The 57,671-nt window shown below is 36.5% G+C and carries 30 protein-coding genes (1 of these 30 running past the window's edge); 27 read left to right on the forward strand and 3 right to left on the reverse strand.

Translation table 11 applies throughout. The features are described 5' to 3' along the window. The first annotated feature begins 432 nt into the window (after window positions 1–432). From Q9Q97_RS08935 to Q9Q97_RS08955, 5 genes are all read left to right on the forward strand, one after another. Window positions 433–2,946 (forward strand): L-rhamnose mutarotase, encoded by a 2,514-nt coding sequence (locus tag Q9Q97_RS08935; protein WP_306156246.1) that lies wholly within the window; start codon window positions 433–435, stop codon window positions 2,944–2,946. A gap of 196 nt (window positions 2,947–3,142) precedes the next feature. Then, window positions 3,143–4,207 carry a Gfo/Idh/MocA family protein gene (locus tag Q9Q97_RS08940; protein ID WP_306156247.1) on the forward strand — a complete coding sequence of 355 codons (1,065 nt, stop codon included), beginning with the start codon at window positions 3,143–3,145 and terminating at the stop codon, window positions 4,205–4,207. Then, the gene (locus tag Q9Q97_RS08945) at window positions 4,204–5,784 is read left to right on the forward strand and encodes a sodium:solute symporter (protein WP_306156248.1); all 1,581 of its coding nucleotides are present in this window, start codon (window positions 4,204–4,206) and stop codon (window positions 5,782–5,784) included. Before Q9Q97_RS08940 ends, Q9Q97_RS08945 begins: the two co-directional genes overlap by 4 nt. Before the next feature lie 243 nt (window positions 5,785–6,027). Beyond that, the gene (locus Q9Q97_RS08950; protein ID WP_306156249.1) at window positions 6,028–6,369 is read left to right on the forward strand and encodes a type II toxin-antitoxin system HigB family toxin; all 342 of its coding nucleotides are present in this window, start codon (window positions 6,028–6,030) and stop codon (window positions 6,367–6,369) included. After that, window positions 6,369–6,929 (forward strand): helix-turn-helix transcriptional regulator, encoded by a 561-nt coding sequence (locus Q9Q97_RS08955; protein ID WP_306156250.1) that lies wholly within the window; start codon window positions 6,369–6,371, stop codon window positions 6,927–6,929. Before Q9Q97_RS08950 ends, Q9Q97_RS08955 begins: the two co-directional genes overlap by 1 nt. Here Q9Q97_RS08955 and Q9Q97_RS23265 read toward each other — a convergent pair. From Q9Q97_RS23265 to Q9Q97_RS08965, 3 genes are all read right to left on the reverse strand, one after another. Beyond that, entirely contained in the window at window positions 6,921–7,109 is a 189-nt protein-coding gene (locus tag Q9Q97_RS23265; protein ID WP_371878211.1) for a helix-turn-helix domain-containing protein, read from the reverse strand. The genes Q9Q97_RS08955 and Q9Q97_RS23265 overlap by 9 nt on opposite strands. Before the next feature lie 157 nt (window positions 7,110–7,266). Then, the gene (locus Q9Q97_RS08960) at window positions 7,267–8,637 is read right to left on the reverse strand and encodes a phosphatidylserine decarboxylase family protein (RefSeq protein ID WP_306156251.1); all 1,371 of its coding nucleotides are present in this window, start codon (window positions 8,635–8,637) and stop codon (window positions 7,267–7,269) included. 433 nt (window positions 8,638–9,070) lie between these two features. Beyond that, window positions 9,071–10,279, reverse strand: coding sequence for an MFS transporter (locus tag Q9Q97_RS08965; protein ID WP_306156252.1), 1,209 nt, complete (start codon window positions 10,277–10,279; stop codon window positions 9,071–9,073). A gap of 100 nt (window positions 10,280–10,379) precedes the next feature. Between Q9Q97_RS08965 and Q9Q97_RS08970 the strand changes: the two genes are divergently transcribed. The 22 genes from Q9Q97_RS08970 to Q9Q97_RS09075 form a co-directional block, all read left to right on the forward strand. Next, entirely contained in the window at window positions 10,380–11,195 is an 816-nt protein-coding gene (locus Q9Q97_RS08970) for a helix-turn-helix domain-containing protein (RefSeq protein WP_306156253.1), read from the forward strand. 399 nt (window positions 11,196–11,594) lie between these two features. Then, on the forward strand, window positions 11,595–13,781 hold the full coding sequence (locus tag Q9Q97_RS08975) for an alpha-rhamnosidase (protein ID WP_306156254.1): 2,187 nt from the start codon (window positions 11,595–11,597) through the stop codon (window positions 13,779–13,781). Between the two features lie 148 nt (window positions 13,782–13,929). After that, entirely contained in the window at window positions 13,930–15,603 is a 1,674-nt protein-coding gene (locus tag Q9Q97_RS08980; RefSeq protein ID WP_306156255.1) for a hypothetical protein, read from the forward strand. A gap of 131 nt (window positions 15,604–15,734) precedes the next feature. After that, window positions 15,735–16,859, forward strand: coding sequence for a glycosylase (locus Q9Q97_RS08985; RefSeq protein WP_306156256.1), 1,125 nt, complete (start codon window positions 15,735–15,737; stop codon window positions 16,857–16,859). 150 nt (window positions 16,860–17,009) lie between these two features. Next, complete coding sequence (locus tag Q9Q97_RS08990; RefSeq protein WP_306156257.1) at window positions 17,010–20,339, forward strand: glycoside hydrolase family 2 TIM barrel-domain containing protein; 3,330 nt, start codon at window positions 17,010–17,012, stop codon at window positions 20,337–20,339. Between the two features lie 284 nt (window positions 20,340–20,623). Then, window positions 20,624–24,013, forward strand: coding sequence for a glycosyl hydrolase (locus Q9Q97_RS08995; RefSeq protein ID WP_306156258.1), 3,390 nt, complete (start codon window positions 20,624–20,626; stop codon window positions 24,011–24,013). 452 nt (window positions 24,014–24,465) lie between these two features. After that, window positions 24,466–25,890, forward strand: coding sequence for a sialate O-acetylesterase (locus Q9Q97_RS09000; RefSeq protein ID WP_306156259.1), 1,425 nt, complete (start codon window positions 24,466–24,468; stop codon window positions 25,888–25,890). A 210-nt stretch (window positions 25,891–26,100) separates the two neighbouring features. After that, window positions 26,101–28,434, forward strand: coding sequence for a DUF5703 domain-containing protein (locus tag Q9Q97_RS09005; protein ID WP_306156260.1), 2,334 nt, complete (start codon window positions 26,101–26,103; stop codon window positions 28,432–28,434). Further along, a complete protein-coding gene (locus Q9Q97_RS09010; protein WP_306156261.1) occupies window positions 28,431–30,881 on the forward strand; it encodes a polysaccharide lyase family 1 protein in 2,451 nt (816 codons plus the stop codon). The genes Q9Q97_RS09005 and Q9Q97_RS09010 overlap by 4 nt, the downstream gene beginning before the upstream one ends. Window positions 30,882–31,041: 160 nt before the next feature. Then, window positions 31,042–33,063, forward strand: a complete 2,022-nt coding sequence (locus Q9Q97_RS09015; protein WP_306156262.1) for a glycoside hydrolase family 127 protein — start codon at window positions 31,042–31,044, stop codon at window positions 33,061–33,063. Window positions 33,064–33,378: 315 nt separating this feature from the next. Next, window positions 33,379–34,362, forward strand: coding sequence for a pectinesterase family protein (locus Q9Q97_RS09020; RefSeq protein WP_306156263.1), 984 nt, complete (start codon window positions 33,379–33,381; stop codon window positions 34,360–34,362). Window positions 34,363–35,101: 739 nt separating this feature from the next. After that, complete coding sequence (locus Q9Q97_RS09025) at window positions 35,102–38,491, forward strand: SusC/RagA family TonB-linked outer membrane protein (RefSeq protein WP_306156264.1); 3,390 nt, start codon at window positions 35,102–35,104, stop codon at window positions 38,489–38,491. Between the two features lie 18 nt (window positions 38,492–38,509). Then, window positions 38,510–40,489 carry a RagB/SusD family nutrient uptake outer membrane protein gene (locus tag Q9Q97_RS09030; protein WP_306156265.1) on the forward strand — a complete coding sequence of 660 codons (1,980 nt, stop codon included), beginning with the start codon at window positions 38,510–38,512 and terminating at the stop codon, window positions 40,487–40,489. A 101-nt stretch (window positions 40,490–40,590) separates the two neighbouring features. Further along, window positions 40,591–42,306: a polysaccharide lyase gene (locus Q9Q97_RS09035; RefSeq protein WP_306156266.1), complete on the forward strand. Its 1,716-nt coding sequence runs from the start codon at window positions 40,591–40,593 to the stop codon at window positions 42,304–42,306. Between the two features lie 106 nt (window positions 42,307–42,412). Beyond that, entirely contained in the window at window positions 42,413–43,096 is a 684-nt protein-coding gene (locus Q9Q97_RS09040; protein WP_306156267.1) for a DUF3826 domain-containing protein, read from the forward strand. A gap of 117 nt (window positions 43,097–43,213) precedes the next feature. Continuing rightward, on the forward strand, window positions 43,214–44,920 hold the full coding sequence (locus tag Q9Q97_RS09045; protein WP_306156268.1) for a polysaccharide lyase: 1,707 nt from the start codon (window positions 43,214–43,216) through the stop codon (window positions 44,918–44,920). A 334-nt stretch (window positions 44,921–45,254) separates the two neighbouring features. Beyond that, window positions 45,255–48,338, forward strand: a complete 3,084-nt coding sequence (locus tag Q9Q97_RS09050) for a DUF6298 domain-containing protein (RefSeq protein WP_306156269.1) — start codon at window positions 45,255–45,257, stop codon at window positions 48,336–48,338. A gap of 261 nt (window positions 48,339–48,599) precedes the next feature. Beyond that, window positions 48,600–50,000, forward strand: coding sequence for a glycoside hydrolase family 140 protein (locus Q9Q97_RS09055; protein ID WP_306156270.1), 1,401 nt, complete (start codon window positions 48,600–48,602; stop codon window positions 49,998–50,000). 224 nt (window positions 50,001–50,224) lie between these two features. Next, window positions 50,225–51,790, forward strand: a complete 1,566-nt coding sequence (locus Q9Q97_RS09060) for a glycoside hydrolase family 28 protein (protein WP_306156271.1) — start codon at window positions 50,225–50,227, stop codon at window positions 51,788–51,790. Window positions 51,791–51,868: 78 nt separating this feature from the next. After that, window positions 51,869–52,786, forward strand: coding sequence for a glycoside hydrolase family 43 protein (locus Q9Q97_RS09065; protein ID WP_306156272.1), 918 nt, complete (start codon window positions 51,869–51,871; stop codon window positions 52,784–52,786). 227 nt (window positions 52,787–53,013) lie between these two features. Further along, a complete protein-coding gene (locus Q9Q97_RS09070; protein ID WP_306156273.1) occupies window positions 53,014–54,882 on the forward strand; it encodes a six-hairpin glycosidase in 1,869 nt (622 codons plus the stop codon). A gap of 286 nt (window positions 54,883–55,168) precedes the next feature. Then, window positions 55,169–57,671, forward strand: partial view of a glycoside hydrolase family 78 protein gene (locus Q9Q97_RS09075; protein ID WP_306156274.1) — the 5' portion only. Its footprint extends 278 nt past the window's final position; only the first 2,503 of its 2,781 coding nucleotides appear in the window; the start codon lies at window positions 55,169–55,171; the stop codon falls past the right edge of the window.

The following is a 57,671-nucleotide window of genomic DNA, read 5'->3' on the forward strand; positions in this document are numbered from 1 at the left end:
GAATCTCTGCTATTATGTCTCATCGTAACAAAATTTATTAAAGTTAAATTTTGTTACCGAATTATCTAACCTTTACAATTCGACGAAGGAGAAATCTTCGCAAGTAGCTCGACAAGCTGAATCTCCAATCTTTGTAGAGTTTCAAGCGGAGATTTCTCGTTCCTCGAAATGACAAAAAATGAGAATAACCTTTGCGCCTTAGCGACTTTGCGAGATTAATCAACTACAGAGCTTTAAAATAAACTTACATGACTTATATGGTTCAAAAACAACCAAAACAGGAGGGTACAGGATACATATAACTTTATGTTCAAGTAAATTGGACGAATTATTTGGTAAAAGTGTTAAAAATACATTTATTTGTAAAATTTATATACTTAATTTTAATTGCCCAATAATTTTTTACCAAGAAAAAAATCAAAATATTAAATAATGCGTTTGAATTCATTTACTAAAATCCTGAGCTTCTTTTTAATACTCTGCGTTTCGTTTTCTATAAATGCGGCCGAAATATGGGTTTCCCCGAAAGGGAATGACAAAAACTCAGGAACAAAAGAAAGTCCACTGGCTACGGTTCACATGGCGATGCGAAAAGCCAGAGAACTCCGCCGTTTAAAAGATCCATCTGTAAAAGACGGAATCAGAATTGTAGTAATGGACGGAACGTATTATTTAAACGAACCTTTATTTGTAAGACCAGAAGATTCTGGAACTGCCGATAGTCCAACGACAATTGTAGCCGATGCAAACGCAAAACCAATTATTAGCGGAGGAGTTGAAATCAAAAACTGGACAAAATCAACAGCCGTTATCAACGGACTTAAAAAAGGCGCTGTCTGGGTGGCCGACGCTCCTAAAAAGGCAGGAACTCTAATTGATTACAGACAATTATGGGTAAATGGCAAAAAAGCCGTAAGAGCCAAAAATACTGCTGGAACTACAATGGAACGCATTCTATCGTGGAATCACGAAGAACAAACTTGTTGGATTCCGTTTAAAGATAAATCGGTGAAGTTTGAGCCAGGAATGGAAATGTTTATTGTACAATGGTGGTCGAATGCCAACTTGCGTATCAAAAATATCGAAGTGAAAAAAGACAGTGCAAAATTGTCGTTTGAAGAACCAGAAAGCCGTATTCAGAGCGAGCATCCGTGGCCAGCACCGTGGATCTCTAAAAACAACGGAAATTCGGCTTATTTCTTAAACAATGCTTTTTCGCTTTTAAACGAACCGGGAGAATGGTTTTTAGACAAGAAAAATGCTAAAATTTATTATATTCCGAGAGCGGGTGAAGATATTAATTCGGTTAAAGTTACGGCTCCTGTTTTAGAAAATCTGGTTGAAGTAAAAGGAACGATTGATTCTCCTGTAAGCCATTTTAGATTTAAGGGAATTTCGTTTCAATACAGCAACTGGCTTCGTCCTTCACAACAAGGACACGTGCCTTTGCAATGCGGATTGTATCTTTTAGATGCTTATAAATTGAAACAGCCGGGAACGCCAAATCAAGCGAATTTAGAAAATCAGGCTTGGGTTGGAAGACCTCGTGCTGCGGTTGAAGTCAATTATTCGAATAATATTCAGTTTGAGTCGTGTCGTTTCGAGCATTTGGCTTCGACTGGTTTGGATTTAAATAAAGGAACGAATCACAATACGGTTAAAGGAAATTTATTCAAAGACATTGGCGGAAGCGCTATTAATGTCGGTATTTTCTCTGAAGAACCCTTTGAAGCGCATTTGCCTTTAATCATAAAAGATGAAAGAGAAATGTGTTCGGATGAAGTAATTGCAGATAATTTAATTACCAACGTAACCAATGAAGATTGGGGAACTTTAGGAATTGCAGCAGGTTTTGTGCGAAACCTTACCATTGAACATAATGAGATTTCAGACGTTTCGTATTCGGGAATTTCGATGGGTTGGGGCTGGACGCATACTCCAAACGTGATGCAGAACAATAAAATTTTGGCGAATAAAATTCATCATTATGCCAAACATTTGCATGATGTAGCGGGAATCTACACGCTTTCGGCGCAGCCAAACAGCCGAATCGAAGAAAATTATATTGACAAGGTTTACAACAGCCCGTATGCACACGACCCGTTTTTATGGCTGTATTTGTATACCGATGAAGGTTCGGAAGGTTTTACGATAAAAAACAACTGGATTGCCGAAAAGAAAATCCTTAAAAACCATAACGGTCCAAAAGGAAATATTTGGGAGCATAACGATCCTTACGTAAGTTCTAAAATTAAAGACGCAGCGGGAATTCGCGAGCCTTACGCGGCAGCTTTAGAAAAAGAAATCGTAATCGACGAAAAATGGGGATTGCAAGAAATGCCAAAACCGTATGCAATTGAATTAATCGGAAATGATTTCGACATCGAAAAAATCAAATCGACTTTGGTTGGATTTAGAATTGTAGGTCAGGAATTTTACCAATGGAAAAATCATTTGGTGATTTACGGAAAAATGAATCAGCCCGAAAGAACGAAACGAAAACTGGCGGGAGCTTTTCCTTCTTTAGAAATAAAAATATATGAAGATCTGGTTTACGATTTCCAAAACTTCGAAAGATGTAAAGATTCTAAACCAGCATCTGATTGGGAAAATGTGGTTTTAACGGCGAATTTACCTGCTGATGAAAAACTGCAGAAAGAATATGTAGAGTATCACAAAACGCAATTCGAAAAATGGCCAGAAGTTGCCAAAGGTTTCTGTAACGCCGATTTTCAGCAGTTGCAGGTTTTCAAAAAAGATCGTCAACTAATCTTGGTAATCAGTATTCCGAAAGGAGAAAATCTGGATAAGCTAAATCCGAAAACAACACAAAATAATCCGCGTGTAGATGATTGGAATGCCTTAATGAAAAAATACCAAACTGGAATTGAAGGCGCAAAACCAGACGAAACTTGGATTTTCTTAAACAAAGTAGAGACGAAATAAAATATTATTAGCCACGAATTCACGAATTTTCTTTTGAAATACTTTACCTAAATATTATTCGAATTAATTCGAAAAAATGACCGCAAAGATTTTAAAAAATAATTCGTGAATTGCTTCGCCTGTTCGCTATCGCTCGGGTCATGGCGAAAAAAAAATCTAAAATCTAACATCAACAATCTAAAATAAATAACCACCCATGTTAAAAATAGCCATTCTGGGACTTGGAGAAGGACGAAGCACAATGTCAGCCGCTATCGAAAGTTCGAAACTAGAACTTGTAAAAGTATGCGACCGAAACGAAGAATTGTGCAAACAAAGAGCAAAAGAATTCGATTTCCATTCGTACACTACCAATTACGATGATTTACTAAATGATGAATCAATTGATATTATTGCGATTTATACACCAGACCATCTTCATGCAACACATGTAAAACAAGCTTTGTTGAGCGGAAAACATGTTGTTTGTACCAAACCCTTTATCGATGATCTTTCGGATGCTAAAGAGTTGTTAGAACTAAGTAAATCAACAGGAAAGAAAGTTTTCATCGGACAGAGTTCCCGTTTTTTCGAACCAGCTAAAAGACAAAGAGCGGATTACGAAGCGGGCTTAATTGGTGATTTAATTACGATTGAAGCCCAATATCATGCCGATCACAGATGGTTTTTAAAGAAAGAATGGTCTTTATTGCAGTCGTTTAAATGGTTGTACGGAGGTTTGAGCCATCCTGTAGATTTCATCAGATGGTACCTGCCGAACATTCAGGAAGTAATGGGTTACGGAATGATCAGCAGTAACGGACAGTCAGCTGGATTGAAAAATGAAGATACGATGCACTTTATTTTCAAAGCAACCGACGGCAGAATTGCACGTGTAAGCGGTGTTTATACTTCACCAACGCAGCCTGCACAACGCGACAGCGGAATGAGTACGATTTTGAGAGCTACAGAAGGCGCAAGCCAGGCCGATTATCACGAATTGCGTTATGCGGTTACCGATAAAACAGGTGAAGAAAAAGTAATTACGTGGGGCGACAGCACCTTAAAATATTATTTCCGTTTTGAAGGGCAGAGCCACCACGGAGGAGAATATCAGAATTATTTAGAATATTTCGTAGACAGTATCGAGCAAGGTTTTACGGCGTATCCAGATATGGAAGAAGGAATTGGAACTGTGGCTTTACTGCAGGCAATGGATAAATCGTTGCAAACTGGAATGCCGGTTAAAATTGCCGATATTCTTAATGAATACGGACTATGAACAGTATCTACGATAAATTAACCACGCTCGATTTTATTATAGTAGCGGTTTATCTGGTGACTTTATTGGTCATTGGATACATAGTAAGCGTGAAGCAAAGCAAGAAAAACGAAACTCTTTTTCTGGCAGGAAATTCTTTAAACTGGTACAATATCGGGTTTAATATGTGGGGAACCAACGTTGGACCTTCGTCATTGCTGGCTTTTGCGAGTATCGGTTACGCAACGGGAATCGTGGCAGGAAATTTCGAATGGTATGCTTTTGTGTTTTTACTGCTTTTGGCGATGGTTTTTGCACCGCGTTATATTGCGAGTAAAGTCAGCACGATGCCGGAATATATGGGAAAACGCTACGGCGACAGCACGCAGAACATTCTGGCTTGGTACGCTTTGGTGAAAATTTTGGTGAGCTGGCTTTCTTTGGGATTGTTCAGCGGAGGCGTATTAGTGCGTCAGATTTTGGGAATTCCGATGTGGCAGAGCGTTACCGTTTTAGTGATTTTCTCTGGAATTTTCACTTTCGCAGGCGGCTTAAAAGCGATTGCGAAAGTCAACGTTTTTCAAATGATATTACTGATTGTCGTTTCGCTTACGCTTTCGTATTTAGGATTGCAGAAAGTAGGCGGAATCGACGTTTTACTTTCCAAAACACCTTCTAATTTTTGGAATTTAGTCCGTCCGGCGGATGATGCGAGTTATCCATGGCCAGCCATTTTGCTTGGATATCCTGTAGCTGCTGTTGCATTTTTCTGTACGGATCAGTCGATGGTTCAGAGTGTTTTGGGAGCTAAAAACTTAGAGCAGGGACAATTGGGTGTAAATTTCATCGGATGGCTGAAAGTAATGGCGCTTCCGTTGTTTATTCTGCCTGGAATTTTGTGTTATGTTTTATATCCCGAATTAGGAAAAAACTCCGATTTGGCTTATATGACCATGGTTACGAATCTTTTCCCAAGTGGAATGAACGGTTTGGTAATCTGCGTTATGATTGCCGTTTTGGTGGGAACAATTGGTTCTTCGCTAAATGCTTTGAGCGCCGTTTTTACGAATGATATTTATGTAAAGAAAATCAATCCAACGGCGACCATACAAGACCAGATTAAAATTGGACGAATTACTATTGCAGCTGGATGTTTGTTTGCGATTTTAATGGCGGTTGCGATTGATAATATAAAAGGGCAGAATTTATTCAATATTTTTCAGGCGGTTTTGGGCTTTTTGGCGCCATCGTTGTCTGTGGTGTTTTTATTGAGTGTTTTCTGGAAACGCACCACCAAAAAAGCTGTAAACTTTACCTTATCTTGGGGTTCGGCGTTTAGTTTGTTTGTGGGCGTTTTATACCTGTGGATTTTCCCTGCCGATAAATATCCGGTTTGGCCTCACTTTTTATTGATTTCGTTTTACATTTTTGCTGTTTTAACCGTAACGGCAATCGCTATTTCGTTATTAGATAAAAATCCCGAAACCAATTTTTCTGATGAAACAGATATTCCAAAAACAAGTAAAAAAGTGAAGTTGTTATTCGGGTTATTAGGACTGACGATTTTGGTTTTGTATTTGGTTTTTAATGGGAATTAAAGAGATTCATTTTTTATATTTTACAAACGCTTTCTATAGACGAAAGCGTTTTTTTTATGTTTGTTTGAAAAAATTAAGAAAGTAAATACGTGTTAATTTTTAAAAATAATTTGTAAGTTTGTTTTTACAGAAGATTGTCTTTTTATTTAAAAAATAGAATCTTCGAATGAATTTGAAAATGAACTACAAATTTAAAGTTCGGTTTATATAAGAACTTTTAATTATCTTTGCTAAGCTGGAATTATGAGGATTATTGGGAAAAAGACAATTTTAAAAATTAAAAAGAAAAACATAGGCAATAAAAAGTTATGCGACGAAATCGACAAGTTAATTGCTGATTTAGAAAAGTTTAATCCTGAAAAAGATAATCTTAGCGAAATTAGAAATGATGCAGACTGTGTGCACAATGAAGGTTTTTATTTCTTTAATATTAATATTCACAGAACACTTATATTGATTGAGTTTGATGATGATGGAGAAGCTACAATTGTTTGGGCAGGAACGCATCAGGAATACGAATCGACATTTAAAAATAACAAAACGACTATTGAAAAATGGTTACGAAAAAATAGCTATATAGAATAATGAAAACGCATTTTGATATAGAAAAATTAATAGAAAAAGGTATAATTACAAACGAATTGGATTATGAAAGAGCTCTTATTTCTGATCGGAAACTAAGGCTTTTAGCAAAAGACAACGTCTACTTTAAAAACGTGAGATCGAAGCTTCGTGAGATAATTGAGAAGTATGAAAATGCTGAATGGAGTGATGTCGATAAAATTGATGATCAAAAGATTTTAGAAAGCGATAAATCTGAACGTATAGCAGAATTAGAAAGATTATTTCTTGAAAACAGGAAACAAATAATAAGAAAGAAACTTAAAGAACTTGAATTAACACAGGAAAATCTGGCTTTAATTTTAGGTCATAAAAGTAAGACTTATATGTCTGAACTTATGAATGGAATTAAACCATTTACTTTGAGAGATTTAATTATTATAAATAGATTGTTGAAAATTGAAATAGCAGTTTTAATACCTGTATTTCTTTCAAAAGAAGACCAGACTAAAGTACAAGAGGCTGTAATAAAATTGGGAAAACCAAAAGTAAAATTAACAAGCCATGATTTAGTTTTATCTTAAACTTATAAAATTTTGAATTATAGAAAACGTTTTCCAATATGAAAGCGTTTTTTTTATTTCGTAGAAACCAACAACCCCAACATAAACCTTTAAATATTTAGAAATTTCATAAAGTGTTTCAACAGAAGGCTGAACTTCATTAGTACACCAACGCGAAACAGTTGCTACCGTTTTTAGTATACATAGCGCACGGTTTCAATCGTGGGTACATATCGTTGAGGATTTGCATTGCGTACCCACGATTGAAATAGGCTATATTCTAAAATAGAAAACACATAACATTCGACAGAACGTTATGTGTTTTTATTTATGTAGAGAATTATTCCCTGAGAATAATTTAGACCACTTTAAAAATTTGTGTGTTTACACGAATATTATTAGGAGCCTCCAAACCTGGGTTTTCATAATTGCTGAATTCTAAATTAACACCTGGTCTAAAAAATAAACAATGTGTTGAACCTCCAAAATGAAACATTCCCAGTTGGTCACCTTTTTTTACAATATCGCCAGCTTTTACAGTTATTTCGCAACTAGAAACCTCCGCCATTCCCACAGGCATTACACACATAAGTCCAATAGCAGGATTATCGGCCTCAATAAAAATAAGGGCTCTGGTGGCAACTGCTGTTAAAAACGCTTGAGAATTGTTGGGTGCGCTAGAATCTGGTCCTTGTGGATTGTAAAAACCCTGATATAGATTTTCTAAATAATAAGTACCATTTACAATAGCCGTTTTTACGATTCTACCGTTTACAGGACTGTGCCAGCGGTGATAGCTCAAGGCGCTCAAAAAAGCCTGATAAACTGTTCCACCAGCAAATTGTGGTGTTAATTCATCAAAATTCAGCATGTTTTCTAACGAATACGGTTGTCCTTTTAACCAAAACTGATCTGATAAAGCTACATTTTTAGCCACTTGCAAAGGTGCCGACTCACAGGCATTTACAATAATCGAATCATCATTAGGAGCAGTAACAGGGCGTACATTTGCACAAAACAATCTGGTGAAAAAATCATCCCAGCTTTTGAATCCATAATACGGATCGGAAGGATTGGACTGAAAAACATCAGAAAATGTAGCGCTGGCAGGAATAGGATTCGGTTCTAAGCCCAAAGCTCCTTTAGCAACTTCCATCATTTCAGATTGTGCCAATTCGCTTAACCATGCAATTACGTTTTCTGAAGGATCATTTTCGATTAAAACATATCTGGAATCTTCCGAAACCAAAAATTTAGACCAGTAGTTTAATATTTTCTTCAACTGCTGATTAACCAATGCATTTGAAAAAACATCATATCCAAAATTGGTTGCCATTGGCCAGGCTAGAAGCGCATTAATAGGAAAACCAATCATACCCGCAGGCGATTGATTTCCAGGAGCACCGGTTTGGTAGGCTTCGGGAGCGGTTTGCATGATTCCGTTTAGTAAAACAAGAAAATCTTCAAAAGTCACAGGCTCCGGTTCCCAAGGTAAGGGAGTACTTTGTTTTAAAAAATGTGCTTCGGCAAACATTCCCTGCACATTCGCATACAAAACGGGGTCCGAATATACCATATTTTGAAATTCGACAATTTCAGGAATAAGTGGCGTTGGATTTTTTTTGGTAAATTCCTTTAATTTTAATGTCCAATTTTCGATAATTTGCGGATCCTGTGGCAGCCAGTTTCCTAATAATTGTTTTGCTTTAGTGAATGTAGTTTTTTCCATAAATTTTTTGGTTAAATTAATAGATTAGGTGTTTTAGAAAAATAATTCAAAAAACTAACTAGTTACTTGGGCTTATATTAGGATGTTCATAGGCGGATATCGATAGTGAATTTTTTTTTATGAATTCTCTTGCTAATATCGTAAAAAATTTAGAGAATTGAAATAAAATGTAAGAATTTTATGTTACGAATTAATGTCTCACAAAAAGAATTTAAAGTTTGCCACAAAGGCACCAAGGCACAAAGATTTTATGAATTGCCACCAGTTTTACCTGAAGGTATAAAGCAAGAATAGAAAAAGGCTTTAGCCAAACTATTTACATTTGACTAAAGCCTTAGCTTTGCAATTATCTTTATCATCCACCAAAAGCTGGATATAATTCAACTTTTAAAAAAACTTTGCGTCTTAGTGCCTTCGTGGCAACATAAAAAAATTAAGCCTTTTTGCGACCTTCAATATTAGGCAAGAATCCAGTAATTACACCAATCAACGGCAGAAACGCACAGATTTTAAATACATACTCAATACTCGTTGCATCGGCGATTTTTCCTAGAATAGCAGAACCTAATCCTCCCATTCCGAAAGCAAATCCGAAGAAAAGTCCCGCTACTAAACCAACTTTACCAGGCATCAATTCGGTTGCGTAAACCAGAATCGCAGAGAAAGCAGAAGAAAGAATCAATCCAATGATTACAGACAGAGTTCCAACCCAGAATAGAGAAACGTAAGGCAACATTAACGTAAACGGCGCAACACCCAAAATAGAAACCCAGATTACGTATTTTCTTCCGAAACGGTCACCAATTGGTCCTCCGATTAAAGTTCCAGCTGCTACGGCACCAGAAAACAAGAATAAATACACTTGCGACTGCTGAATAGAGATATGGAATTTATCAATCAAAAAGAAAGTGTAATAACTCGTAATACTGCTCATGTAGAAATATTTAGAGAAAATTAGAACCAATAAAATAGCTAAAGAAGCAATGACACGGTTTTTAGACAAATGATGCGTTTCAATTTTATGTGCTGATTTGTTAGCCATTCTTTCAGAAAGGTGTTCAGTGTACCAAATCGCAATTTTATACAAAGCAAAAATTCCGACCAAAGCAATTATACAAAACCAAGCCACATACGATTGTCCGTGCGGAATAATGATAAATGCAGCTAATAACGGTCCGATCGCGCTTCCAGCATTTCCTCCCAATTGAAAAATAGACTGTGCCAATCCTTTTTTTCCACCTGATGCCAAATGCGCCACACGAGAAGATTCAGGATGAAAAATAGAAGATCCGATTCCGATTAAACTTACTGATAATAAAAGAAATACAAAACTTGTTGAAATTGAAACCAGAAATAATCCGACCATTGTAAAACACATTCCGATAATTAGCGAATACGGTTTAGAATTTTTATCGGTATACATTCCCACAAACGGCTGAAGGATGGAAGCAACCATTTGATACGTAAGTGTGATGATTCCGATTTGAGTAAAACTCAAACCAAAATTATCTTTAATAAGCGGATAAATGGATGGAACTACAGCTTGTAAAAGATCATTAATTAAATGCGAAAAGCTGATTATAAATAAGATTGAATACGTGGTTTTTTTAATGACTTCTGGTTGTACTTTAACGGTTTCCATGAGTTATTTTTAGATTAATATTTGTTTGGAAAATAATAGTGGCACTAATTTTTTACAAAATTGAAATAAATAACAATGTCAAAATTGCTATATTTGGACAATGAATAATCAGATTCGGACATTTAGGGTAGCACAAGATTACGGATTCCAGATAGATCCGTCAATTCCTGTTTTAGGATACACAGAAACAGTGAATTATGAAACTTGTATTTCGCATGCTCATCCGCGCGGGCAGTTGATATACGCAACTCGCGGTGTGATGAATGTTGTCGTAGGCAATAATATTTGGGTGGTGAATCCGTTGCAAGGTTTATGGATTCCGGGTGGAGTAGAGCATCAGGTTACTTTTCAGAAAGATGTTAATTATTACAGCGTTTTTATAGATCCATCGGTTACTAAAGGGTTGCCAATCAATAGTTTCTCTTTTGATATTCCGATGTTTTTAAAACAATTAGTTTTTAAAATCATCACATTTGGAACAGAAGGAGATCTAGAAGCTTCTCAAAGAAGAGTAATAGATGTTTTTCTAGATGAATTGGCTTTAATTGTACCAAGTGCAACTTTCTTGCCCACAACAAATGACGAAAGACTTCAAAAAGTAGTCGAGCTTTTAATGAATGATGTTGCGAGCAAGCAAACCATAGATTATTATGCTGAACTTTCTTTTATGAGCACGAGAACTTTATCACGCTTATTTATTAAGGAATTGGGAATGAATTTCAGCGATTGGCGCACTCGTTTGAAGTTGCTTGAAGCCATTAAAAGATTAGGCGAAAAACAATCCATTAAAGAAATTGCACTCAATTTAGGTTATGAAACTCCAAGTGCCTTTATTTTTATGTTCAAAAAACATTTAGGAAAAACACCTTCTAATTATATTTTGGAAGATGAAAATGAGGATAAAATTTCTGCATAATTGAACGCGGATAAAACGGATTCGCTACCACGAAGACGCTGATTGACGCGGATTTTTTATTTAAACACATAGAAACATAGATTTTTATTTACTTGACTAAATAGAGAATGTTGAAAATGACTTAGTCATTAACACATAGCTATGTGTGTTTAAACAAGTGAAACGCCTTTTTACACACAGATAAGTCTATGATTCTATGTGTTTAAAAATTTAAAAATCCGTTTCATCTGCGTCCCATAAAAATCGTAACATCATTTTTTTTAATACTAAAAAAGTGATAACTCGTAATTTTTCCCTTAAAAAATTATCAAAGATTACTGTTTTTTATGAAATAGCAGGATAGTGCAGGTTGTGAAATGTGATAATAACACTTATCTTTAGTCCCAAAATAAACTTACTATGCTAAACCGCCCTTCCATTTTTAAGATTATATTTCTTTTTGCTGTTCTTTTTTCTTGCTCGCTAGTATTGGCGCAGGAAAAACAAAAAAAAGCGACATGGATCTGGTATCCAGGAGATTTTGAAGTTTGGTTGAGCAATAAAATGCAGGTAAGACGTACAGAACGTGAAGCGGTTTTTCCACCGCTTTGGCAATATTATAGCCCTTATGCCTTAGTAACTTTTCAGACAGAGGTAGATATTCCAAAACCAGATGAAGTAAAAATTTACTCAGAAGGACCTTTTCAATTACTTTTAGATGGCGTTCAGATTTACGGACAGCCGAAATCAATTACAGTTCCTGCTGGAAAACATAAAATTTCATTTAAAGTTTACAATCAGGAAGTATTGCCTGCAATCTATATTGAAGGTAACTATGTTAAATCTGATGCTTCATGGAAAGTAACCAACGAAGATAAACTTTGGATTGACGAAGCTGGTAAAGCACAGCAATCGGGTACGCCTTGGGTTCCTGTTGGTTCTTGGAACTTTGATTCTCCAAAAACTAAACCTTCGGAGTTTAAATTGACAACCAAACCTTTATTCGCAAAAAAAACAGAGAAAAATGGAAATGGAGATTTGGTAGATTTCGGAAAAGAAACTTTCGGTTACATCAAAATTCACGGTTTAAAAGGCAAAGGAAAAGTAGCGCTTTATTATGGTGAATCTCGCGAAGAAGCCTTAGATACTGCCAAATGCGAAACTTTAGACCATTTATATTTTGATGGAAAACAAGCTGCAACTTATACGCACGATGGTTCAAAAGCATTCCGCTATGTTCAAGTGCAGGCTGATGCAGGCGTAAAATACGATTCGATTTCGATGCTTTACGAATATCTTCCATTAGATTATCGCGGTGCATTCAAATCTTCAGACGAACAATTAAATAAAATTTGGGATGTGTCGGCGTACACGATGCATTTAACGTCACGCGAATTTTTTATAGACGGAATCAAACGTGACCGCTGGGTTTGGTCTGGCGATGCGTATCAAAGTTATTTGATGAATTACTATTTGTTTTTTGATTCGCCTTCTGTAGAGAGAACGATGGTCGCTCTTCGAGGCAAAGACCCTGTAACGGCTCACGTAAATATTATAATGGATTATTCTTTGTATTGGTTTGTAGGTGTTTACGATTACTACTTGCATACAGGCGATACGAAATTCATTAAAACTTTTTATCCAAGAATGAAATCGCTGATGGATTTCTGTTTAGAAAGAAGAAATAAAAACGGTTTCCTCGAACCATTAGAAGGCGACTGGGTTTTCATTGATTGGGCAGACGGATTGCCAAAAACTGGTGAAGTTAGTTTTGAGCAAATGCTTTTGGCAAGAAGTTTAGAAGCAATGGCGGTCAGCGCTAAAATTGCAAATGAGAATGAAGATCAAAAACAGTATGAAAAACTATCAGCTGATTTGAAAGCAAAATTATTTGATGTGTTTTGGGATAAAAAAGAAAACGTCATGAAACACCAGCGCATTGACGGAAAAATGCAGAATATCGTAACCCGATACGCTAATATGTTTGGTATTTTCTTCAATTATTTTACTGAAGAACAAAAGCAAAGTGTAAAAAATAAAGTCTTACTGAATAAAGATGTTCTTCAAATCACAACCCCATATATGCGTTTTTACGAGTTGGAAGCTTTGTGCGCTATGGACGAACAGGATTATGTTTTAAAAGAAATGAAAGAGTATTGGGGTGGAATGTTGAATGAGGGCGCGACATCTTTCTGGGAAGAATACAATCCAAAGAAAAAAGGGGCGGAGCATTTAACGATGTATGGTCGTCCGTACGGAAAAAGCCTTTGCCACGCTTGGGGAGCAAGTCCGATTTACTTATTAGGAAAATATTATTTAGGTGTAAAACCAACCGCTCCAGGTTATTCAGAATATGAAATCAAACCAAATTTGGGAGGTTTACAATGGATGGAAGGAAAAGTCCCAACACCAAACGGAGAAGTTGCCGTGTATTGCAGTACCAAAGAGATCAAAGTAAAAGCAGGCGAAGGTGAAGGAAAATTAATTTTTAAAAGTGCCAGCAAGCCCAAAACAAACTCTGGAACGATTACGGAATTAGAAAAGAATAAATATCAGTTGATTGTTAAGCCGAATGTAGAGTATAAGGTGAGTTATAAAGCACTGTAGTCCTTAGTCCCTAGTTATTAGTCCTTAGTTTTAACGTCCAGTTTGTCATTGCGAGGAACGAAGCAACCTCAGTAATAATTACACAAAGTGATTTTGCAAATGTGATTGCTTGGTTCCTCGCAATGACAATCAAAAAAATAAAAAACCAATGTTTTCAAAAAATAACAAATACAATTTCAATCTAAAAACTGCTTTCCTAGCGCTCTTTTTCCTATGCTTACAAGCCAACGCTCAAACAGCATGGAAATCAGCTTCATTTGAAATTGTAAAATCCAATTACAAAACGTTCAAAACTACTCAATACGCACATGTATTTTCAGGAAGTAAACACAATATTGTTCGTTTAGCGCCAGAATTACAAGGTTTAAAAGGAATCGAACTTCCTTTAGATAAATATAAAAAAGGTACAAATGCGCCATTGCAGTTAAAATTTAAAGAAGCTGTAACAGTTTTGATTGGAGTTTTTCAGGAAAATAATTCCGAATATCTTCAAGCTGATAAACTTCAAAATGGCAAGTTAATTTTAGAAAACGGAGTAACGATTACAGGTTTACCTCCAGTAAATATTTATGCTGTTTCTTATTCAAAAGGAACTCAAAACATCAATTTTGGAAAAGGTTTATTCGCCATTTTGGGAGTTGTAAAAGCTTCTGAAAAACTAGAATCTAGAGACGCCAAACTTCCAGACGGTAAATTGTGGAACCCAACTTTTATCGTAGAAGGATTTTCAGATGAAAAACCACTTTTTGAAGTTATAGGCGGAGAAAACAAACCCGTTATTGATGAAGGAATGTCTGGAACAGAAGACATTCAAGGCGGTTTTGAAGGTGGACGTGTGGTGAAAGTCGGCGATACCTATCATATGTTTCCAACGGAAAGAGCGGGAGAAAAAGGCGTTGATTATTATTACGATCGTGTAAAAACTAAAATCGGACATTGGACAAGTAAAGATGCGATTCACTGGAAAAGAGAATCGACAATCTACCAAGCAAGCGGAACTTATGCCGTAACCGAAGACGATAATCCGATGAATGACCGTCGTGCGGCAATTTGGTCGTATATGCCGGTTTTTAATGAAAAAGCAAACAAATGGTACGGCTATTATTTGGCTTATACTGTAAGTAAAGAAATAGAACCGAATCACTCTTTCGGGAGAATTTGGCGTTGCGAATCAATGGTTGAAGGAATAAATGGAATCGGTGGGCCTTATAAAGACATGGGAATCATCATGGAACCAGGATTAGATTCTCAGCCTTGGGAAGGCCGTCAAGGAGTTGCTTCATTTTTTCCGTATCAGGTTGGAGAAAAATATTTCGGATTTTACAGTGGTGCCTATCCGTTTAATTCATGGGCAGATTATCCGAAGAAATCAGGAAAAGGCTGGTTTGTGGCTTTAGCCGAATCCAAAAGTTTAGAAGGCCCGTGGTTGCGAATGAACAAAGGTTTGGAACCAATCAAAACGATGCATCCGCTTTTTGTGGAGAATCCAATTGTTAGTCAGTTACCAAACGGAATGTACATAGCGATTTTCGACGGAGGTCCAGACGGCTGGGGACATCATTTACCGAATATGATTGCGTATTCGTTATCAGCAGACGGCGTAAACTGGGCAGAAGCGCATTATCTTCCAATCGAAACCAAAGTCGATAAATGGTGGGATATTATGAGAACGCCACTTTGCTTAATCCCAGAAGGAAATGATGTTTATACTATCGTGTACAATGCCATCGATTTAAAAAGAAGATTTCATCCAACGGGAATGGTAAAAGTTAAATTGAATAAAGACGTAATGGAGTCTCGTTTAAAGGAATTGAAGAAGTAAGACGGAGTAGAAGCAAGATGCAAGAAACAAGATTTTGAGAATAGAAAACTTTGCGACTTTGCGAGATTAATTTGTCAAGAAAAATAAAAAACTTAGTGCCTTAGCGCCTTCGTGGCCAAAACCAAAAACCAATGAAAATTAAATATCTTTTAATTGCTGTTTCAGCACTTTTTATATCTAGCTGCGCCACCAAATACAAGAAAAGAGAAATTACCGACACCGTAATGCAGGAAATTTACGAGGAAATAAAAACACCTTACAAATACGGATTAGTAATGGTGCCAACAGACAACTCATACAAAATGGATTGCCCAAGTGTATTCAGAAAAAACGGTAAATGGTACATGACGTATTTAATTTACGACGGAAGAGGTTACGAAACATGGTTAGCAGTAAGTGATAATCTTTTAGACTGGAAATACTTAGGAAAAGTAATGTCGTTTTCAGAAAATGAAAAACACTGGGATGTGAACCAAAAAGCAGGATACATTTCGTTGCAGGATATGACTTGGGGCGGAAGTTACGAATGGGAAAAATATGATGACAAATACTGGATGAGTTATTTTGGCGGAGACAGTAAAGGTTATGAAGCAGGTGTTTTATCCATCGGAATGGCATATACGAAAGAAGCGCCGACAAAACCGCACGAATTTCAAAGATTAGAAAATCCGGTTTTAACGCCAAAAGACAAAGACGCCAAATGGTGGGATAACAGCACGATGTACAAAAACAGTGTGATTCGTGATAAAGATAAATTGACGGGACACAATTTTATCATGTATTACAATGCCCGTGGCGATAGTATAAACCCTGCTAAAGGCGCAGAGCGTATTGCAATGGCAGTATCCAACGATATGAAAACTTGGAAACGTTATGGCGATAAACCTTTAATCAATCATCATAAAGGAATTTCTGGAGACGCTTATATTCAGCGTATTAATGATACTTGGGTGATGTTCTATTTTGGAGCTTTCTGGACGGGCTGGAATCAGGGTGCATTTAACCGTTTCGCCGTTTCGAATGATTTGGTAAACTGGACAGACTGGAAAGGCGACGATTTAGTTAAATCTTCTGAACCTTATGATGATATGTTCGCTCATAAATCTTTTGTGGTAAAACATGATGGCGTAGTGTTTCATTTTTACTGCGCGGTTAACAAAGCAGAACAAAGAGGTATTGCAATTGCGACTTCGAAGGATTTAGGAAAAAGCAAATTGAATTTCGTGGCTCCGCCGGAGAAGAAGAAAAAGAATTAAGTATTTAGAATTAAGTATTAAGACACAGTTTTGTCATTTCGACCGAAGGGAGAAATCACACTCGTAACCACAAAGATTGTCGATTATAGTGGTGGAATTCCTAGTGCGATTCCTCGTTCCTCGGAATGACAAAAAACTAAAAATAAAATAATGTTTCAACCAACTCAAAAAAATCACTTTTCAAGGTTTCGATTTTCGATACCAAAATCCATATTCACATTTTTTATTTTACTTCTAACATCTTACGTTAGCGCCCAATCCGTAACAGGAGAACCCGCAGGCGTACCAGAACTGAATAAGAAATACGAATTTGCTCCTTGGGAAGACCCAAAAATTACAAGTATCAACAGACAGCCTTCTCGTGCTACAGCATATTCGTACACATCAGTTGAAGACGCTTTAAAAGGCGACAGAACCAAAAGCCGAATGCAGATGTTGACGGGCGATTGGGATTTTAAATATGCTGTAAACTTAAAAGAAGCATCTAAAGATTTTTATCAAAACAAAGTTTCGGGCTGGGATAAAATTGAAGTGCCATCTAACTGGGAAATGAAAGGTTACGACAATCCAATTTATAAAAGTGCCGTTTATCCGTTTCGACCGATAAATCCGCCTTTTATTCCGAAAGATTACAATGGAGTAGGTTCGTATCAAAGAAGTTTTACTGTTCCTGAAAATTGGAAAGACATGACCGTAACTTTGCACTTCGGAGCTGTAAGTTCAGGTTTTGAAGTGTGGTTGAACGGAGAATTTTTAGGATATGGAGAAGACAGTTTTCTGCCTTCAGAATTTGATATTACGCCTTATTTAAAAGCAGGAGAAAATGTAGTCTCAGTTCGCGTAATCCGTTGGACGGATGGTTCTTATTTAGAAGACCAAGACCATTGGAGAATGAGCGGTATTCAGCGTGAAGTGTTTATTATGGCGGAACCAAAACTGCGCATTCAAGATTTCTTTGTGCAGACTAAATTAGATAAGAAATACGAAGATGCGATTTTTAAACTGCGTCCTAAAGTAGAGAATTTGACTGGAGAAAGAGTTCAAGCTAAAGATTATATGATGAATGTTCAGTTGTATGATGCGAATAATGCACCAGTGTTCAAAGAACCACTTCAGAGACCTGTACTTGATTTAATCAACGAAAGTTATCCTCGTCTGGATAATGTGCGTTTTGGATTCTTCCAAGAAAATATTAAAAATCCGAAAAAATGGAGTTCAGAAGAACCGAATTTATACACGATGGTTATTTCGATTAAAGATAAAAATGGCAATGTAACCGATGCTAAAAGCTGTAAAGTTGGTTTTCGTTCAATCGAATTCTCGAAAGAAAACGGAAAAATGCTCATTAACGGAAAAGAAACTTATGTGTACGGCGTAAACCGTCACGATCATCATCCGACAAGAGGAAAAGCGGTTACAAGAGAAGATATCAAACAGGATATTACAACGATTAAAAAGTTCAATTTCAATTTTATACGTACAAGTCATTACCCAAATGATCCTTATTTTTACGAATTATGTGATCAATACGGAATTATGGTGATGGACGAAGCCAATCAGGAAACACACGGAATTGGCGGAAAATTAGCTAACGATCCGCTTTGGACAAATGCTTATATGGAACGTATGATCAGAATGGTTGAACGTGATAAAAACCATCCGTCTGTGGTCATGTGGAGTTTGGGTAATGAAGGCGGAAAAGGTCCAAATCATGCTGCAATGTCGGGTTGGGTTCACGATTTTGACATGACTCGTCCGGTGCATTATGAACCAGCACAGGGGAATGCAAAATTAGACGGCTATATCGATCCGCTTGATCCGAGATATCCCAAAACAATTGACCATGCGTACCGCTTTGAAAATCCGCAAGATGATTCGTATGTCGATATGGTCAGCCGTTTTTATCCGGGCGTTTTTACACCGAAATTTTTAGTCGATCAAAAGAAAGATACACGTCCGATTATTTTTGTTGAATATTCTCATGCCATGGGGAATTCCGTTGGAAATCTAAAAGAATTATGGGATGAATTCCGTTCGCTTCCAAGAGTGATTGGAGGTTGTATCTGGGAATTCAAAGATCAGGGAATCGTAAAATTCGATTCTAGATCAGAACAAAATTATTTTGCTCACGGAGGAGATTTCGGAGAAAAATATCATGACGGAAATTTCAATACAAAAGGAATTGTAGATTCTTACGGAAAACCAAAAGGTTCGCTTTTTGAGAATAAATGGGTTTATCAGCCAGCGGTTTCAACTTTAAACGGAAATCAGTTAGAAATTAAAAATCGCAGTGCAGTTAAATCTTTAGAAAGTTATATTCCGGTTTTAAGAATATTAGAAAACGGAAACGTAATTAAAACTCAGATTTTAAAACCTTTAAAAGTAGAAGCAGGACAATCGACGACTTTAAATATTAGTTCATATCTGCCAAAGATGAAAGCCGATGCCGAATATATTTTAAATATAGAATTCCAGCTTTCAGCAGATGAACTTTGGGCTTCTAAAGGTTACACTGTCGCGGAAGATCAATTCGTGATTCAGAAGAAAAGCGAAGTTAATCCAGCTGCTAAAGGAACAGTGAATGTTTCGGAATCAGATTCGGATTACTCTATTAAAGGAAAATCATTTGATATTAAAATCAACAAAACAAATGGAGCTTTGAGTTCGTACGTTTTCAACGGAGAAGAACAGGTTTTTGCGCCATTGCTTCCTAACTTCGTAAGACCTCTGACAGACAACGACAAACGCGGATGGAAATCGCAAAAACTGTTGAAACAATGGTACAAAGCAAAACCAAAATTGGTAAATGTAAAAATTGACAAATCGGCTTCTGAAATTAAAGTTACAAGCGATTACGAAATTATAAAAGACAGTGCGAGCGTAAATGTGGTGTACAACATCAGTCCAGACGGCGTGATAAAAATAGATTACAGTTTAAAAGCTTCAGATAAATTGCCAAATATTCCAAAAATCGGAATGCAGATGGGCGTTCAAAGAAAATTCGACCAGATTTCGTGGTATGGAAAAGGCGAATTGGAAAATTACAGCGATAGAAGTTTTGGCTCGTTTGTTGGTAAGTATTCATTGCCAATCAATGATTTTATAGAGCATTATCCAAAACCGCAGGAAAACGGAAACCGATGTGATGTAAGATGGATGGCATTAACAACTCCTCAGAAAAATCAAGGTTTTGTTGTGGTAAACGATACTAAACTTTTGAGCATGAGTGCGTGGCCATATACGCAGGAAAACCTAAGTGCATCAGGTCATACTTATGATTTAAAAGACCCTGGGTTTTTGACGCTAAACATCGATTTAATACAAATGGGAGTTGGAGGAAATGATAGCTGGACGATTGTAGCACAGCCAATTGAACAATATCAAGTCAAATCAGGAAATTATCAATATAGTTTTTATTTAACGCCTTTCAGCGGCTCGAAAAATCAGTTGGAGAGTAGTTTGAAGAAGTTTAAGTACTAGCAATATCAATTAAAAATTAAGAATTAAAATTAAAAGATATAGTTTGTCAGGCTGAGCGGAGTCGAAGCCCACGCAAAGTAATTCGACAAAAATTTAAACATAGCCCAAGGTTTCAACCTTGGGAAACGTATTGTAAATCACGTTACGTTTACGTTGTGTTTACGTTGTGTACCCAAGGTTGAAACCTTGGGCTATGTTTGACAAAAAAAGCGAACAATGATACGTGCCAAACCCGACAGGTTTTTAAAACCTGTCGGGTTTACAAACGAAATAAAATAACAGAAATGCCCAACAAAAAACACCTCTTTTTTATCCTCCTATTCGCAAGCTTCGTCTCTGCGCAGGAAATCCATAAAAAAGAAACTACTTTTCAGCCAACATTAGAATCCTCCAAAACCTGGGTGTATTGGTATTGGATGAAATCGGCCTATTCTAAAGCCGGAATCACAGCCGACTTAGAAGCTATGAAACAAAACGGAATTGCAGGTGCGTATTTAATGACCATCAAAGGTCCAGCAAATCCGCCGTTGATAGACCCGCCGGTTTTACAGTTGACGCCTGAATTTTGGGATATGATTAATTGGGCGTTTAAAGAAGCTGATCGTTTAGGTTTGAAACTCGCTTTTCACGGAGCCGACGGTTTTGCAGTTGCAGGCGGTCCGTGGATTACACCAGAAATGTCGATGCAAAGAGTAGTTTGGTCAACGAATGAAATTTTAGGAGGAAAAAAAGTAGTTTCAAAACTGCCAGTTCCAGAACATTACAAAGAGTATTATAAAGATATTGCGGTTTTCGCTCTTCCGATAAAAGAATACGAAACCACTTCGCAACTTCAGTTGCCAAAAGTAACGACATCAAATAATACCGATGCTTCGTTTTTGGCTGATCCTAAAAAAGACGAAAATTTCAAGTTTTCCGATGCAGGCTGGATTCAATACGAATTTGAAAAGCCTTTTACTTGCAAATCTATTGTAATTGAAACCAAAGGAAGAGATTATCAGGCACAGCGTTTAATTGTCGAAGTTAGTAATGACGGCGTTCATTTTAAATTCCACGAAAGACTGATTGCTCCGCGCCACGGCTGGCAGGATATGGATTTCGCTAACACCCATACGATTACACCTGTTACAGCAAAATATTTCCGATTTGTTTACGATCCAGTCGGAACAGAACCAGGAGCGGAAGATTTAGATTTTGCCAAATGGAAGCAGAATTTGAAAGTGAGTAAAATTACACTTTCAAATCAATCCGTAATCAATAATTACGAAGGAAAATCGGGAACAATCTGGCGTTTGACTCCGCAGACTACTGAGAAAGAAATTCCGAATTCTGAAGCATTCAAAAAATCAGAAATCATCAATATTTCAAAATTTGTTGATGCTGGTGGAAATATGAATTGGAAAGCGCCAAAAGGAAAATGGAAAATCATCCGAATGGGACACACTTCTACAGGTCATGAAAATGCAACGGGCGGAGCAGGAAAAGGATTAGAAGTCGATAAATTTAATCCCGAATTAATTCGTTTTCAATTAGATCATTGGTTTGGAGAAGCCGTTCGATCTGCTGGTCCCGAACTAGCTTCAAGAGTATTAGAAATCCTCCATTTTGACAGTTGGGAATGCGGAAGCCAAAACTGGTCTTCGGTTTTTAGAGATGAATTCAAAAAAAGACGTGGTTATGATTTGGTAGAATATCTGCCGGTTATGGCGGGAATTCCGATTGAAAGCGCTGACTTTTCAGAGAAAATTTTATATGATGTACGTAAAACTATTGCCGATTTAGTTGCTGATAATTTCTACGAAACTGTTGCTCAGATTGCTAAAGAATACAACGTAAAATTAAGTTCTGAAAATGTAGCGCCAACTATGATGAGCGATGCTTTGTTGCATTATAAATATGTAGATTATCCAGGCGGTGAATTTTGGCTGAAAAGTCCAACGCACGACAAACCTTTTGATATGGTTGATGCGATTTCAGGCGGACATATTTATGGAAAAGATATTATTCAGGCTGAATCTTTTACGGCTTTGCGAATGGATTGGGACGAACATCCCGGAAATCTAAAAACTACTGCCGACCGCAATTATGCTTTAGGAATCAACCGATTATTTTACCATGTTTTTGTTCATAATCCGTGGACAGATAGAAAACCCGGAATGACTTTAGACGACATCGGAACTTTTTTCCAAAGAGACCAAACGTGGTGGAAACCCGGGAAAGCTTGGTTTGATTATTGTCAAAGAGTGCAATTTCAGTTACAAAAAGGAAAACCTGTAATTGATTTGGCGGTTTTTATTGGAGAAGATTTTCCGTCGCGTTCCTTTGTGCCAGATCGTTTGGTTCCGTTTATTCCGAATGTATTTGGAAAAGAGAGACTCGAAAGCGAGAAAATCCGTTTGGAGAATGAAGGTCAGCCGACAGCCAAAATGCCAAAAGAAGTAACATATTCTAAAAACATTACCGATTTATCGCAATGGATTAATCCGTTAAACGGTTATCAATACGATTCTTTCAATGCTGATGTTTTAATCAACAGAGCAAAAGTTAAGAACGGAAAAGTAACTTTTGAAAATGGAATAGAATATGGAGCTTTATTCTTTCCGGGAAGTCATAAAATGGCACCAAATAAAATTTTGTCTTTGGCTTCCGCCGAAAAAATCCTGCAGTTACTAAAAGACGGCGCAACGATTTTTGTAGAGGATAAACCGACAGTTCAGCCGGGAATTCAATCGAAAGAAAATCAAAAGAAATGGCAGAATGTAATTGACGAAATTTGGAATAATGACAATTCCTCTTCATGGAAAATCGGAAAAGGAACGGTTGTTAAGTTACCGTATTTAGGAAATGATTTTGCTTCAATCGGAATAACACAAGATGTTTATTTTCCAAATTTAAACAGAGCCGATTCAGAAACGATTGCATGGGCACACCGAAAAGCAGAAAACGAAGAAGTTTATTTTCTTTCGAATCAAAAACAAGAAAAAAGAACATTCGATGCTTCGTTCAGAATCGCAGGAAAAGTTCCACAATGGTACAACCCAGTTACGGATAGAACTTCGGCTTTAGCCAATTGGAAAATAGAAAATGAGAGAACAATTGTTTCAGTAACTTTAGAAGCTAACGAATCTGGTTTTGTCATTTTTAAAGAAGAATCAAAAGAAGTTTTAGCGAAAGCAAGAGCTGCTGAATTTGAAAAAATTCAAGTTTTAGACGAAAATTGGGAATTGCAATTTGATCCAGAATTTAAAGGTCCGAAAGAAGTAATAAAAACTAATAAACTTTTTGATTGGAGTACTTCTGCAAACGATCAGATTAAGTATTATTCTGGAACTGTGGTTTATAAAAAAGAATTTGTCTGGAAAGGAAAAGACACCAATAAAATCTGGTTGGATTTAGGTGAAATTGCCAATATCGCTGAAGTTTCCATCAACGGAAAAGATTGTGGAACGCTTTGGACTTTTCCATTTAAAACAGACATTTCAAAGGTATTACAAAAAGGAAAAAATACAATTGTAATAAAAGTTACCAATACGTGGGCAAACCGCTTAATTGGTGATCAAAAATTGCCAAAGGAAGAAAGATTAACGTGGACAACAGCAGCATTTAGATTGGAAGGAAATCCGTTGTTGAAAGCAGGATTATTGGGGCCGATTATCATTTTGAAAGAGAAATAATTTTGGATATATATGTCGCTCCGCTGGAGCTTTATATGTAGATGGAATTTGTTTTCTATAAATATTTCGTCCCTCTGGGACTTTTTCAATAAGATCGGGATATTTATAGAAGAGTAGTTTTAACATAAACGAAAGAGAAGCTCTGGAAGAGCGAAATATTTATAGAAAATATTTAATGCGAGAGTAGTTTAGCTCCAGAGGAGCGACACATTTAGTTAAAATAAAAATAGATCAATTGCCTCCAGCTTTAGCTGGAGGTTTAGGAATAACATAAGAATTGGGCTTTAGCCAAATGCGAAGTTTGCCTAAAGCCCAATAGAGAAAAAATATATAACCTCCAGCTAAAGCTGGAGGCAATTGAAAAAATAATATTGACGCAGATTAAAGAATCATTACAGATAAATAATACTTTTTAATCTTTTAATCTGTGGCAAGAAAACAAAATGATAAAAATGAAAAAATCAATCATTGCAATTTTAACGGTTTTTCTAAGCCTTCAAATCAATGCAAAAATCAAACTGCCGGCATTGTTTTCTGATAACATGATGTTGCAGCAAAAATCAAACGCACCAATTTGGGGTTGGGCTGAAAAGAATGCGAATGTCACAATCAAAACATCGTGGGATTCTAAAATTTACAAAACAAAAACCGATGCTTCGGGGAAATGGAAAACAGAATTGCAAACGCCAACCGCAGGCGGACCTTTTACAATCGAAGTTGCTGAAGGAACTGAAAAAGTAACCATTAAAAATATTTTAATCGGCGAAGTCTGGCTTTGTTCCGGACAATCCAATATGGAAATGCCTTTGAAAGGATTCCAAGGGCAACCCGTTAAAAACGGAAACGAAATAATCGTAAGATCAACCAATAAAAACATTCGTTTAATTACGATTCCGCGTGCTACGGTTTTAGAACCAAAAGACGATTTTGAAGGAAAATGGGAAGAAGCTTCTCCAAAATCAACTTCCAATTTTAGTGCAACGGCTTGGTATTTCGGATCTCTTTTACAGGAAGTTTTAAATGTTCCCGTGGGGTTGATTCATGTTTCGTATGGAGGTTCAAGCATGGAAGCGTGGATGAACAAAGAAATGCTGAAAGATTTTGCGAGTGCTAAAATTCCGACTACAAAAGAAGAATTAACAAAAGATCCAAACCGTGTGCCAACGACTTTGTTTAACGGAATGCTTTCGCCTGTAATTGGTTACGGAATCAAAGGCTGTATTTGGTATCAGGGCGAATCGAATTATGAAAGAGCAAACGAATATACGGCTTTGATGAAAAAAATGGTAAGCAGTTGGAGAACGATGTGGAATCAAGGCGATTTTCCGTTTTATTTTGCTCAGATTGCACCGTTTAATTATGCTTCTTTTCATCCAAAAGATTATTTAGAGAAATACAATTCGGCTTATTTGAGAGAAGCGCAGTTTAAAGCTTCGAAGGAAATTTCGAATTCGGCAATGGCGGTTTTAATGGACGTTGGAGAGGAGAATAATATTCATCCAATGGACAAAGAAAAGGGCGGAAATAGATTGGCTTTTCAGGCTTTGGCACGAACGTACGGAATTGAAGGTTTCGAATTTGAAAGTCCGAAATATAAATCAATGGAAATAAAGGACGGTGCTGTAACGGTTTCTTTTGATGATGTGGCTAACGGAATTACGTCTTATGAAAAAGAAGTTACAGGCTTCGAAATCGCAGGAGAAGACAAAGTTTTTTATCCAGCTAAAACGGTTGTAAGGAGAAAATCGGTGGTTTTGACTTCGGATAAAGTGAAAAAGCCAGTTGCAATTAGATATCTATGGAAAGATTTCGCGAAAGCGGAATTATTCAGTGCAGGCGGTCTGCCGGTTTCTTCGTTTAGGACTGATGAGTGGTAGTTTTTTTTAAACCATGTAAGTTATATAAGATAATTTAAGCTTTGTGTTTGGATTGTGTTTTAAGGAAATATAACTCAAAATTTAAAGCTTCGCTTAAATTTATCTTTTATGTTCTTTTTTAAACCTTACTAGTTTCAATTTTAGGTAACAACTTAAATTATCTTATATAACTTATATGGTTTAAAAACAGTATTCTATATAAAAATTAGTATGTTGAAAAATTTAATATTTCTATTTTCTCTTTTTACCACGCTTTGTCTTAAAGCGCAAATCCCTGTACTCGATGCTTACAATCAAGTTTGGACAACGCAAAGCCAGAATTCGTCAGAATCTATGCCTTTGGGAGGTGGAGATATTGGTATGAATGTCTGGGTAGAGAAAGGCGATTTGTATTTTTATTTTTCACGAAGTGGGACTTTTGATGAACATAATACTTTATTGAAATTAGGCCGTGTAAAAATCACTTTAAGTCCAAATCCGTTTGAAGGGAAAGACGGTTTTCGTCAGGAATTGAAACTCAGAGACGGTTATGTTTTGGTTGGGCAGAATGATACCAAAATCAAACTTTGGGTAGATGTTTTTAAACCGATTATTCATGTTGATTTAGAAAGCAAAAATCCTTTGAAAATGACGGCTTCTTATGAAAGCTGGCGTTTTCAGAATCATCATTCAAAGGGAAAAGAAAATAATGCGAATTCCTATAAATGGGCGCCTCAAGGCGATTTAATCATTTTTAAAGATTCGATTGCTTTTGAAAATAACGGACTTAAATTCTATCACAGAAACCGTAAACAAACCGTTTTTGATGTTGCTGTAAAACAGCAGAAAATGGAATCGGTTAAAGAGGAAATGATGAACCCGATTGCGAATCTGACTTTCGGCGGGTTCATAAAAGGCGATAACTTAAAACCAGACGGAACCTATCTAGGAAAATATCAGGATAACGATTTTAAAGGATTTAATTTAACGAGCGTACATCCTTCGAAAAAACATTCATTAGAAATTTATTTAAACACCAGTCAATCTGATTTTTCGACTTGGAATAACGGATTAAAAAGTTTGATGGCTTCGAATAAAAACACAGCCAAACAAGCAGAGAAAAACACAATAAAATGGTGGAATAACTTTTGGAACCGCAGTTTTATTTATACGCATAAAAACCAATCGGTCGCTAAAGATTCGGTTTATCAGATTGGGCAGAATTATCAGTTGTTTCGATACATGTTGGGATGTAATGCCTACGGGAAATATCCAACGAAATTTAACGGCGGGCTTTTTACGGTTGATCCTGTTTATACGAATAAAGACTTCAACTTTACACCTGATTTTAGAAATTGGGGAGGAGGAACAATGACGGCTCAAAATCAGCGATTGGTTTATTTTCCGATGGTAAAAAGCGGTGATTTTGATATGATGAAATCACAATTGGATTATTACTTAACGATTCAAAAAAATGCTGAATTACGCAGTAAGGTCTATTGGAAACACAACGGCGCTTCTTTCACGGAACAATTAGAAAATTTCGGACTTCCAAATCCAGCGGAATATGAATGGAAACGACCTGCAGATTACGATCCAGGAATGGAATATAACGCTTGGTTGGAATACGAATGGGACACGGTTTTTGAATTCTGCCAAATGATGCTTCAGCAAAAAGAATATGCTAAAGAAGACATTCGGAAATACAATCAGTTTATCATTAGCTGTCTTCGATTTTTCGATGAACATTATCAATATTTAGCCAAACAAAGAGGCAGAAAAGCACTGGATGGAAACGGAAAATTAGTTCTTTATCCGGGTTCGGGGGCTGAAACCTATAAGATGACGAATAATTCAAACAGTACGATTTCAGCTTTACAAGTGATTACAGAGCAGCTTTTAAACCTTTCAGAAAAAGAGCTGTCAAAAGAAGAAGTCGATTATCTAAAAGGATTTCAAAACAGAATTCCGCCTTTGAATTTTGGTCAGATTGAGAATCATAAAGTTTTAGTTCCTGCTAAAACTTGGGAACGAGTAAATAATACAGAGGTTCCGCAATTGTATCCTGTTTATCCATGGGGAATTTACGGCGTCGGAAAACCAGATTTAGAAATGGCTTTAAATACATGGAAATACGATCCAGATGCTTTAAAATTTAGAAGTCATGTGGGTTGGAAACAAGACAATATTTTCTCAGCAAGATTAGGTTTGACCGAAGAAGCCAAAAAATACAATCTGCTGAAAATGGCGAATTCAGAGAGACGTTTTCCAGCATTTTGGGGACCAGGATTTGACTGGGTTCCAGACCATAACTGGGGTGGATCAGGAATGATTGGTATGCAGGAAATGTTGTTACAGGAAGCAGATGGCAAAATCTATCTTTTTCCAGCTTGGCCAAAGGATTGGAATGTTCATTTTAAATTACATGCCAAACAAAACACAACTATTGAAGCCGAACTCGTTAACGGAGAATTAAAGGTTTTAAAAGTGATTCCAGAAGAAAGAAAAAAAGACATTATAAACCTGATTGGAAAATCAGAAACAGAAAAAACTAACTTGAAATGATTAAAAAATTAATAAGTTCATTTGCTTTAACCACCCTTTTAGCAGTAAATGGACAGGCACAAAGTGCCGACAAACAGATTGTAAAAGTCGATTTTGACTTTTTCCAGAGAAGATTAGAAGAAGTTCACGATCCGAGTTATGAAGCTTGGGTAATTAATGAAGGTAAAGAAGATCAGAAAACCTTTAACGGAGTGAATTTTCAACTTAAAGGAAACTTTACTTCAAAGTGGTACAAGGTAGGAATGAGCGCTCCTCATTACAATAAATTAGGAAGCGATGGATTGATTACGGCTGAAAATTTACAATTAAAAATCAGTGGTTTAACGGCAGGAAAGCATACGCTTTTGACGTTTCATAATGCGTTTGATATCATTACAGGAAAAACTTTTTCTCCGATAAAAATCTTCGTCAACGGTAAACTTCAAGAAACGGTAAATGCCAGTCAGCGAGCGAATGCGAAAGTTGATGCTTCGATGGCTTACATTACATTTAGTGCCGAAAAAGGGAAAGACGTAATTGTTCGTTTTGAAATTGATGCGACAAACAATCCTGATATTGTAAAACAAATCGTGATTAACGGTTTTGAATTGGATACGCCAAACTTGATGAATCAGGCTCGTTCTCCAGAACCAAAAAACAGAGACGAGCATGTTGAAGTAACCAAAAATGTGATTTTAAAATGGGAGGCTTCAAAAAATGGTTCAGCTCATAAATTATATTTTGGTTTGGATAAAGACGCTGTTGCCAATGCAACCGAATCTTCAAAAGAATTTAAAGGAAAATTAGTCGATAAAAGTTACTCGGTTTCTGATTTGTACAGCGGTTCAACCTATTATTGGAGAGTGGATGAAGTGGATAATAAGGGTCAGGAAACTTTAGGAAATATATGGTCGTTTAAACCTGCTCAACTGGCTTTTCCGGGAGCGGAAGGTTACGGGCGTTATGCGGTAGGCGGACGTGGCGGAAAAGTTATCGAAGTAACGAATTTAAATGATGACGGTCCGGGAAGTTTGCGCGACGCTGTGAATCAGGAAATCGGGCCAAGAACGATTGTTTTTAATGTTTCGGGAAATATTAAACTGGCTTCAAGATTGGTTGTCAATCAGCCTTATATTACGATTGCAGGACAAACGGCTCCGGGAGAAGGAATTACAGTTACCAGAGCACCGATCGGATTGACAGGAAACGACGGAGTTATTCGCTTTTTGAAAGTGAGAATCGGAGGAGGGAAAACGTTTGACGGCATGGGATTAACTGGTGCCGATTACAGTATTATCGATCATTGTTCGATTAGTTGGACGATTGATGAATCGTTTAGTTCGCGTGGTGCGCATCATATTACGTTGCAGCGAACTTTAATTTCTGAGGCTTTAAATGTTGCAGGACACGATAAATATGAAGCTGGAAAAATGCACGGTTATGCGGCTACAATTGGGGGAGATATCGGAAGTTTTCACCACAATTTATTAGCGCACAACCAAGGCCGTAACTGGAGTATTGGAGGTGGTTTAAGCGGTGACGGATTTTATACAGGGAGATTGGATATTAGAAATAATGTTGTTTATAACTGGGGAAAACGTGCGACAGATGGCGGTGCGAGTGAGGTGAATTTCGTTAATAACTATTACAAACCAGGCGCTTCAACTGGAATTTTTGTTGCTTTGAATGCACAGCACGAAGGAGTTGGAAAAGGAATGCAACGTTATTTCTTTGACGGAAATGTAATGCCGGGTTATTTCGACGAAAAAACGCAGGATAAAGGAAGAAAAATGACGATTACCAATAAAGAAATGGTAGAATATGAAACGTTCGTAAATAAACCATTTTTTGATTCTTTCGTGCAAACGCAATCGGCAAATGGAGCGTATAAAAATGTTCTTTCGGATGTTGGAGCCAATCAGCCATTTTTTGATAAACACGATAATCGAATTATCGAGGAAACTAAAAAAGGAACTTTTACTTATAAAGGCAGTAAAAGCGGTTTAGGCGGTATGATTGACAATGAAGCAGATACAGGAGGATGGCCGAACTTTCCGTCAGAAACTCGTCCGACAGACTGGGATACAGATCATGATGGACTACCAAACTGGTGGGAAAAAGCTTTTGGTTTAAATGAAAATTCACCAGCAGGAGATTTCTCAGACACGAATTCAGATATCGATAAAGACGGATTTACGCAATTGGATAATTATTTAGACTGGCTGGCGCAGCCTCATTATTTTATTAATGTAAAAGATAAAAAGGTTTTAATAGCAACGGATTATTTTAAAGGTTACGATAACAAACCGGTTTACACTTTCTCTGAAGTTAAGAACGGAAAAGTGAGTTTGAAAGGAAAAGAAATTCAGTTCACTGCTTCAGATAAAGGATTTGCGTCGTTTGTCATTACTGTAAAAGATGCAGATGGAGATTCTATGAGCCGAACGATCAATTTCGTTGTAAAATAATTTAAACCATATAAGTTATGTAAGAAAATTTAAGTTGGCTCGAATTTAATTTTTTAAGTTTAAAAAAGTGGCTTGAATGAACTTATATCACTTATATGGTTTCAAAAAAGTTTAGTTTAAATGAACTTATATAGCTTATATGGTTCAAAAAAAATACAAAATGAAAAATTTATTAAATGTTTCCCTTAGCTTGTTTTTTGTTAGTGCTGGTGTAGTGGCGCAAAATAAGGGTTTGGTTGCGAATTCACAAAGTCCATACTCGAAATTACAAAGCGTTGGACTTCAAGACGTAAAATGGACTAACGGATTTTGGAAAGAACAATTTGATGTAGAGACCAAAAATACCTTGCCGTACATGTGGGATTTGTATCATAGTGAAACTTCGCATGCTTATAAAAACTTCGAAATTGCAGCAGGATTAAGCAAAGGTACTTTTAAAGGGCCTTCGTTTCATGATGGCGATTTCTACAAGATTTTTGAAGGAATGGCAGCAACATACGCCATTACAAAAGACAAAAAACTCGATGCTGAAATGGATAGGGCGATTGCGCTTTTCGCGAAAGTACAGCGTAAAGACGGCTATATTCACACGCCGGTTTTAATTGATGAACGCTGGGGAACTTTAGGCCCAGAAGAAGTGAAAAAGCAATTGGGCTTCGAGAAATATAATATGGGACATTTAATGACTGCGGCTTGTATTCATTATCGTGCAACCGGAAAAGATAATTTTTTGATTATCGCTAAAGGTGTTGCCGATTTCTTATATGATTTCTACAAAAAAGCTTCGCCTGAATTAGCGCGAAATGCCATTTGTCCGTCACATTATATGGGAATTGTCGAAATGTATCGTACAACCAAAAATCCGAAATATCTAGAATTGGCGAACAATCTAATTGATATTAAAGGAACGACAAGCGACGGAACAGATGATAATCAGGACAGAGTTCCGTTTAGACAGCAGACTACGGCGATGGGACATGCGGTTAGAGCGAATTACCTATACGCTGGAGTGGCCGATTTATATGCCGAAACTGGAGAAAAGAAATTATTAGACAATCTAGAATCTATTTGGGATGATGTAACCTATCGTAAAATGTACATTACTGGAGGATGTGGTTCACTGTATGACGGCGTTTCGCCAGACGGAACTTCCTATGACCCGACTGTGGTGCAGAAAATTCATCAGGCTTACGGAAGACCTTTTCAATTGCCAAATGCAACGGCTCACACGGAAACTTGTGCCAATATTGGAAATGTATTATGGAACTGGAGAATGCTTCAGATTACAGGAGATGCTAAATATGCTGATATTGTAGAATTGGCTTTGTACAATAGTGTTTTATCTGGAATGGATTTAGAAGGAGAAAAGTTCTTGTATAATAATCCGCTAAATGTTTCTCTTGATTTGCCTTTTCACCAAAGATGGGGAAATGTGCGTGAAGGTTATATTGCGTTGTCAAATTGCTGTGCGCCAAACGTAACCAGAACAATTGCCGAAGTTGGAAATTACGCTTATAATCTTTCAAAAGAAGGTTTATATGTGAATTTATACGGAAGCAACACTTTGAATACAAAATCATTAAGCGGAGAAGCTTTAGAAATTGAACAAGTGACCAATTATCCTTGGGATGGAAAAATCACTTTAAAGATTGTAAAAGCGCCTAAAGATTTACAGAATTTCTTTTTAAGAATTCCGGGATGGAGCCAAAATGCTGAAGTTTTGGTAAATAATTCGAAAGTTTCAGATAAAATTGTTTCAGGAGCTTATTTGAAATTAAACCAGAAATGGAAAAAAGGAGATGTTATTGAATTGAATCTTCCAATGCCAGTTGAATTGATGGAAGCGAATCCGTTAGTGGAAGAAGTTAAAAATCAGGTAGCTGTAAAAAGAGGACCTTTGGTGTATTGTTTAGAATCGGATCAGCTTCCAGCTAAGACAAGTGTAAATGATGTGGCTTTAAAGCTGAATTCGAAATTTACCACTAACAACTTTACTTTAAACAATAGAAATTTAGTAAGCATTGAGGCCGAGGCTGTCATTAATCCTAATAATTCTTGGAATAAAAGTTTATACAAACCGCTTTCATCAAAAGATGCCATATCGGTACCTGTGAAACTGGTTCCGTATTTTGCATGGGGAAATAAAGGGCAGGGAGAAATGACGGTTTGGATGTCGCACTAGTTTGCTAGGACGCGGATTTTAGGGATTCGCTATCGCGAAAACGCAGATTAAAACGGATTTTAATCATGTATTTTGTCATTTCGACGAAGGAGAAATCTTCGCAAGTAGCTCGGCAAAGATTTACCACAGAGATTGTCCTCCTGAGCGGAGTCGAAGGACACACAAGTAGCTCCTCACAGTGAATCGCCAATCTTTGTAGATATGCACTGCAGTCCGTCTACGCCATGTGTCAAACATTGTGGTTACGTTGCGTTATACGCACTGTGGTGCGTCTCCTACAGATAAACTTTATCTAAAACCTTAAACTGAAAATTTATGAAATACATTCTAACTTTATTCTTAATAACATTTTCCCTATCAGCCCAAACACTTGATAACAAATTGGCTTTAACCGTCGCACAAGATGGCTCTGGTGATTTTAAAACGATTCAGGAAGCGGTAAATAATGTAAAAGACAATTCAGAAAAGCGTGTTGTCATTACGATAAAACCTGGAGTTTATAAAGAGAAGTTAGAAATTCCCGTTTCTAAAACCTTCATTACTTTAAAAGGAACAGATCGAAACAAAACGATAATTTCATTTGATGATTATTCGGGGAAACCGCTTCGCGAGAAAGATCCGTCAGGAAAAACCGCTTTTGGAACGGGAACTTCGTATTCGTTTCAAATTAAAGCAAATGACTGCACGCTTGAAAATCTTACGGTCGAAAATACAGCGGGAAGAGTAGGGCAGGCAGTGGCACTTCATATTAAGGGTGATCGTGTTATTGTGAAGAATTGCAATCTTTTAGGAAATCAGGATACACTTTATTTATCTGAAGAAAAAACTCGTATCTATTTTGAAAACTGTTTCATAAACGGAACAACCGATTTTATATTCGGCGCAGCTACGGCTTATTTTTATAAATGTACGATTGAAAGTCTAGTAAACTCTTATATTACTGCGGCTTCAACTCCTCAAGGACAGCCGTATGGATATGTTTTTGTTGATTGTAAACTAACTGCCAAAGACAAATCGGTTGATAAAGTATTTCTTGGCAGACCGTGGCGACCTTATGCACAAACGGTTTTTATTAATACAGATTTAGGTTCGCATATTATTCCAGAAGGTTGGAATGCTTGGATTGATACCCGCTTTCCAGACAAAGATAAAACGGCGTATTATGCAGAATTCGGAAGTAAAGGCGAGAGTGCTAAAAACGTTTCTCAAAGAGTTGCATGGTCACATCAGCTTAAGAAAGAAGATATTGCAAAATATAATAGGGATTTAGTTTTAAATGGATGGAATCCACAAAAATGACAATACAACGATTTATTTAGTTGGCGATTCGAGAGTTGCTGACTATTGTAAAACAATCAAGAGCATATATCTTTGAAACGAAATAAGTAAGCCCGCTAATCATAGGATTTAGCGGGCTTTTTTATTTGTTTTTTGACATAAAAATTTCCAAAAAAAGCTATTTACAATTTGTTGGTCAGAATTTACGTTTAAAAATCTTATCTTTTATTAAAAAAATATTAAGGTTTTTTTTGGAGTGTCCAGCAGGTGTCCTGTTGGTCTTTTTGTAAGTTTTTTAACGTCAAAAAAATATACTCAGAGTATTTATCTCTATCGTTTTCGTAAAAAACGGTATTTTATAAGCTCTTATTTATCAGATGAGATAGTATTAAGTTTTGCAGAATATATACTATATGTTTATTTTTGATATAAATCTTATTGTTTTTTAGTCAAAATAGGTTTCTAAATTTTGTTTTAAGCAAACAATTGTCTTAAATATTTGGGTTCATTTATTTTTTCCATTCGTTTTTTATTAATATTGTTTTTTTTGACTGTTTTTTTTTGAAATAACATGATTAAAACAGGATAGAGCAGGACGGTTCTAATATGTCATCGTCATATTTTTGGAATATTAAAATAAATGTGTTTTAAACATTTAATAAAATTAATTTAAGATTCCATTAAGAAAAATTTTGTTAATAGATAGGCACATTAAACATGACTAACTAACAATTAATAACCTAACCAAAAAAAAACATTTATGAAACAAGCACTTATAAAAAGATGTAGCTTTCTTTTGTTTGCACTGATGAGTGTATTGAGTTATGCTCAAAACCAAGTTACAGTAACGGGAACTGTTACAGACAATTTAGGAGGATTATTGCCTGGGGTTAACGTAACTGAAAAATCTACTAAAAATTCGGTGACAACAGATTACAACGGAAAGTACCAAATCAAAGTTAAAAGTGGAGGGACATTAGTATTTTCTTTCATAGGAATGAAAAAAATAGAAATTCCTCTTAATAATCGTTCTATCGTTAATGCAAAAATGGAAGACGATTTTAATCAATTAGAAAACATTGTTGTAGTTGGTTATGGTAGTCAGAAGAAAAAGGAACTTACGGGAGCGATTGCTACCATCAAACCAGATGATGTGATGGATTTGCCTGTGACAAATTTATCTGATGCATTGAAAGGCTTAGTACCAAACGTTACTGTAACTAGTGGAACTGGCCGTCCTGGAGAGGCTGGAAGTATAAAAATTCGTCAAACTTTTAGTTTGTCTAAAGACGGAGGTTTTGATATTCCTTTGATCATCATCGACGATATGATTCAAGTTGATCCTAGTAATGGTAAACCTACTTTAGAACAATTTAATAGATTAGATCCTTCTGAGATTGAGAGTATTACGGTATTAAAAGATGGTTCTGCTGCAATTTATGGTTCTCGTGCATCACAAGGAGCAATTGTCGTAAAAACTAAACGTGGTAAAGCTGGTAAAGCAAAATTTTCATATAATAGTCAATTTGCTATAAATGATGCCATTAGTCATAGTAAAGTATTGAATGCTTATGAATTTGGAGTTTTTAGCAATAGATTTTTTAAATCAAAAGTGGCTGCGAATGCTGTAATTGATCAGGCTACTATTTATTCAGATGCAGAATTGGAGCAGATGAAAGGTTTAAACTATAACTGGCTAGAAGAAGCTTGGAAACCTGCTATTCAGCAAAAACACTCTTTCAACGTAAGTGGAGGTAGTGAGGATATTACTTATTTTGCTGGTGCAACATATTTAACTCAAGATGCTAACTTAGGAAATCAAAAATATGATAAATGGAATTTCCGTACAGGTATTAATGCAAAAATTGCTAAGAATTTAGATTTTTCTGCTTCTGTTTCTGGAAATGTTGGATTTGTTGACAAATCGTTTACTAAAGCATCGTCAAACATTAGTGACGGAAGTTATGCTTCTGCAGCTGGTGGAGAGCAAGCAGATTACGGATTCTTGTTACACATGCCGCAACATGTGCCTTGGGAAACAAATATAGAGGGTAAACAATACTATGTGTCTCCATTTCCTAATTCTAACAAAAACTTTGGAAGTGCAAATGCTAACAATAATATTGCTGGTTGGAACTATTTTGCAAATTTAAATAATGGTTCTCACCAAACTACAGATGATAATACGTTTAACGTAAATGCCTCATTAAATTATAAGATAGCTGCAATTAAAGGATTGTCTATGAAGGTATCTTATTCAAGAAATCAAAGTTCAGTTTATAATGAGCAGATTCAATTGCCGTATGATTTAGTTAGAATTAGAGATTATCAGCTTCAAGATAGACACTTAGCAAGTTCAGCTAATCCAACTTTCTACAACGCAACAACTAATACAGCAGGTAGTTATGTGCTTGAAACAAACGTTAGAAACTCTAGAGTTTATTATAATACAACCAATGGTAAAAGTACTCAAGGTGATTTCATGATTAACTACGATAGAACTTTTGGAGATCATCAAATTGGTGCTATGGTAGGAGGTGAGGCTTCAGAAATTTATAACACCTTTACACGTTTGGCATACGAGAACACGGGTAAAGATTACTTAGGAGATTATCGTACTGCTGGAGTATTAAGTACTTCTAATAGCCAGGCTACAAAAGTAGAAGGAGGAACATTATCTTATTTTGGACGTTTAAATTATAGCTTTAAACAAAAATATTTATTCCAATTTATTTTACGTAGTGATGCTTCGACAAAATTTGCACCAGAAAATTACTGGGGAACTTTCCCATCTGTTCAAGTGGGTTGGGTAATGTCTAAAGAGCAATGGTTTGAAAAAAGCGTGCCATGGGTTGACTTCTTTAAAGTTCGTTACTCAATTGGTAAAACAGGTAAAGATAATATCCAGCCATGGAGATGGGAGCAATATTACGATCTTATCGTAGATAAAGGTTTTCAATTCGGTCCTGGTACACCAACAAGTGGAGGTGGATATAACGGAAATGGTTTAACACCAAGAGTAAATCCTAATAGAAATGTTACTTGGGATACTACTATTAAGAATAACCTTGGGGTTGATCTTACTTTGTTAAAAAATAGATTAAGTCTTACTTATGACTATTACTACGATAAAAACAAAGAAATGTTAACTGATATGAGTAGTGCTGTGGGTGTGCCAATTTCAGTAGGAGGTGCATATGCAGAGCAAAACTATGGTAGAATTGATGCATGGGGACATGAAGTTAGCATTAACTGGAGTGATAAAATAAAAAGCAATATGAGCTATAATATTGGAATCAACTTTAGTTATAATGATAATAAAATTGAACTGTATCCTGATCAAGGAAATCTAGTTCCTGCCAACAATACTAAAAGAGTCGGTTTTTCAGATTTTAATCCTGTATGGGGATTTGCAGTTTGGAAAGGAACATCGACAGGAGATGGTATACTACGTACAGATGAAGATATTGCAAATTACTGGGCTTATTTGACAGAGCGTGCAACTGCAGTTGGAGGAGTACCAAGATATTTTGATATTAATTCTGCAGCCGGAATGAGAAAAGGATCTTTAGCTTATCAAGACGTTGCTGGACAACTTAATCCAGATGGAAGTATGTCAGGAGCAGATGGACAAATCATTAAAGAGAATGATTATGTGAAATTGGCTAACAGCAGTAGAACTTATGGCTTTACAACAAACTTAGGATTTAGATATGAAGGATTCTCTTTGAGAACTCAAATTGCAACATCTTGGGGAGGAGCTAATTTTGTAGATTTAGTAAATCAAGGTACGGCATCTGCAAACAATATGTGGTCTAGAGAAAGTTTCTGGAGAGATATGTATGGTGAGGATAATTTAAACGGTAAATATCCAAACGTAGGACAATGGACTTACATTTCTAGTCCATCAGATTTCTGGCAATTGAATACATTCCGTTGTTTTGTTAGAAACTTAAGTCTTAATTATGACATCCCTAAGAAAGTTTTTGCAGATACAAAAATTGCAGCTATAACATTGGGAGTAACGGGTAATAATTTGTGGGATCTTTATAATCCTTATCCAGATCATTACAGAAATATGTATGATAATTCTTCAGTAAATTATCCTACACTTAGAACTTGGTCGCTTAATTTTAACGTATCATTCTAATCAAAATTAAAAGAAACTATGAAAACACCATTTAAATATATAACGCTTTCACTAGTATTAGCACTTGGTTCTGCTTCATGTAGTGATGATTTTCTAAAAGATAAGAAAGGTTATGGCTTTTATGATGACACATTCTACCAAACTCAAGAACGTGCACAGGCTTATGTAGATAATCAATATTATGATTTTTATAATGCATACAAATCGCCTACATCTACGATAATTGGATCATATACAGATGCAAATTCAAGATTGACAGAAGAATTGGGTGGAACTCAGGATTTCATTAATCCTAACAAAACTCTTATAAATTCGGCTGATGGAAGTGGTTATTATGGAGCAAAATTGTCAACAAGTATTAACAATCATCCTTACAATAGAATTAGAGAGTGTAATGCATTCTTAGAAGATATCGATGTAAAGGGGGCAAATCTTGATAAAACTTTTCGCGATCAAGCAAAAGGACAGATGTATTACATGCGTGCAATGCAGTATTATGATTTAATGCGTGTTTATGGTGGAGTTCCTATCGTTACGTCTGTTCAGGATGCGTCAGCAACAGATCCATCAATTCAGCTTCCGAGAGCAAAAGTTTCTGAAGTAGTAGCTCAAATTGTAAAAGATTTGGATATGGCTGCAAGTTTATTACCGGGTAACTGGGTTTCTGGAACTTATGGACGTTTTACAAAAGGCGCAGCAATGGCTCAAAAATCTAGAGTACTTTTAACATTTGCAAGCCCTCTATTCAATAAAAATTGGGATGGTTCAAACGAGCGTTGGGAAGCTGCGCTAAAAGCAGGATTAGAAGCAGAAGCGCAATTAACTGCTGATGGTTATGGACTATACGGAAGTAATGCAAAACAATGGGAACAAATGTTTTTAATTGATAATGCATTCTGTTCAGAAGCGATTACAGTACAACTGTGCGGAACAGGTAATCTTTCTCAAGCGATTAACAATTCATGGGAAAAAAATATTCGTTTGTTGAGTTTAGGTGGAACAGGAGGAGGAGTAGCTGCTCCTAAAGAAATGATTGATTTGTTTCCAATGAAAGATGGAAGAAGACCAACTGCTGCAAACGGTTATAATGATTTTACTTTCTTTGTAGACAGAGATCCAAGATTTTATAGAACTTTTGCTTTTTCTGGTATGAAATGGGGAAGTAAAGAAACTCCTAATAGCGTTCTTTGGGCTTATCGTTGGGTAGATGGAACAAATAAGGCAGGTTTCTCTGATGGAAATACAGCTATTTCTAGTCCAGCTTTTGTTAGAAAAATGACTAACATTAATGCAAGTAAAGAAACAAATTTCCAATATTCTGGAACTGATATCTTTGAATATCGTTATGCTGAATTGTTATTGAATATTGCTGAATGTTATGCTGCTTTAGGTCAGACAAATAATACTTTAGCCTATTTAGGAAGAATTAGAAATCGTGTTGGTATTCCTTCTGCAAACAATTACGGAATTGGAACACTTTCAACTAAATACCAAGCTATTGAAGCTGTTTTATATGAAAGAAGAGTAGAATTAGCTTACGAAGGAAAACGTTTTTGGGATGTTCAAAGATGGATGCTTTATGATAATGAAGCTCTTCCTGGTGTAACCGGAGGTACGGTGAGTAAATTAGGATTAACTCCAATTAACGGAACAAAACGTACTGGTAACTTCTTACAATACAGAGTAGCAACAACTTCCGCAACTACAGATCCTATAAGTGCTGCGGCGCGTGCAAGTGTTGTGGCAGATCCAGATGCAACAAATTTTGAAACTCAGTTAGCAAGCTTAGCAACATTCTATAATACTAATTTTATTCGTACAAATTTAGTTACACCAATGGATAATTTTAACGGTGCTGCAGTAAATATTAAGTTTAATCCTAATTATTATATTAATGGGCTTAATACTACGGCATTAACTTCAAATCCTTGGTTAGAGCAAACAATTGGCTGGAATGATAATTTTGGAGGACAAGGAACCTTCAATTACCAAGAATAAATTTCGACTATTAAACAAAAAACATACAAAGCTTTTCACCTGTATTCGTCAAAAGATACAGGTGATTTGTTTAAAAAGAATTACCACAATTAAAAATTAACATGAAAAATTCCGCATTATTTATCGCATCATCGCTGCTTTTTTTAGGAAGTGCAAAATGTTTTGCCCAATATCCTAAAATTAGTCCAGAAGTTCAAGCGCAGGAAAAAGCAATTAAAGAAGAAGCTCAAAGACTTTCTGACGAAGCTTGGACAAAAGCTTTAGTTGTTATTGAAGAAGAAGCAAAACATGGAAAACCATATATTCCATGGGCAGCAAGACCAACCGATTTACCACAGGCAAGTATTCCTGCTTTTCCAGGAGCTGAAGGAGGAGGAATGTATTCTTTTGGAGGTCGTGGTGGAAATATCTACACTGTAACAAGTCTTGAAGACCGCGGACCTGGATCTTTACGTGAAGCTTGCGAAAAAGGTGGAGCGAGAATAATTGTGTTTAATGTAGCAGGAATTATCAAATTAAAAAGCCCATTAATTATCCGTGCACCTTACGTTACAATTGCAGGACAAACTGCTCCTGGAGATGGAATTTGTGTGGCAGGAGAATCGATTTGGGTGGATACGCATGATGTAGTAATTAGACACATGCGTTTCCGTAGAGGAGAAACTTTTGTTGGAAGAAGAGATGATGCAATCGGAGGAAATCCAGTTGGAAACATCATCATAGACCACGTTTCTGCGACTTGGGGATTAGATGAAAACATGTCTTTTTACAGACACATGTATAATGACGGAACACCAAATTCTGCAGATAAAAAATTGCCAACTGTAAATGTTACGATTCAAAATAGTTTGTTTGCAGAAGGTTTAGATACGTATAACCACGCTTTTGGAAGTACCTTAGGAGGAGAAAATTGCTCATTCTTAAGAAATATGTGGTCTAGTAATACAGGTAGAAATCCATCAATTGGATGGAACGGAATTTTCAATTTCGTAAACAACGTTGTGTTTAACTGGGTAAATCGTTCTATTGATGGAGGAGATTATACAGCAAAATACAACATCATCAATAACTACTTTAAGCCAGGACCAGCTACCAATAAAAATGAGCCAATTAGCTACCGAATCTTGAAACCTGAAGCAGGAAGAAGCAAGTTGGATTACATGGAATTTGGAAGAGCTTATGTAAATGGAAACGTAGTTGAAGGAAACGAAAAAGTTTCTAAAGATAACTGGGATGGTGGAGTGCAAATGGAAACTAAGAAAGGGGAATTGATGAGTGTTGCAGAAGCATCAGCATATTTTCCAAAAATGAGAGTAAACGAACCAATGCCAATGCCATGGTTTGACAAAATTATGACCGCTCAGGAGACTTATGATTATGTTTTAAAAAATGCTGGAGCAACATTACCACTTAGAGATAAAGTTGACGAAAGAATCGTAAGAACGGTAAAAACTGGAGTTCCAGAATATGCAAAAGGATTAGAAAAGAAGACTTTCTATCAGTTTGAACACAGACGTCTTCCAATGGATTCTTATAAATTAGGAATCATTACAGATATTTCTCAAGTTGGAGGATATCCTGAATACAAAGGAAAACCTTATGTAGATACAGACAAAGATGGTCTTCCAGATGCTTGGGAGAAAAAATATGGCTTGAATCCGAATGATCCATCTGATGCAAAAGGAGACTTAAACGGAGACGGATATTCTAATATCGAAGATTATATCAACGGTGTAAATCCATCGATAAAAGTAAATTGGAAAGATTTAGCTAACAATAAAGAAACTTTGGTAAGACCTTTGTTAGATTTAAAATAAGAGTTTAGATAAAAAAAATTCTCGCAAAGTCGCAAAGTTTTATTTTAAGACTTAAGAAAAATAGCTTGGCGACTTAGCGCCTTTGCGAGATTAAAACATAAAGACGATGTTAATAAAAAAACTAAATATCAGCTTATTATCGTTTCTTTTCGCATTTTCAGCTTTAAATGCACAACAGCATGTAGATCCAGAATACGTTAAAGTTACCAACGAGAGAGCGGCTAAAATCGTTGTGAAATTAGACTTGAAAAACGAAGCTAAAGAAAAAGCTGTTTCAAATATAATCGCACAGCAATTTAGAGATCTTACAGAAATCCATGATGGAAGAGATGCTGAAATCAAAAAAGTAAAAGAAGACACTTCTTTAGCGAAAGAAAAACAAAACGAAAAAATTGACAAGCTGAAAGCGAAAGCAGACGAATCAATTGCAAAACTGCATAAATCTTACATCAAAAAACTAAGTAAAGAATTATCAGAAGATAAAATCACAGAAGTAAAAGACGGAATGACGTATGGCGTGCTTCCAATCACGGTTGCAGGTTACAACGACATGCTTCCGAATTTAACTGCTGAGCAGAAAGACTATATCTACAAAGCTTTGGTAGAAGCCAGAGAACATGCAATGGACGCTGGTTCATCTAAAGAAAAACACGGCTGGTTTGGTAAATACAAAGGAAGAATCAACAACTATTTATCCAAACAAGGTTACGATCTAAATAAAGAAAGTAAAGACTGGCACGAGCGCGTTGAAGCGAGAGAGAAAGCGAAGAAAGAAGGCCAAAAAGAATAGTCCTTAGTCCTTAGATTTTAGTCCATAGTCAATTTATTAACTAAAAACTAAGGACTAACCACTAGGGACTAATTCTAAAAAAAAACTAAGGACTAACCAACTAACTACTAAGGACTAATGAAAAATATTTCTCCAAACCGCACTATCAAAAGGACATTACTAGCCTTTTCATTTTGTTCACTTGTTTCTTCGGCTTATGCCCAATATCCAGTAATTCCAAAAGATGTTCAAGCAAAAGCAGATGCTGTTTTAGCTGACGAAGAAAAAAGACTAGCTGAAATCTGGAATGCCAATTATCACATTATAAAAGAAGAAGCAAAACAAGGAAAACCATACTTGCCTTGGGCTTCTTATCCGAAAGATTTTGTACAGGCCGATATTCCAGCTTTTCCAGGTGCTGAAGGCGGAGGAGCTTATACACAAGGCGGACGTGGCGGAAAAATATTTGTAGTGACTAGTTTAGCGGATAGCGGAAAAGGAACTTTTCGTGAGGCCTGTGAAGCTGTTGGAGCAAGAACAATTGTTTTTAATGTTTCTGGAATAATTAAACTTGAAAAAAGAATCAGCATGCGTGCGCCTTATGTGACGATTGCAGGACAAACAGCTCCAGGTGACGGAATCTGTATTGCAGGAGAAACATTAGAAATTGACACACACGACGTTATTATCAGACACATGCGTTTTAGACGTGGTGCAACTGAGGTAACCAGAAGAGATGATGCTTTAGGCGGAAACCCGATGGGAAATATCATTATTGATCACTGTTCTGTAAGCTGGGGATTAGACGAAAATATTTCATTGTACAGACATCAGTTTGCTGCTAACGAAAAATCGAAACTAGAGAAATTGCCAGCTTGCAATATCACCATTCAAAACACCATTTCTGCAGAAGGTTTAGATACTTATAATCACGCGTTCGGAAGTACAATCGGCGGATTAAATAGTACTTTTATGCGTAATCTTTGGGCCGACAACATTTCTAGAAATGCTTCTATCGGAATGTATGGCGACTTTAATTTTGTGAATAACGTAGTATTTAATTGGTGGAATCGTACGCTTGACGGCGGTGATTATCGTTCGATGTTAAACATCATCAACAATTATTTTAAACCAGGACCAATTACGCCAGTAAATGAGCCTATTTCGCATAGAATTGTAAAACCAGAATCAGGTTATATTCAGCCAAAACAATACGGAAGAGCTTACGTTTCAGGTAACTTTATCGTAGGATCTCCAGAAGTTACGGCAGACAATTGGAATGGCGGAGTGCAGTTGGAAAACCTTCCAGAAGCAGAAACTAAAGAATTTTTAGCAGCCATCAAACAGCCAAAACCATTCTCAATGCCTTCATTTAAAATCATGAGCGCAGAAGAAGCTTATGATTTTGTTTTAACGAATGTGGGAGCGACAATTCCGAAAAGAGATGCTGTCGATGAAAGAGTTCTGAAACAAGTTCGCACTGGAAAAATCGAAGTGAAAGACGGTTTAGAAAATGCGATTGGAAAAGAATTTGTAAAAAGAAGACTTCCTGCCGATTCATACAAAAGAGGAATTATTACGCATCCAGATCAAGTTGGCGGATACCCAACTTACAAAGGAAAAGCGTATAAAGATTCGGATAACGACGGAATTCCAGATGCATGGGAAAAGAAATTTGGTTTAAACCCAAATGACGCTTCAGACGCTAATAAAGATTCAAACGGAGATGGTTATACAAACATTGAAAAGTATTTCAACAACATCGATCCAAACCAAAAAGTAGATTGGACGAAATTGGAGAATAATACAGATACATTGGCTAAAGTAAAATCTTTGGTTCAATAGTTTCAAGATACGTAAACCTAACAGGTTTTTAAAACCTGTCAGGTTTAATAAAGAAAAGGATCACATAAAGTAAAGTATAGTTTGTCAGGCTGAGCGGAGTCGAAGCCCCGCAATCAAAATCGCCAATCTTTGTAGAGTTACTTTGCGGGGCTTCGACTCCGCTCAGCCTGACAAAAATTGCGGATAATTAGAATTGAAAGATTGAATAAAATTAATTGAACTTATATAACTTATATGGTTTAATTTTAAAATCTAAAAACAATTAAAAATGAACTTTATTCATTTTAAAAATATAATTTCTTTCAAAAACACATTAGTCATAATGTGTTTTGCTATGTCAATAAGTACCACAGCCCAAACTACTTTCCCAGACATTGTAAAAACCAAAGAAGGAAAACTAACATTCACGACAGACAATCAAGGAAACCAAATTGTGGATTTTTCTTTTGCGGGCTATATGGCATCAGAAAAAGCAATTCCGAATCTGGAGAACAAGATTTTTGTTTCGAAGCAGGAAGAAGACGCCACGCAGAAAATCCAAAATGCGATTGACTATGTAAGCGGTTTAAAACCAGATAAAAATGGCTTTCGCGGAGCCGTTCTTTTAGACAAAGGAACTTTCAAAGTAAGCGGCACTTTATACATCAGAAAATCGGGAGTTGTTCTTCGCGGAAGCGGAAACACCGAAAACGGAACCGTACTTTTAGGAACAGGTTTAGAGAGAGAAGCTTTGATTAGAATTTTGGGAGTAAATGATAAAATTTATAAAGATTCGTTCGAATTCAACAATGCTTACACACCGCTTGGAACGCAAAAAATCCAATTAAAAAACGCTTCAAAATTAAAAGTTTCAGACGAAATTGAAATCAGCAAACCGCTGACAGATAATTTCATTAAAGAAGTAAACATGCAGGATTTCGGAGGAGAAACTTCATGGATTGGCTGGAAAAAAGGAGACTGGATTACAACTTGGAATCGGGTTGTCACTAAAATCAACGGAAACGAAGTAACGGTAAACGCGCCAATCACCATGTCTTTAGATGATGTTTTCGGAACTTCAAAAGTAACTGTTTATTCATGGGCAGGAAGAATCGAACATATCGGTGTTGAAAATATGCTGATAAAATCGACTTTTAATGCTTCAAATTTAAAAGATGAAGAACACAGATGGCAGGCAATTAGTATAGAAAACACTAAAAATGCTTGGGTAAAACAAGTTAATTTCAAACACTTTGCAGGAGGTGCCGTTACGATTTTAAAAACAAGTCAGCAGATTACGGTAGAAGATTGCATCGCGACAGAACCCGTTTCTGAAATTGCTTCATTCAGAAGACATACTTTTTATACTGAAGGTCAGCAGACACTTTTCCAGCGTTGTTATTCTGAGTTTGGATATCATGATTTTGCCGTGGGTGGATTTGGTACAACGGGTCCAAATGCTTTCGTACAGTGCGAATCGCATCTTCCGTTTGATAACAGCGGAGCGATTGGAAGCTGGGCAACTGGAGTTTTATTCGACATTGCCAATATCGACGGAAAAGCACTAAGCTACAACAACAGAGAACAAGCAGGAAGAGGTGCAGGATGGACAGCGGCTAATTCTGTTATCTGGGAATCATCGGCTTCAAAAGTAGAATGTTATAGTCCGCCAACAGCACAAAACTGGGCTTTTGGAGTTTGGGGACAATTTGGAGGAAACGGTCACTGGAAAGACGTAAACGGACATATCAGTCCGAGAAGTTTATTTTACACGCAATTAGAAAACAGATTAGGAAAATTACCTTCACCAGCATTTATCTATGATTTAGGATCAGAACCTTCTTCAAGTCCAACAATCGAAGTAGCACAGGAACTGACTAAAAACTCAGCAACGACAGCCAAAAGTTTACCAGAATGGATTGTTGAAGTTTCCAAGCAAAACCCGATTAACATTAATAATTCAGGTTTAAAAAATGCTAATGATTTAAAAGTTGCTTCAGAAAATAAAGCGAAAACGTCAACTTCAAAAGTAATCGTAGAAAATGGTTTATTGACTTTTGAGGGAAAATTAATTGCAGGAAAAGAAACCAATGTAGCATGGTGGAGAGGTGATCTTACGGATGATTTCGTAAACAAATCGACACCGCATTTAACTCGTTTTGTTCCAGGAAGAACAGGAAACGGACTAACAGATAAAGTTCAGGAAACAGTAGATTATTTGACAAAAAATAATATCGTCGCTTTAGAACACAATTACGGATTATGGTACGAGCGCCGTATGGACGATCACGAACGCGTACGCCGATTTGATGCCGATGTTTGGCCTCCGTTTTACGAACAGCCTTTCGCGAGAAGCGGACAGGATTTGGCTTGGGATCATTTAAGTAAATACGATTTAACGAAATTCAACGATTGGTACTGGAATCGTCTAGCGCAGTTTGCAACATTGGCAGAACCAAACGGACAATTGTTAATCAATCAGCAATATTTTCAGCACAATATTTTAGAAGCTGGAGCACACTGGGCAAGTTCGCCTTGGCGTTCGGCAAACAATATTAATAATTCAGGATTTCCAGAGCCGCCGCCGTACGCAGGAGACAAACGTATTTTTATGGCAGAGCAGTTTTATGATGTAACCAATGCTCAAAGAAGAAAATTGCACGAAGGTTTCATTAGAAAATCGTTCGAAAACTTTCAGGAAAACAGCAACGTAATTCAGTTGACAAGTGCTGAATACACAGGTCCATTACACTTTATGGAATTCTGGTTGGATCAGGCACAAAAATGGAAAGATGAAACGGGTAAAAAAGGCTTAATTGGATTGAGTGCTACGAAAGATGTTCAGGACGCTATTCTGAATGATGCAAAAAGAAACAAAACCGTTGATGTAATTGACATCAGATATTGGTATTACAAAGAAGACGGTTCAGCTTACGCACCACAGGGAGGTGTGAATTTGGCGCCAAGACAGCACGCCAGAAAATTAAAAACCGGAAAAGAAACTGATAATCAGGTGTATCGTGCGGTTAGAGAATACCGCGAAAAATATCCTGAAAAAGTAGTTTTATATTCAACAGATGGTTCGTCAAGATTTGGATGGCCAGCATTGATGGCAGGAGCTTCTTTGCCAAATATTCCAAAAATTGAACTGCCTCAGTTTTATGCCGCTTTAAGCGAAATGAAATTAGTTGACGGAAATACGTTTTCAGACAATCTTTGGAAATTAGAAAACAAAGGAAAAAGCTATTTATTTTATCTGAAAAACGATCAGGATATTACAATCGATTTATCAAACGAAAAAGGAACATTTGAAGTATTTGCAATCAATGCTTCAACAGGAAATATAACCAAAAAAGCCAACATCAGCGGAGGAAAACAAATCACAATTCCACAAGCCGAAATAAAAGAAAAAGTGCTTTTTGTAGTGAAGAAAAGTTAGCCACGAATTACACGAATTGGCACGAATTTTATTAAAAAATAATCTGCTCATTCTGCCAAATCTGCGAGAGTAAATATTTTTCACGCAGATTTAAAAAGATCAAAGCAGATGATCTAACAGATTTAAAAATTTAATCTGCGCAGATCAGCTAAAATCAGCAAAATCTGCGTGAAACATTAAAGACATAGCAAAGAAGAAATTCGAGAAATTAGTGTAATTCGTGGCAAAAAAAATAAGAACACAATTCAAAAACAACCCAAAATGAATCTGAAAATTAAATCTTTATACGCTCTAAGTATTCCCTTTTTGCTCACAGCACAAAACGGATTCTCGCAAGCCAAAACAAAAGGCGCACTGCCTCAAATCAAAGTATCTAAAAATCAGCATTATTTTGTAACTGAAAACGAAAAACCATTTTTCTGGCTTGGCGACACAGGCTGGCTCGCATTCGGAAAACTGGACAGAGCAGGCGTAGAAAAATACTTCAAAGACAGAAAAGACAAAGGATTCAATGTAGTTCAGGTTATGGTTTTGCATAATATTAATGCCGTGAACGTTTATAGCGATCCAGCGTTAATCAACGAAGACGTTTCAAAACCATTGATTACAGCTGGAAATGATTTTAAAGATGCAAAACAATACGATTATTGGGATCATGTAGATTACACTCTGGACGTAGCTCAGAAAAACGGAATTTACGTAGCAATGGTTCCGGTTTGGGGAACCAACGTTTCAAAAGGAAATAAAGTAAACAAAGAACAGGCAACTGAATACGCTCAATTTTTAGCTAATAGATATAAAAACAGAACCAACGTAATCTGGTTAAACGGCGGTGACACACACGGAAACGAATTTCAGGATATCTGGAATGCCATCGGAAACACTTTAAAAACCAATAATCCGGATCAATTAGTAACTTTTCACCCTTTTGGAAGAACCGATTCTTCAGAAAATTTTCATAATGCAAAATGGCTGGATTTTAATATGTTTCAATCTGGACACAGAAGATATGATCAGGATTCTAGTAAAACCAATTTCAAAGAAGACAATTACAAATTCGTTCTTAGAGATTTTGAATTAAAACCTACGAAACCAACATTAGACGGAGAACCATCTTACGAAAATATTCCACACGGTCTGCACGATACGTTACAGCCAAAATGGACCGCAAGCGACGTACGCCGTTACGGATATTGGTCGGTTCTATCAGGCGGAGCAGGTTACACCTACGGACACAACGCCGTAATGCAGATGTTCAGAAAAGGGGACAAACCAGCTTATGGCAACAAAGAATTATGGACATCAGCAATCAATGCGCCGGGAGCAAAGCAAATGGTTTACATTAAAAAACTGATGGAAGAATTTCCATTTTTAGAAGGAACTCCAGACGTTTCTTTAGTGGTTAACCAAGGAGAAAAATACGATTATATTACGGCCATAAGAGGAGAAAAATACGTTTTGCTTTACACTTACAACGGAAGAATAATAGAAGTAAAACTTGGCAAAATTGCTGGGGATAAATTCGAAGCAACTTGGTACAATCCAAGAAACGGCAAGAAAACAAAAATAGGAACATTTGACAATAAAGGAACTCAAAACTTCCAGCCTGAAGGTAAAAAAGAAGATGGCAATGACTGGGTTTTGATTTTGAGATCTATTTAAAACGTAACCTCATTTTTGTCATGCTGAGCGGAGTCGAAGCACAGCAAAGATTGGACACAATGCGTGATATAGCATGCGCCCTTCGACTTCGCTCAGGGTGACAAAAAATGAGATTAAAAATACTCCCGCAGATTTTAGCTGATCTGCACAGATTAAATTTTAAAAATCTGCTCGATTTGCTTTAATCTTTTTAAATCTGCGTGAAATCAAAAAACAATACAACAATGAAAAACATACTAATCATACTCTGCTTCATAACCAGCCTAACAACATTTGCACAAGATGGCTGGATAAATATCCTAAAAGAAGGCGGAAACAACAAAGGCATAAAATGTACTCAGGCTATTCAGAATGCCATCGAAAAAGCATCTAAAAACGGCGGAGGAACCATCTTCTTCCCTGCGGGAGAATACCTAACAGGAGCTTTAACCTTAAAAAGCAACATCACCATTCACTTAGATTCTGGAGCGCTTTTGAAGTTTTCAGAAAATTTTGATGATTTCCTGCCTTATGTAGAAATGCGATACGAAGGAATTGTAATGAAAAGTTTTCAGCCGTTATTTTATGCAAAAGATCAGCAAAACATTACCATCACAGGAAGAGGCATAATCGACGGACAAGGAAAAGCGTGGTGGAATGAAGTATACAGAATCGAAACTGCAAAAGAACCTTTGCCTCCAACCAAATACCAAACGATGTGGGAAGAGCAAAACAAAGGGCTTTACACAGAACCGTATTACAAAAGAACAGTTGACAAGAAATTCTTCAGACCATCTTTCTTTCAGGCTTACAACTGCAAAAACATTTTGATTGAAGGCGTTACATTCCAAAATTCACCTTTTTGGACAATTAATCCAGAATTTTGTGATAATGTAACCGTAACTGGAATCTCGATTTTTAATCCGCATTCGCCAAATACTGACGGGATCAATCCTTCTTCTTGCACCAATGTACGTATTTCAAACTGTCACATTAGCGTTGGAGATGACTGTATTACAATCAAATCAGGAAGAGACGGCGACGGTCGTAAATACGGAAAAGCAACCGAGAATGTTACTATTACAAACTGCACCATGTTAAGCGGTCACGGCGGTGTGGTAATCGGAAGCGAAATGTCGGGCGGAATCAAAAAAATTACAATTTCAAACTGTGTTTTTGACGGAACAGATCGCGGCATCCGTATCAAATCAGCTCGCGGAAGAGGTGGGGTTGTAGAAGATATTCGCGTCGACAATATCGTTATGAAAAACATCAAAGAAGAAGCCATCGTATTGAGTCTTTTCTACGACAAAGGCACTACAGTTGAGCCAGTAACCGAGAAAACGCCAATTTTCAGAAACATTCATATGAGCAATATCACGGCTTCAAACGTTAATAAAGCGGGTCAGATTTTAGGAATCACCGAAATGCCGATTCAAAACATCACTTTCTCTAACATAAATATGGACGGAAAAGAGGGTTTTACGGTTAGTACGGCTACAGATGTAGAATTTCATGATGTAAAAGTAAATGCGACAGTAGGTTCATCTTTTAAAATATCCGATTCAAAAAATGTTATTTTAGACAACGTTGGGTCATCAACAGCCATAAAAGGAGTTCCGGTTATCAAATTAGATAATGTCTCTAATGCGATGATAAATAATAATTTTCCATTCAATGAAACCGATATTTTTATCGAAGCCGATGGAAAAGAAACCAAAAATGTTTTCCTGAAAAACAATGTTTTTAATAATGTGAAAACAGCGATTAAAAAAGGTGTTTCTTTAGATAAAAAAGCAATTATAGAATAAATAATACAACACGAATTTCACAGATTTTCACCAATTAAATTTGTGCTAATTAGTGAAATCTGTGTTTAATTTAATAACATGAAAAAATTATTCATCATATTAACCCTTTCACTTTTCGCGGTTAGTTATTCGCAAAAAAAGAAAGAACTCTATCTTTTTACGTCGTTTAGAGAACCGGCAACAGAAGGTTTGTATCTGGCATACAGCGAAGACGGTTACAACTGGAAAGGCTTAGAAGGATTATTTTTAAAACCGGAAATCGGAGCCAGTAAAATCATGCGCGATCCGTCAATCACAAAAGGTGCAGACGGAACGTACCACATGGTTTGGACAACTGACTGGAAAGGAGGAAATGGTTTCGGATATGCGAATTCAAAAGACTTAATTCATTGGTCAGAACAGCAATATATTCCTGTAATGAAAAATGAGCCTGAAGTCGTAAACGTTTGGGCGCCGGAGATTTTTTATGATGATGTTAAAAAAGAATATATCGTGATTTGGGCATCGACTATTCCGTTCCGATATCCAAAAGGTGTTGAAGACGAGAAAAACAACCACAGAATGTATTACGTAAGGACAAAGGATTTCAAAACCTTTTCAGATACCAAATTATATTACGATCCAGGTTTCAGCGTAATTGACTGTGTGATCGTTAAAAAAGCAAAAAAGGATTATGTTTTGGTTTTGAAAGACAATACAAGACCAATGCGAAACATAAAGGTAGCTTTCGGAAAATCGCCATTAGGTCCGTTTGAAAAAAGTTCAGAGCCTTTAACCGAATATTTATCAGAAGGTCCGACGGTTGTAAAAGTGGGTAAAAACTGGCTGTTGTATTATGACAATTACGGATCAAAAAATTATAAAGCGTTAAGCACTTCAGATTTTGTTCATTTTGAAGATGTTTCATCCAAAATAAGTCTTCCAGTAGGGCACAAACACGGAACGATTACAACAATTTCAAGCGAAGTTTTAAAAGGATTAATTGATAGGAAATAAAAGTTAATGCCACAGATTACACAGATTAGCACAGATTTTAAAAATCATTTTAATTCGTTTAATCTGTGGCAAAAAAATAAAAATCTCCAGAATCTGCTAAATCTGCGGGAGAAAATTTACTCTCGCAGATTTGGCAGATTGAGCAGATTTAAAATATTAAAATTTACGATCGCAAACCTGACAGGTTTTTAAAACCTGTCAGGTTTAATAACGATAAAAATAATACCATGAATACTTTCAAAAATATTAAAACCAACATCATCACCGCTTCTGCAATTCTTTTGACTTGCACAGCTGTAAACGCGCAAAACGATACCGTGCGTTATGTTGGCAAAACACTTTCAAATATCGATTACCATCACGGACAACTAAGTCCCGCAGTTGGAGTTCACGCGACGCAAATTATGCGTGCCAGCCGTGAACATCCCGAAAAAGCAGACGGATTCGGATGGACGTACAATCACCAGCCAATGATGGCGTATTGGAATAATACTTTTTATCTGCATTATTTAAGTGATCCTTCAGGAGAACATATTCCGCCGAGTCAGACCTTATTAATGACTTCAAAAGATGGTGTAAATTGGACAAAACCAGAAGTGATTTTCCCGATTTACAGAATTCCTGACGGATGGAAAAAAGAAGGTGTTGAAGGAGTTGCCAAAAATCTAGATGCGATTATGCACCAAAGAATGGGCTTTTATACCTCAAAAGACAAACGACTTTTTGCCTTAGCGTATTACGGAATCGCAATGGATGAAAAAGACGATCCGAACGACGGAAAAGGAATCGGTCGTGTGATTCGTGAAATCAAAAAAGACGGAAGTTTTGGCGAAATTTATTTCATCAGATACAATAAAACTTGGGACAAATCGAAATCGAAATTCCCTTTTTATACCAAATCAAAAGACAAAGGTTTGATCAAAGCTTGTGAAGAAATTTTATCTGAACCTCTAGTTTTACAGCAATGGGTAGAAGAAGCTGATCGCGATGATGAATTAATTCCGCTTCAAAAACCATATAAAGCATTCAGCTATTATCATTTACCAAACGGAAATGTGGTTGGTTTATGGAAACATGCCTTAACCTCAATCAGCCGTGATGGTGGAAAATCTTGGGATTATATGCCGTTACGAGCACCAGGATTTGTAAACAGCAATGCTAAAATCTGGGGACAAAAAACGTCTGATAATCGTTATGCGACGCTTTATAATCCGTCAGAATATCGTTGGCCATTGGCGATTTCAACTAGTGATGATGGTTTAAATTACAAAGATTTATTGTTGGTTCATGGCGAAGTGAGTCCGATGCGATATGGCGGAAACTACAAATCAGCCGGTCCGCAATACGTTCGCGGAATCACTGAAAAAGACGGAACTCCGCCAGACGGAAAAATCTGGGTAGGTTACAGCATGAACAAAGAAGATATTTGGGTGGCATCGATTCCCGTTCCGGTAACTTCGATTGTCACAGAAAATGTAAACGAGGTTTTCAATAATCTTCCTGACGGAGAAGAATTGAAGTTCTGGAATACGTACGATCTTTCTTGGGCATCCACAAAAATCGAAAAGAAAGCTGACGGTAAAAAATGGCTGACGTTGAGAGATCAGGATTATTTTGATTATTCAAGAGCAGAAAGAGTGATTCCGTTTGCTTCTAAAATGGAAGCTGTTTTTACAGTTAAACCAGAACAGAACAATCACGGTTTATTGCAAGTTGAATTTCAAAATAAACAAGGTCTGCCTTCGGTACGATTGACTTTTGACAGCGACGGTCAGATTAAAGTGAAAACTGGAGCTCGTTTTAATGGAATTGGAAAATATGAAGCCAACAAAACATATAAAATAACGGTTAAATTAGATGCTAAAAACCGTTCGTACACGATAAAAGTAAACGATGAAAAAGAATCAACAAAGATATTCTACGCGCCAACAGACGGATTTGAAAGAATCATGTTCCGAACTGGAGAACAGAGGTTTACTCCAAATGATGACACAGCGCCAGACACAGACGATTACGATGACTTGCCTCAAACCGGAAAATTAATCCCAGAAGCAGTTTTCAATATCGAGTCTTTGATTACTAAAAAGTTAAATTAGCCACGAATTCACGAATTATTTTTTTTGCCACAGATTAAAATGATTATCTCAAATTAATATTTTCGGTATAAAATTCGAAAAATTAAGCGCAAAGAAAAATTAGAGAAAATTCGTGAATTCGTGGCGAAAAAATAAAGAACGCGGATGACACGGATTTACTTCGTAAAAACGCGGATAAAAACGGATTTTTTTTTTTTTATTTAAAAAGAAGAAAAAATCCGAGAAAATCAGTGTCTTCGCGATAGCGAATCCGCGTCATCCGCGTTCAAAATCTCAACAATAAGAAATGAAGAATTTCAAAAAAATAGTATTAGTTTTTTCTCTTTTAGTAACCCTAGTTTGTAAAGGACAAATTCTGCCTGTACACCTCACAACAGAGATGGCTGAAAATCCTTTAGCTGTCGTTCAGAATCAGCCGAGATTCGGTTGGAAATTGGTTTCAAAAGAATCCGATGCCTCACAAATCGCCTATTTGATTTTAGTGGCTTCTTCGGAAGAAAAACTAAACAATGACGACGGAGATATCTGGAATACAGGAAGAGTAAACTCAGATAAAAACCTGCATATTGTTTACAACGGAAAACCATTAAAAAATGAAACCAAATATTTCTGGAAAGTTAAAGTATGGAATCAAGAAGGAAAACTTTCTAAATGGAGCAAAACTGCCTCTTTTAGAACCGCACCTTTAGAATCAGAATTAAATCCCGTTTGGATTGGAGCGATTACAAAAGCCGACAGCCATTTGCCGGAAGGCAGAAACTTTCATAGCGCGACTTACAAAAGAGAAAAGAAAGACGCGATTATCAACGCTTCCGATTCTCTTTCGAGGAGAAGTATAATGCTTCGTAAACCTTTCGAAGTAAAAAAAGAAATCAAAGAAGCGGTTGTTTATATTTCAGGCTTAGGGCATTACGAATTAACTATCAACGGAAAAAAAGTTGGCAACAGTCAGTTTGCGCCTTTGTGGACAGATTATGACAAAACGGTTAATTACAATGTTTACGAATTAGGCGCAAAACAACTTCAAAAAGGCGAAAATGTTATCGGCGTTTTATTAGGAAATGGAATGTACAACACACTGGCTGAACGATATACCAAATTTTTCGTAAGTTTTGGTCCGCCGACTTTATTCTTCAAAATGAAAATCAAATACAATGATAATTCAGAAGAAATCGTAAAGTCAGATGAAACGTGGAAATACAGCAAAAGCCCGATTACGTATAACAGCATTTTTGGTGGAGAAGATTACAACGCTAATTTAGAGCAAAAAGGATGGAATACTAAACATTTCAAAGATTCAAATTGGAAAAAAGTAGTCGTTCAGGAAGCTCCGAAAGGAGTTTTAAGACCGCAGACTACAACACCAATTACGATTCAGAAACAATATGAAGTTAAAACGGCAAAAGAGCTGAAACCGAATTTCTTTGTTTTTGATATGGGACAAAATCTTTCTGGATTTCCAACTATAAAAGTAAAAGGAAAAAAAGGACAAACCGTTCGTGTTTGGGTTGGAGAAAGTTTAAACGAAGACGGAACGGTTGGACAAGGAAAATCGGGAAAACCGTATTATTATGACTATACTCTAAAAAGTAAAGATACCGAAGAATGGACGCCGAAATTCAGCTTTTACGGATTTCAGTTTGTTCAGATTGAAAACATTAATTACAAAGAAACAAAAGATAAAAGCCTGCCGACTCTTGTAGAATTAAAATCGAATTTCATTTACAATTCGGCTGGAGAAGCGGGAAGTTTTGCGTGTTCGAATGAGCTTTTTAATAAAACACATGAGATTATAAATTATGCTATAAAAAGTAATTTCCAGAGTGTTTTTACGGATTGTCCACAACGCGAAAAATTAGGTTGGTTGGAAGAAATTCACTTAAACGGGCCAGGTTTACTTTTCAATTATAATCTGCAGACTTTCGCTCCTGCTACGATGCAGAACATTGCAGATTCGCAAAGAGAAAACGGACTTATTCCGTCGATTGTTCCTGAGTATATCATTTTTGGTGGCGATTTTACCGATTCTCCAGAATGGGGAGTAACAGGCGTGATTCTGCCTTGGATGTATTATGAATATTACGGCGATGCGTCTTTAATTGAAAAATATTATTCGGTTATGAAAAACTATGTCGATTATTTAGAATCAAAATCTAAAAATCACATTGTTTCGCACGGTTTGGGTGATTGGTACGATTACGGAATGCATCCTGCGGGATATTCAAAAAACAGTCCGATTGCGCTTTCGGCAACTTCTCATTTTTATTACGGAGCAAGTTTGGTGGCAAAAGCAGCTAAATTATTAGGTAAAACCGAAGATATTGAGAAATATGAAACTTTGACTGCTGATATTAAAAAGGCATTTAATGATGAGTTTTTCAACTCAGAAACCAAACAATACGGAACTGGAAGTCAGTTTAGCAATGCCGTTCCGATTTTTATGAATATTGTAGAGCCACAATACAAAGAAGCGGTAATGCAGAACTTATTGGCAGACATTGCTGCAAAAGGCAATCGTTTAACGACGGGAGATGTTGGAAATCGTTATTTATTTCAAGCTTTAGCACAAAATGGTGAAAACGAAACGATGTTTAAAATGAACAATCATTATGATGCGCCGGGTTATGGTTTTCAGGTTAAATACGGTGTAACAACTTTAACGGAACAATGGGATCCGAGAAAAGGAAATTCGTATAACCATTTTATGATGGGACAGATTGAGGAATGGTTTTACCAAAGTTTAGCCGGAATTAAATCGGATCCTGAAAAACCAGGTTTCAAACATTTCT

Origin of the sequence: Flavobacterium sp. DG2-3, assembly GCF_030730925.1 — a bacterium.
Classification (GTDB): Bacteria; Bacteroidota; Bacteroidia; order Flavobacteriales; family Flavobacteriaceae; genus Flavobacterium.

What these genes read in the sequence shown, in the direction of transcription:
- Q9Q97_RS08935 (WP_306156246.1), top strand. Translation starts at nt 433, where the DNA reads ATGCGTTTGAATTCATTTACTAAAATCCTGAGCTTCTTTTTAATACTC.
- Q9Q97_RS08940 (WP_306156247.1), top strand. Translation starts at nt 3,143, where the DNA reads ATGTTAAAAATAGCCATTCTGGGACTTGGAGAAGGACGAAGCACAATG.
- Q9Q97_RS08945 (WP_306156248.1), top strand. Translation starts at nt 4,204, where the DNA reads ATGAACAGTATCTACGATAAATTAACCACGCTCGATTTTATTATAGTA.
- Q9Q97_RS08950 (WP_306156249.1), top strand. Translation starts at nt 6,028, where the DNA reads ATGAGGATTATTGGGAAAAAGACAATTTTAAAAATTAAAAAGAAAAAC.
- Q9Q97_RS08955 (WP_306156250.1), top strand. Translation starts at nt 6,369, where the DNA reads ATGAAAACGCATTTTGATATAGAAAAATTAATAGAAAAAGGTATAATT.
- Q9Q97_RS08960 (WP_306156251.1), bottom strand. Translation starts at nt 8,637, where the DNA reads ATGGAAAAAACTACATTCACTAAAGCAAAACAATTATTAGGAAACTGG.
- Q9Q97_RS08965 (WP_306156252.1), bottom strand. Translation starts at nt 10,279, where the DNA reads ATGGAAACCGTTAAAGTACAACCAGAAGTCATTAAAAAAACCACGTAT.
- Q9Q97_RS08970 (WP_306156253.1), top strand. Translation starts at nt 10,380, where the DNA reads ATGAATAATCAGATTCGGACATTTAGGGTAGCACAAGATTACGGATTC.
- Q9Q97_RS08975 (WP_306156254.1), top strand. Translation starts at nt 11,595, where the DNA reads ATGCTAAACCGCCCTTCCATTTTTAAGATTATATTTCTTTTTGCTGTT.
- Q9Q97_RS08980 (WP_306156255.1), top strand. Translation starts at nt 13,930, where the DNA reads ATGTTTTCAAAAAATAACAAATACAATTTCAATCTAAAAACTGCTTTC.
- Q9Q97_RS08985 (WP_306156256.1), top strand. Translation starts at nt 15,735, where the DNA reads ATGAAAATTAAATATCTTTTAATTGCTGTTTCAGCACTTTTTATATCT.
- Q9Q97_RS08990 (WP_306156257.1), top strand. Translation starts at nt 17,010, where the DNA reads ATGTTTCAACCAACTCAAAAAAATCACTTTTCAAGGTTTCGATTTTCG.
- Q9Q97_RS08995 (WP_306156258.1), top strand. Translation starts at nt 20,624, where the DNA reads ATGCCCAACAAAAAACACCTCTTTTTTATCCTCCTATTCGCAAGCTTC.
- Q9Q97_RS09000 (WP_306156259.1), top strand. Translation starts at nt 24,466, where the DNA reads ATGAAAAAATCAATCATTGCAATTTTAACGGTTTTTCTAAGCCTTCAA.
- Q9Q97_RS09005 (WP_306156260.1), top strand. Translation starts at nt 26,101, where the DNA reads ATGTTGAAAAATTTAATATTTCTATTTTCTCTTTTTACCACGCTTTGT.
- Q9Q97_RS09010 (WP_306156261.1), top strand. Translation starts at nt 28,431, where the DNA reads ATGATTAAAAAATTAATAAGTTCATTTGCTTTAACCACCCTTTTAGCA.
- Q9Q97_RS09015 (WP_306156262.1), top strand. Translation starts at nt 31,042, where the DNA reads ATGAAAAATTTATTAAATGTTTCCCTTAGCTTGTTTTTTGTTAGTGCT.
- Q9Q97_RS09020 (WP_306156263.1), top strand. Translation starts at nt 33,379, where the DNA reads ATGAAATACATTCTAACTTTATTCTTAATAACATTTTCCCTATCAGCC.
- Q9Q97_RS09025 (WP_306156264.1), top strand. Translation starts at nt 35,102, where the DNA reads ATGAAACAAGCACTTATAAAAAGATGTAGCTTTCTTTTGTTTGCACTG.
- Q9Q97_RS09030 (WP_306156265.1), top strand. Translation starts at nt 38,510, where the DNA reads ATGAAAACACCATTTAAATATATAACGCTTTCACTAGTATTAGCACTT.
- Q9Q97_RS09035 (WP_306156266.1), top strand. Translation starts at nt 40,591, where the DNA reads ATGAAAAATTCCGCATTATTTATCGCATCATCGCTGCTTTTTTTAGGA.
- Q9Q97_RS09040 (WP_306156267.1), top strand. Translation starts at nt 42,413, where the DNA reads ATGTTAATAAAAAAACTAAATATCAGCTTATTATCGTTTCTTTTCGCA.
- Q9Q97_RS09045 (WP_306156268.1), top strand. Translation starts at nt 43,214, where the DNA reads ATGAAAAATATTTCTCCAAACCGCACTATCAAAAGGACATTACTAGCC.
- Q9Q97_RS09050 (WP_306156269.1), top strand. Translation starts at nt 45,255, where the DNA reads ATGTCAATAAGTACCACAGCCCAAACTACTTTCCCAGACATTGTAAAA.
- Q9Q97_RS09055 (WP_306156270.1), top strand. Translation starts at nt 48,600, where the DNA reads ATGAATCTGAAAATTAAATCTTTATACGCTCTAAGTATTCCCTTTTTG.
- Q9Q97_RS09060 (WP_306156271.1), top strand. Translation starts at nt 50,225, where the DNA reads ATGAAAAACATACTAATCATACTCTGCTTCATAACCAGCCTAACAACA.
- Q9Q97_RS09065 (WP_306156272.1), top strand. Translation starts at nt 51,869, where the DNA reads ATGAAAAAATTATTCATCATATTAACCCTTTCACTTTTCGCGGTTAGT.
- Q9Q97_RS09070 (WP_306156273.1), top strand. Translation starts at nt 53,014, where the DNA reads ATGAATACTTTCAAAAATATTAAAACCAACATCATCACCGCTTCTGCA.